Origin of the sequence: Acidovorax sp. (assembly GCF_046294525.1) — a bacterium.
Lineage (GTDB): Bacteria > Pseudomonadota > Gammaproteobacteria > Burkholderiales > Burkholderiaceae_C > Acidovorax.
On record NZ_JBKBKQ010000001.1, the window covers coordinates 57672 to 113131 of the forward strand.

Here is a 55460-nt window from a genome sequence, read left to right on the forward strand (position 1 = left end):
CTTGATGCGGCCGTCCTGCGGGCGGCGCTTTTCCACCACGTCGATGCGCCCCAGCAGCTTGATGCGCGAGACCATGGCGTTGTGCACGCCCATGGGCATCTGGTAGACGGGGTGAAGCACACCGTCGATCCGAAAACGGATCACACCCTGGTCGCGGCGTGGCTCAAGGTGGATGTCGCTGGCCCGCTGGTCGAAGGCGTATTGCCACAGCCAGTCCACCACGCGCACCACGCCCTGATCGTTGGCGTCGAGCTGTTTGTTGCTCTTGCCCAGCTCCACCAACTGCTCGAAGCTGCTACCAGCCGACGCGCTGCCGGCCTTCTGCGCGGCCTTGACCGATTTGGCCAGCGCAAAGAACTCTGCCGTGAAGCGGTGGATGTCCTGTGGGTTGGCCACTACGCGCCGCACGGCGCGGCGCGACTGGCGCTCCACCTCCGCCACCCAGTCGGTCACAAAGGGTTCGGCCGTGGCAACGACGACTTCCTTGGCGGTCACCTGCACGGGCAGCACCTTGTGCCGCTCCGCATAGGTGGCGCTCATGGTGTCGGCCACGCGGCCCACATCCACCTTGAGGGGGTCGATGCGCAGGTACTGCAGCCCAGCGCGCTGGGCGAGGTATTCGGACAGCGCCTCAATGTCCAGCGGCTTGCCATCGCTGGCTCGCTCCATGGCCACGCTGGCCAGGCGCACCAGCGCGTGCTGCGAGCTTTCGGCCTGCGAGCACCGCGCAATGGTGCGCTGGGCTTCCTCGCGCGATATGACGCCGTCTCCGCTCAACCATTCGACCATGCGCCGCCAGTCCACAGGGCCCGAGAAGGGCACTGGGGAAATGGGCAGCGCCGTTGATGTAATCGATTTCATCACGCTCCTTTCAGCGGGATGCGGCCGCGCACCGGGCGCTGCTGCATGCTCAGGCCGACACGGGCTTGAAGGCCCGCAGCCATTTGGTGGTGGGTAGGCCCCAGCGGGCCTGGATGACCTCCGCCCGCGCTGCGAGTTCCGCGCGTTTGGGCCGGCTGGGCGTGCGCTGTGCCAGCACCACAATGTTGCCCTCGCGCGTGGGCTTGAAAGCCCACAGCGCATCGTCACCAAACGCCTCGGCCATGCTCTTGAGGCTGCGGTCAAAGCTGGAGGCCCGGCCAAACAGGTTGACCGTCATGCAGCCTGTGTCGGTGAGCAGGGCGCGGCAGTCGGCATAGAACGTGGGGCTGTCGAGCACGGGGGCGGCGGCCTCGTGGTCATACAGGTCCACGGCCAGCGCATCCACCGTGCCCCGCCACATGGGGTTCCTGATTTCCTGCGCCGCATCGGCCAGCACCACGCGCAGCTTGGGCCCGTCGGGCGGCAGCTTGAACCACTGGCGGCACACGGCCAGCACCTGGGGGTTCAGCTCGATGGCGGTGGTGCACACGCGCAGCTTCTTGTGGCAGAACTTGGTGAGCGCCCCGGCACCCAGCCCGAGCTGCATGGCATGGCCCTTGGAGACCTGTGCCGGGTCGGCAAACAGCAGCCAGGCCATCATGCGCTGCACGTATTCCAGTTCCAGGTCAAAGGGCTGGTCCACCCGCATGGAACCCTGAATCCACGGGGTGCCCAGGTGCAGATGGCGCACTTCGCCGTCGTCGGACACACTGACTTCGGGCAGTTCTGCTAACTTTTGTTTTTTGCGGGTCATTCACAACAATCCGTGCCGGGCCATCAGATCCGCCCAGGCAGCCAATTTACGCTCGAAACTCCAGGAGGCATTTGCCGGGCTGGTGGACGGCAGCTTAATGGATTCGATGGCAGCCGCCGCGGCATCCGCTCCGTCGCCCGCCAGACTGCGCAGCACTGCGGGGGCGTGCTTGTAGCTCTCGGTGCCGTTGTGGGCGATGGCCGTGAGGTACGGGCACTGCGCGCGCAGCAGCGCAAAGTCGTTGACCATGGCATCGCGGATCGCGGTGTCCAGGCTGCCTTGGCGCACGCAGCTTGCGTAAACGTCCCACACGCCCAGACGGCGGTCCAGCAGCCATTGGCAGCGCAGCGCATAGCTCTCGGGCCCGGCAGGCAGCGGATGGTGGGGCCACAGCGCCTGCAGGATGCGCCAGAAGTGGTTTTGCGGGTGTCCGTAGTACTGCAGGGCGCGTAGCGAGGCCACACCTGGAAAGCTGCCCAGCACAAGCACGGCCGTGCGGGGAGACACCACCGGCGGCAGCCCCCAAAGCCGCTGCGCGTGCGCGGCAGGGTCCAGCGTCACGGGCGGGCCTCGGAGGGCGCCCCCTCAACGGCGGCCAACCCGTCTCGTGCTAGAGCGCGGTGGGTGCATGCCTTCACAGCCTGCTGCGCGGCGTGCCGCAGCGCACTTAGGCGACGCAGCGTGTCTTCCATGGCCGTCAGCCGCAACGCGCCCTGCGCACCGGCGGCCAGCAGCGCGGCTTTAAGGTCCTGGTAGGCCAACTCCATGGCGGCAGCATGCGCGGCCAGCAGGGGCGCAGCGCCCGCTCCGGCCAGGGGGTCACACAGCGCCAACAAGGCATCGGTCTGCTGCACGAACGCGGCGTGCAGGCCGCCTGCCACCCCCTCGGACGATTCCAGCGGAGCAGCGTCCAGGACGCGCTGCGCGGTGGTCTGGTGGTAGCGCTGCACGCGCAGCACCCGGGCCAGGCGTTCGCTCGTGGGCCGGGCCATGGCAGCACGGTTCATGCGCTCCACAAACGACTCAGCGGCGGCGTCCAGCTGCGTCACGATGTACTGGTCGCGCGTCAGTTCCTGCGGCGATGCGCCTGCCAATGCCGCGCGGGCCATGCGCACGGCTACATGGCCCATGCGCGCCACCTCCAGGTCCAGCGCATCCAGTGCCAGCGAAGGCACGGCCAGCACGGTGTCGTCCAGATGCTGCGGCTGTGCCTCGTCCTCCTCCCGCGTGCGAAAACGTTGCTGCAGCCACCGGGTCAAGGCGCCAGCCAACGGCCACATCAGCAGCACGCCCATGAGGTTGAAGATGGTGTGAAAGAGGGCGAGCTTGGCGGCCGGGTCCGCCGGCAGCCCCATGGCCTCCCGCGCCACGGCGATGGCGGGCACCAGCCAGGGCAACAGCACCAATGCCACCACCCCGGTAATGCCGTTGAACAGCACGTGGGCCGCCGCCGCGCGCCGGGCGTTGGACGTGGCCCCCAGCGTGGCCAGCACGGCCGTGACGGTGGTTCCCACGTTGGAACCAATGACCACGGCTGCGGCCCCTTGCGGGGTCAGCAATCCTTCATGAGCAGCCGTCAGGGCGATCGCCATGGATGCGCTGGACGACTGCATCAGCACGGTCATCACCGCACCCACGCCCACCTGGGCCGCCACGGCCAGCACGCCTTCGCCCTGGGGTAGCGTGACCTGGCCTGCCAGGCCGGTAAACGACTGCTGCAGCATCGCAATGCCCATGAACAGCAGCCCGAACCCGGCCAAAGCGGTGCCCAGCGCGCCGCGACGCTGCCCCTCGCCCGTAAGCCGCAGCACGACGCCCAGCCCCAGCAGGGGCAAGGCCAGCGCTTCGATCTTGAACTTGAGGCCTACCAGCGCCACGATCCACCCCGTCATGGTGGTACCCACATTGGCGCCAAACAGCACCCACAGGGCTGCGCCCAGCGGCAGCAGCCCCGCATTCACAAAACCGATCGTGGCCACGGTGACCGCGCTGGAGGACTGCACCAGGGAGGTGACCAGCACGCCGGAACCCAGCGCGTGCACCCGCGTGCGTGTGGCAGCGGCCAGGATGCGCTCCAGCGCCGGGCCCGCAGCCAGGCGCAGGCCGTCGGTCATCATGGTCATGCCCAGCAAAAACAAGCCCAGCCCGCCGACCACGCTGGCAAGCGTTCCCCACAAATTCATGTGCACACCCCTGAAGCGAAGGCCGTGATTGTGACAATGCACCCCGCGTTGAGCCGGTAAGCGGTCATGCCGATACAGCCGGGCCGTCCGGGACACCGGGGGATTGCTGTAGCGAGGGCGTGGCGGGCGATGGGTCGGCCGGCTGTGGCACCACCAGGACATCGAGTTCGGACTCCGCCAAGACATGGCGCGTCACGCTGCCCAGCAGCAGATCCTGCGCTGCATGCTGCCCGTGTTTGCCCAGGACGATCAGGCTGCAGCCGGCATCCACAGCGGCCTGGGTGGTCGTGAGCGCCGCATCTCCGCGCACCAGGCTGGGCGTCCACGCCTGCGGGCCGAGTCCGTGGGCAGACGCAAGCCCGTGCAGGCGGCTCAGTGCACGGACTTGCGCCGTGTTTTCGTATGCCTGCACCGTGGCGGGATCCACGCCTGCAAACTGCAGCTTTTCCTCGAACGGCACGCTCCAGGCATGGTGCAAAACCATATGCGCATGGGGCGCCACCTTTCGGGCCCAGGTCAGACTTGCGGTGCTCCAGCCCGAGAAATCCACCGCCACCAGCACCCGGGTGATGAGTGTGCCGGATGGGCCTTTCTGCGCCGCGTCGCGTGCCACCAGCACCGGACGGTGCCCGCGCCGCAGCAACCGGTCGGCCGTGGAGCCCAAGGCCACACGGCGCACCGGATGCGCCGAGGGCCCCGCACCCACGACCAACAGCTCGGCGCCCACCCGGTGGGCCGTTGCAATCACCTGGTCCGCCACAGCCCCCGCAAGCACAATGGCGTGGGCCCGCACGTTGTAATCTCCCAGCGCCACCGCCAGCGCGCACTGCAGGTCGTCACGCGCACGATCCAGAAGGGATTGCTCGGCGGGGGAAGCCGTGCCTAGCCATTGGCGCAAGGTGTCCATGGCCGTGCCACCGACCACGTGTACGGCATGCAACTCCGCACCGTGCTCACGCGCGAGTTGCGCCGCACACCCGAGGACCACCGGAGCGTCGTCTGCCAGGTCGGTGGCACACAACACGGACCGCAGCTGGGTAGGGGCCGCAGAAAAAGAAAACTTGGCGGGGTGTGTCATGTCTCGGTTATCTCCCGGGCGAGAAAGGTGGCCAGTTCGTGCGCCTGGTGGGGGGGCTGCGCCACTGCCATCACTGCAGCCCATGCAGCGATGGCACAAATGTGTCAGCCTGCGGCCTTTCTGCAAAGCGTTTCAATCGGCAGTCTTGACGTGTATCAAGCCAAAACCTGTGGGGGCCCGTAGGATGGGCTGAGTGGTCACAGCGGTTCCGCCGTACCGGCTCCTTCACCTCTTCGCCCCTCGCCGTCACCAGTCCCTCTCCATGACCAGCATCCTTGGCATTCTCGTTTCGCTGGGCCTGCTGATCACGCTGGCGTACCGCGGCGTCAGCGTGCTGTTGCTGGCACCGCTGATGGCCCTGGTAGCGACCTTGTTCAGCGCGGATGCGCCCCTGCTGGCCAGCTACACCCAGGTCTTCATGCCGGCGCTGGGCGGGTTTGTGGTGTCGTTCTTTCCCCTGTTTCTGCTGGGCGCCGTGTTTGGCAAGCTGATGGAAACCTCGGGGTCGGCCAGCGCCATTGCCCAAGGCATCGTGGGTTTGCTCGGCCCCCACCGGGCGCTGGTGGCCATCGTGGCGGCCTGTGCTGTGTTGACCTATGGGGGCGTGTCACTGTTTGTGGTGGCTTTTGCCGTCTACCCCATCGCTGAGGCCCTGTTCCGCCAGGCCGGCCTGCCGCGGCGCCTGATGCCCGCCACCATTGCGCTGGGTGCGTTCACCTTCACGATGACCGCCCTGCCAGGAACGCCAGCCATCCAGAACGCGATCCCCATGCCCTACTTCGGGACAACACCCTTCGCTGCACCGGGCCTTGGGGTGATTGGCGGTGCGGTGATGCTGGGGCTGGGCTGCTGGTGGCTGCTGGCACGCGCGGCGAGCGCACACCGGCGAGGCGAAGGCTATGAGGCGGACGATGCCGCAGTGGAGTCACCGGAGGCCGCTGCCGCCGCGCTAACGCCCCCTGCGCACGAACCGCAGCGCCTGGCCCGCGCCCTGGCCCCCATCGCGCTGGTGATTGCCCTCAACTACCTGCTGTCCACCTGGGTGCTGCAAGCGCTGGACACGCGCTACCTGGCCGACGCGCGTTTCGGCAGCACCCACATCGGCGCCGTGCGGGGCGTGTGGGCCGTGATCGCGGCGCTGTTTGCGGCCACGGTGCTCCTGCTGGTGCTGGAACGCGCCCGCCTTCCGGCGCTGAAAGACACGCTGGGTGCAGGCGCGAGCGCATCGGTGCTGCCCCTCATGAACACCGCGTCGCAGGTGGGCTATGGCGCAGTGATCGCCTCATTGGCCGGGTTCGGCCTGATTCGCGACGTCGTGCTGGGCGTCGCGCCGGACAACCCGCTCATTTCCCTGTCGATAGCGGTCAATGTGCTCGCGGGAATCACAGGGTCGGCCTCGGGCGGCATGAGCATTGCGCTGCAGACGCTGGGTGCGACCTGGCTGGCCATGGGCGAGACGGCCAACATATCACCCGAATTGCTGCATCGGGTCACGGCGATTGCCACCGGTGGACTGGATGCCCTGCCCCACAACGGCGCGGTGATCACGCTGCTGTCCATCTGCAAGCTGAGCCACCGCCAGGCCTATGGGGACATCCTGGTGGTGGCCGTGGCGGGTCCGCTGGTGGCACTGGCCGTCGTGGTAGCCCTGGGCACGGCGTTCGGCTCGTTCTGAGCGCGGGCTGACGAGCCCGTCAGACGGATTCTGTGCCGTTGCCAGCCAGCCGCCTGCGGCGCGACCACTTCACCTTGGCGAACCAGATCCAGGTCACCAACACGTAGGTCAACAGCCCTACGCCCGTGGCAACCACTGCCAACCCCAGCATCAAGGGCTTGCCCACGCCGCGCACGCGCAGCACCAGCGTTTCCCACCAGCCCCGCTCGGGCGCATCGGCAATTTCCTCGTCGGGCAGGGGCGGCTCGTCGCCCGGCCGCACGGGCTCTCCCAGGATGGCACTGCCCAGCCGCCAGGCCGCGTAGTACACCGGGCCGAAGGTGACCGGGTTGGTGACCAGTGTGCTGGCCACAGCGGCTGGCACATTGGCGCGCAATGCCACCGCCGCGCCGGCCGCAAACGGGATTTGCGCGATGGGAATCAGCAGCCCGAAGAACACCCCCAGGGCCATACCCAGTGCGATGCCGCGGCGGCTCATGTGCCACAGGCGCGGATGGTGCAGCGCAGGGCCCAGCCAGCGCAGCCAGCGGTTGCTGCGCAGTGCGTCGGGGGTGGGCATCAGGCCCAGCAGGCGTTGTTTCATGCGGTGTTCAGGCGGTCTTTGTGCAGGGGCTGCGGCAGGCGGTCGCGCGCATCTCCATGCTAAACAGCGCCCGATTGCCCCTTCATTTTTTCCGCCCATTCAGCGGCTAGCAAGTCCTCAGCCCAGCAATGCAGCCAGCCGGGGCAGCGCGCGCAGCGCGTTGGTGTACGCGGCCTCTGCAAGCTGCGGCAGGGGCATCTGGCGCAGCTGGACCACCTCGCTGGCGATGCGTGGGAGCTCGCCGGGCACATTGCGCCCCTGGGGCTGCCCGGCGGCGCGCTGGGCAGCCGTGGTGTACAGCCAATGGGGAGGGATATCGGGCGCATCGGTTTCCAGCACCAGTGCGTCCAGGGGCAGTTCTGCAGCAAGGCGCCGCAGTTGCTGGGCGCGCTCATACGTCATCGCGCCGCCAAAGCCGAGCTTGAATCCCATGTCGATAAACCTCTGCGCCTGCTGCTGGCTGCCATTGAAGGCGTGCGCGATGCCGCCTTGCACCGGCACTTCTCGCAGGCCCTTGAGCAGCTTGTCGGCCGAACGGCGCACATGAAGGATCACCGGCAGGTCAAACCGGCGGGCCATCTGCAGCTGGGCGCGGTAGAAGCGCTCTTGACGCGCTGCATCGAGTCCCGGCACAAAATAATCCAGGCCGATTTCGCCCACCGCCACCAGCCGCGGGTCGGCACGGTGCTGCTCCAGTGCCTGGGCTAGCCGGTGCAGGTCGGCGTCGTCGGCCCTTCCCGTAAAAAGAGGGTGAATGCCCAGCGCATAGCTATCCCCATATTGGTGCGCCAGGCTGCGTACCGTGTCCCAGTTGCTGCGCTCCACGGCCGGAATCACGCAGTGCACCACCCCCTGGGCAGTGGCGGTCTGGCGTACGGCGTCGCGGTCGGCATCGAACTCGGGCGCGTCCAGGTGGCAGTGAGTATCTATCCAGGAAGGCATGGGGAGATGATGCCGTGAATCCGGGTGGCCGTCGGCCGCAATGCCCCTCAGATACCCATGCAAGTGCCCCCGAAAGTGCATTCCGCAGCGATCCGTGCTACCGTGAAAACTGTGCGCCCGTTGACGGCGTTTGTAAAGGTGACAGGATGCCCCGGCCCGCCGTTTACAGCAGTTCCCGCCCCCCTCGCCGTCCCGCCCCCGCTGGGCCCGATGCAACGGCCGCGCCCGCTGTGCAGGCCGAGGCCGCGCAACCTCCACACCCCCCCCACGCATCTGCGCCCCTGCCCCGGCGCCACCTGCAAGCGCTGTGGGCCGTGGTCGTTCTGTTGAGCGTGCTGTTGGCGGCCAGCCTGTGGCAAAACCAGCGCCCGCCTGCCCGCAAGATCACCCAGGAAGACATCGACGCCGCCGTATTGCGCACGCTGGAGACGACCACCCCGCCTTCGGCAGCAGCGCGTGCTGCGGACGCCATTGCGCCCTCGGTGGTGCGCGTGGTGGGCTACGGCCGCAGCAAGAACGGCAAGGAGGAGGTGGAACGTGGCGTGGGCACGGGCGTGGTCATTGTGGACAAAGGCACCATCCTGACCAATCTGCACGTGGTCCTGGGTTCGGACCGCATCACCGTCACCTTTCACGATGGCATGGAGACCACCGCGAGCATCACCGGTGCCCAGCCCGAGAACGACCTGGCCGTGCTGCAGGCCCACAAGGTGCCGGACGACCTGGAGGCCGCGGCGCTGCGCTCCACGCAAGACCTTCGGCCGGGCGACCATGTGGTGGCGGTAGGTTTCCCGTTCGGCATCGGACCCTCTGCGTCGGCAGGCGTGGTTTCCGGCCTCAAGCGCGAATTCACGTCGCCGGAGGGCAAGCGCCAGCTCAGCAACCTGATCCAGTTCGACGCAGCGGCCAACCCCGGCAACTCTGGCGGTCCGCTGGTCACGCTGGATGGCGAGGTGGTAGGCATCGTCACCGCCATCCTCAACCCCACACCCGCGCGCACGTTCATCGGCATTGGCTTCGCTGTGCCCATCGAAAACGCGGCCTCGGCTGTGGGGATGCCGCCGTTCTAGTCGTTCTTAGGGGCTGCTAGCTGTTCACCACATCGTTGACCACTGACAAGGAAGCAAAGACATGGAAACCATACCCACCACCGCCACCCTGATGGAACAGGTGCTTTACGAAGTCAAACGCGTGGTGGTCGGCCAGGACCGGTTTCTGGAACGCGTGATGGTGGCCATGCTCGCGCAGGGCCACCTGCTGGTGGAAGGCGTGCCCGGCCTGGCCAAGACGCTCACGGTGAAGACGCTGGCCAGCACCATCCAGGGCAGCTTCAAGCGTATCCAGTTCACGCCCGACCTGGTGCCGGCCGACCTCGTGGGCACGCGCATGTACAACCAGAAGACTGGCGAGTTCAGCACCACGCTGGGCCCAGTGTTCACCCATCTGCTGCTGGCCGATGAGATCAACCGGGCCCCAGCCAAGGTGCAGAGCGCGCTGCTGGAGGTGATGCAGGAACGCCAGGTGACCATTGCGGGCGAGACCCACAAAGTGCCTGAGCCCTTTTTGGTGATGGCCACCCAGAACCCTATCGAGACCGAGGGCACCTATGCGCTGCCCGAAGCCCAGGTGGACCGCTTCATGATGAAGGTGCTGCTGGGTTACCCCACCGAGGAGGAAGAGTTCGTGATCGCCCAGCGTGCGCTCGATGTGCCAGTGCAGGTGCTGCCTGTGGCCACCACCGCGCAGCTGGCGGCGCTGCAGGCCGAATGCCGCACGGTGTATGTGGACCCGTCAATGCTGCAATACGCCGTGAAGCTGGTGGCCGCCACCCGCGAGCCCGCGCGCCATGGCCTCAAGGACCTGGCGGGCTACATCAGCTGTGGTGCAAGCCCGCGCGCCACCATTGCGCTGGCCGAAGGCGCCCAGGCCCTGGCGATGCTGCGCGGGCGCAACTACGTGCTGCCCGAGGACATGGTGGACCTGGCGGCCGACGTGTTGCGCCACCGGGTGTCCCTCTCGTACGAAGCGCTGTCCGAAGGCCTCGATGCGGACGCGCTGATCGCCCGCATCATGGCCAAGATTCCGGCACCGGCACGGCCTTTGCACCATGAGCAAAAAACAGCCTGACCCCTCGGCCGCACCGGCGTCAGCCACCGTTCACGCGCTGCCCGCCCTGCCGGGCAAGGCGGACAGGCTGCTGCGCGAGCTGGAATGGAAGGTGATTCGCCGCCTCGACGGCCTGCTGCAGGGCGACTACCGCACGCTGATGCGCGGCAGTGGCCTGGACCTGGCCGACCTGCGCGAATACCAGCCGCACGACGACGTGCGCCACATCGACTGGAACGTGACCGCCCGCGTGAACGTGCCTCATGTGCGCGTGTTCACCGAAGACCGCGAGATGTCCGCCTGGTTTCTTCTGGACCTGAGCCCGTCCGTCAACTTCGGTCCCCAGGGCAATGCCAAGCGCGACATCCTGACCGGCTTTGTGGCCGTACTGTCGCGCCTGCTGACCCGCCACGGCAACCGTGTGGGTGCCATGCTGTACGGCGCGGGTGACGGAGGCCCGGGCGCCCAGCGTGCTGTGGACCATATCCTGCCGGCGCGCAGCAGCCGCGCGCACGTGTTGCACCTGGTGCATCGGCTACAGGCGCCCCCCGCGCCAGCCCGGCCCCAGGGCGGCGCGGGCACCGAGCTGCACCGGCTGTTGCAGACAGGCCTGGCCACGCTGCGCCGCCGCTCCACGGTGTTTGTGGTGTCCGACTTCATCAGCGCGCCCGGCTGGGAAAAGCCCTTGGCCCAGTTGGCGCAGCGGCACGACGTGGTGGCCGTTCGCCTGCTCGACCCTTTGGAGCTGGAGCTGCCCGATGTGGGCCTGGTCGTTCTGCGCGACGCAGAAAGCGGCGAACAGTTGCAGGTGGACACGCACGACGCAGGTTTTCGCCATCGCTTTGCACGGCTGGCAGCCCAGCGCGAGGCCGTGCTGCGCGAGGGCCTGGCCCGCGCGGGCGCCGACACGCTGGAGCTAAGCACCGACGACGATCTGGTAGACGCGCTGGTCCGCTTCATGGACCTGCGCCGGCGCCGCGTGCGCACCGCCCCCGCCCGCATGCCCGCGGGCACCCCGGCCGCAGCCTGGCAGGCTGCCTGAACCGCCCCCAAGGAAACGACCATGGTTTTTCTCTGGCCCACCCTGCTCTGGCTGCTGCTGGTTGTGCCCCTGCTGGTGCTGCTGTACTGGTGGCTGCTGCACCGGCGCAAAAAAACGGCGCTCAGCTACTCCAGCCTGTCGCTGGTGCGCGAGGCCATGGGCCCGCGGCAGAACCTGCGCCGCCACATTCCGCCCGCGCTGTTCCTGCTGGCGCTGGTGGCGCTGCTGCTGGCAGCCGCGCGCCCGCTGGCCGTCATCACCCTGCCCTCACAGGACCAGACCATCATGCTGGCCATGGACGTGTCGGGCAGCATGCGCGCCACCGATGTGGAGCCCGACCGCATCACGGCCGCCCAGAACGCCGCCAAGGCCTTCATCGCCGAGCTGCCCCGCCATGTGCGCGTGGGCATCGTCGCCTTTGCCGGTAGCGCCCAGCTGGCCCAGTTGCCCACCCAGAGCCGGGAAGACTTGGTCAAAGCCATCGACAGCTTTCAGCTGCAGCGCGGCACGGCCACGGGCAACGGCATCATGCTGTCGCTGGCCACCCTCTTCCCCGACGCCGGCATCGACATCGCCGCGCTTGGCGGCCGCCAGGCCATGCGCCCGCGCCCCATTGAGGAGATCGGCAAGCAGGACCCCGCCAAGCCCTTTGTGCCGGTGGCGCCGGGCTCGTACAACTCCGCCGCCATCATCATGCTGACCGACGGCCAGCGCACCACCGGCGTGGACCCGCTGGAAGCCGCGAAGTGGGCGGCCGACCGGGGCGTGCGCGTGTACACCGTGGGTGTGGGCACGGTGCAGGGCGAGACCATTGGGTTCGAAGGCTGGTCCATGCGCGTGCGGCTGGACGAGGAAACCCTGAAGTCTGTGGCCACGCGCACCAACGCCGAGTACTTCCACGCGGCCACGGCGGCGGACCTGAAGAAGGTGTATGAAACCCTGAGTTCGCGGCTGACGGTGGAGAAGAAGGAAACCGAGATCTCCTCGCTGCTGGCGCTGCTGGGCGCGGCGCTCGCCTTGCTGGCGGGGGGGCTGTCGGTGTGGTGGTATGGGCGGGTGCTGTAGGCACGCCGCCCGACACCGCATTCAGAGGCCAACCAACCCACCAACGAATCCACAGGCGGACGACGGGCCCGGGCCCCGTCACCGCACCGCTAAAGCCCGGCATCTGCACCCAAGGAGATCCCATGCGTTTGCTGATCCGCACCACAGCCCTTGTTGCCCTGCTGGCCGCCGCCGGTGCCGCACTGGCCCACAACTGCCCCAACGAGATGAAGGCGATCGACGCCAAGCTGGCCACCAACCCCGGCCTGTCTGCCGACACCACCGCCAAGGTCAAGCAGTTGCGCGCCGACGGCGAGGCCCACCACAAGGCAGGGAAACACGATGAGTCGATGAAGGCCCTGGCCGAGGCCAAGAAGATCCTGGGGATCTGACTTCAACGACTTCAGTTTGCAGTGCGCGTTTCTCAGGGCGCGATCTGCAGCCTGCCTTCCGCAATCCGCACCACACGGCCGCAGCGAGCGGCCAGGGATTCGTCGTGCGTCACCATCACAAAGGCAGTGCCGTGGTCGCGGGCCAACTGCAGCATCAGTTCGAACACGCCGTCGGCCGTGCGCCGGTCGAGGTTGCCGGTGGGTTCGTCGGCCAGCACGCAGGCCGGCCGCGTGACCAGCGCGCGCGCGATGGCCACACGCTGGCGCTCGCCGCCGGACAGTTCGGCCGGACGGTGGTGGATGCGCGCCTCCAGGCCCACAGCGGCCAGCACCTGCGCGGCGGCCTGGTGCGCCTGTTCAGGGGGCATGCGACGGATGCGCAGCGGCATGGCCACGTTGTCCAGCGCGCTGAATTCGGGCAACAGGTGGTGGAACTGGTAGATGAAGCCCAGGTGCTGGTTGCGCAGCTGGCCCTGGCGCTCTGCCGACAGCGACGACATGTCCTGGCCCTTCAGGCGCACGGTGCCCGCGCTGGGCGCATCCAGCGCACCCAACAGGTGCAGCAACGTGCTCTTGCCCGAGCCCGATGCGCCCACGATGGCCAGGGTTTCGCCCGCGTGGATCTGCAGGTCCACGCCCTTGAGCACCGTCACGTCCAGCCGGCCTTCGGCAAAGCGCTTGGTCAGGCCTTGAGCCTCCAGCACCACTTCAGCTTTCAAGCCATTTTGGCCTCCAGCCATTGACTGGATTGCGCTAGCAGCTACGTTATTCATAGCGAAGAGCCTCGGCAGGGTTCACACGGCTGGCGCGCCAGCTGGGATACAGGGTCGCCACAAAGGCGAGCACCAGCGAGATGACGCCAATCGGCAGGATGTCGCTGCTTTGCGGCTCGCTCGGCATCTTGCTGATGAGGTAAATGTCCTTGGGCAGGAAGCTCGCGTTCAAGGCCCGCTCGATGGCCGGCACGATCACGTCGATGTTGAACGCCACGCCCAGGCCCAGCAGCAGGCCCACGGCAGTGCCGATCACGCCCACCATGGCGCCCTGCACCACGAAGATGCCCATGATGCTTTTCGGGCTGGCGCCCAACGTGCGCAGGATGGCGATGTCGGCGCGCTTGTCGGTCACCGTCATCACCAGCGTGGACACCAGGTTGAACGCGGCCACCGCCACGATGAGCGTGAGGATGATGAACATCATGCGTTTTTCGAGCTGCACGGCGGCGAACCAGGTGCGGTTTTGCTGCGTCCAGTCGCGGATCAGCAGTTGCCCGCTGAGCGAGCCGGCCAGCTGCTGGGCCACTTCGCGCGCCTGGTGCAGATCCTTGAGCTTCAGGCGCACACCCGTGGGGCCTTCCAGGCGGAAGATGCGCTGCGCATCCTCATGGTGCAGCAGCACCAGGGCCGAGTCGTATTCGTAGTGGCCGGAGTCGAACGTGCCCGCCACCGTCATTTGCTTGAGGCGCGGCACCACGCCCGCAGGGGTGACCTGGCCCGCCGGGGCGATCAGCGTGACGGCATCGCCCGCGCGCACGCCCAGCGAGCGGGCCAGCTCGCCCCCCAGCACCACGCGGAACTCGCCGGGCACCAGCTGCTGCAGCACTTGTTCGTTGGTGGCGGCCAGGTCGGTCACCGCGCCCTCCAGGGCGGGATCGATGCCGCGCACCAGCGCGCCCTTCATGTCCTCGCCGCGCGCCAGCAAGGCCTGCGCCGCCACAAAGGGGGCCGCACCCACCACGTTGGGGTTTTGCTTGGCCTCGGCCAGCGTGCGCGCCGGGTCGGGCAGCGCGGCGCCCTGGGGCGCAAAAATCTCGATGTGCGAGACCACGCTGAGCATGCGGTCGCGCACTTCTTTTTGAAAGCCGTTCATGACGCTCAGCACGATGATGAGCGCCGCCACCCCGAGCGCGATGCCCAGCATGGACACGCCCGAGATGAACGAGATGAAGCCGTTGCGCCGCGTGGCGCGGCCCGCGCGCGTGTAGCGCCAGCCCAAGGCCAGTTCGTAGGGGATTTGCATGGATCTGGAAAGAAGACCGTGGACCGCGGCGGGATGCCGGGCCCGGGCCGGGGCAGATTGTGGCATCTCGGACAATAGGGGGATGTCAGACACCCACCCTTTGCTCATCATCCCCCACGCGGCCAGTGCCTCGGGCGGATGCCAGCAAGCCCTGCAGGGCCTGGCCCTGCCCCACCTGGACCGGCTGCTGGCCCGGCTCAGCCCCCACCCCGCCGCCAGCGACAGTGCCGAGGAAACCAGCTTCTCCACGCCCCACGAGCGCGCACTGGCCCGCGCGCTGGGCCTGCCGGCCGAGGACGGCCGCACGCCCTGGGCCGCCTGGCGCCGCCACCAGCAGGGCACGCCCGCCGATGGGCAGGCCTGGGCCTTTGTCACACCCTGCCAGTGGCAGGTGAGCACCGACCACGTCACCCTGCGCGACCCGCAGCAGCTGGGGCTGGATGAAGATGCCTCGCGCGCGCTGCTGGCCATCGTGGCGCCGTGGTTTGCCGAGGACGGCATCACCCTGCACTACGACGAGCCCACGCGCTGGCTGGCCAGCGGGCCGCTGTTTGCCGACCTGGCCACCGCGTCGCTGGAGCGCGTGCTGCTGCGCGACGTGCGCGCCTGGATGCCCGACGCCAAGCAGGCTCGCACCCTGCATCGCCTGCACAGCGAGATGCAGATGCTGCTGTACACCCACGCCTTCAACGACGAGCGCACCGCGCGCGGCCTGCCGGTGGTCAACTCGTTCTGGGTGCACGGCACCGGTGCGCTGCCGCAGCCAGCGCCCACGCTTTCTGCGGCCCCGCTCATGCCCACCACGCTGCGCGACGCCGCCTTGCGCGAAGACTGGCGAGCCTGGGCTGAGGCCTGGACGGCGCTGGACGCCGGCCCCGTGGCCGACCTGCTGCGCCAGGCCGAGGCCGGCACGCCGGTGCAGCTGACCCTGTGCGGCGAACGCGGCGCGCGGGCTTTTCACACCGCGCCGCGCTCGCTGGCCCAGCGCTTTCAAAGCCTTTTCCGGCCCCAGCGCTTGATGGACCTGCGCAACCAGCTATGAAAATAGTAGCAAGAGACATCCCCCCCCGCGCCGCCTGGGCGCTGGAGCAGGCCGGCGTGCACCCGCTGCTGGCGCGCCTGTACGCCGCGCGCGGCGTGCGGGCCAAGGACGAGCTGGACGAAGGCTTGGCGCGCCTCTTGCCGCCCAGCGGGCTCAAGGGCATTGATACGGCCGCCCGCGTGCTGGCCGACGCCTTGCAGCAGCACCGGCGCACGGTGATCGTGGCCGACTACGACTGCGATGGCGCCACCGCCTGCGCGGTGGGCGTGCGCGGCCTGCGCATGCTGGGCGCGCAGCACGTGGACTACCTGGTGCCCGACCGCGTGACCGACGGCTACGGCCTCACCCCGCCCATCGCCCGCCGCGTCAAGGAGCGCGGCGCCGATGTGCTCATCACCGTGGACAACGGCATCGCCAGCGTGGAGGGCGTGGCCGAGGCCAAGGCGCTGGGCCTCACGGTGGTAGTGACCGATCACCACCTGCCCGGCCCGGTGCTGCCGCAGGCGGATGCCCTGGTCAACCCGAGCCAGCCCGAGTGCGCGTTCGAGAGCAAGTGCATCGCGGGCGTGGGCGTGATGTTCTACGTGCTGCTGGCGCTGCGGGCCGAGCTCCGCGCGCGTGGGATTTTCGACGTAGCCACCCAACCCAAGCTGGACGCGCTGCTCCCCCTGGTGGCGTTGGGCACGGTGGCCGACGTGGTCAAGCTCGACGCCAACAACCGCCGCCTGGTGGCGCAGGGCTTGAAGCGTATCCGCGCCGGGCAAATGCAGCCGGGCATTGCTGCCCTCTTCCACGCCGCAGGCCGCAAGGCACCGGCCGCCACCACGTTCGACTTCGGCTTTGCGCTGGGCCCGCGCATCAATGCCGCCGGGCGCCTGGCCGACATGACGCTGGGCATTGAATGCCTGCTGACCGACGACCCCGGCCGCGCCGCCGAGCTGGCCGCCACGCTCGATGGCATCAACCGCGAGCGCCGCGAGATTGAAGGCGGCATGCGCGAGCAGGCCATGCTGATGGCCGAGAGCCTGTTCGACGAGAGTGAGGAGCCCCCGCCCGCCATCAGCGTGTTCGACCCCGACTTCCACGAGGGCGTGGTGGGCATCGTGGCCAGCCGCATCAAGGACAAGCTGCACCGCCCCACCTTTGTGTTTGCCGCCAGCAACGCGCCAGGCAAGGAACACGAACTCAAAGGCTCGGGCCGCTCCATCCCCGGGTTTCACCTGCGCGATGCGTTGGATTTGGTGGCCAAGCGCCACCCGGGCGTGATCCTCAAGTTCGGCGGCCACGCCATGGCCGCAGGCTGCACCGTGGCCGAGGAGGCGTTTGACGTGTTCGAGCAGGCCTTTGCCCAGGTGGCGCAGGAGTGGCTCGACGCCGCCACCCTCACCCGCCGCATCGAGACCGATGGCCCCCTGGCCCCCGAATACTGCCGCGCCGACATCGTGGACACCCTGCACCGCGAGGTCTGGGGCCAGGGCTTCTTGCCCCCCACCTTCAGCGAAGAAGTGCAGATCGTGAGCCAGCGCCTGGTGGGCGAGGCCAAGAACCACCTGTCGCTCAAACTCATCCACCAGGGTAACCCGGTGGACGCCATCTGGTTCGGCCACACCGAGCAGTTGCCTGCGCGCGTGCTGCTGGCGTTTCGGCTGGATGTGAACGAGTGGAAGGGTGAGCGGCGGGTGCAGTTTCTGGTGGAGGGGGCGGAAATCTAACGAACCGCCGGTCTGTAGCTTGACGACTGCAGAGGCCCGCTGGTCCGGGCGGGCCTCCGCAGGCTCATGTCTGCAACGGCCCCTTGTTGCGTTGGCGGATCACCGTCACCGGCTCACCGCCCTGGCCCCAATTCTCCGGGTCCACCTCATCGATGATCACCGTCACGCTGTCGGGCCGCTTGTCCAGCACCTGCTGCATGAGCTGGGTGACTCCGGAGATGAGGGCGGCCTTTTGGGCAGCGGTGGTGGGCAGTTCGCGCCGCGCGAGGCGGATGTTGACCAGGGGCATGTTGGGACCTTTCGCGGGTGGAAGGAAGCCATGCGGACGGCAGTACCTGCCGCTTCGGCAAACCACAGAAGAAAATTAAGCGAGATTGGCCTTTAGCGCTTATCTAGCAAGCGCTGACAGCTATCAATTTAGAAGCTTTCCCAGTCATCATCCTTGCCCGCCGCCGGTGTGGGCGCCGGGGCGCTGGCACGGGGCTGGGCGGCTGCGGGCGCCGGTGTTGGCCGGGGGGCACCGGACAGGCGGGCGGCGGCAGCAGGCGCTGGTCTGGCCACCTTGGCGGCCGGTGGCACTGCGGCAGCCCGGGGGCTGGCCGGCGGCGGCGCCCGGTGCGGGGCGGCGGGCGCGCTGGGTGTGGCCACCGCGCCCACGTTGAACACGGCCACCACCTCGGCCAGGCGCTGCGCCTGGTCGCGCATGGACGCGGCCGCGGCGGTGGATTCCTCCACCAGCGCGGCGTTCTGCTGCGTCATCTGGTCCAGGTGCGTCACGGCCTGGTTGACCTGCGCAATGCCGTCACGCTGCTCGGTGGAAGAGGCCGTGATCTCGCCAATCAGGTCGCTCACGCGCTGCACGCTGGCCACGATCTCTTGCATGCTCTGTCCGGCCTGTGCGACCTGGGCCGAGCCGACTTCGACGTTCTCCACCGACTTGCCGATGAGTGTCTTGATCTCCTTGGCGGCCTCGGCGCTGCGCTGGGCCAGGCTGCGCACTTCGCTGGCCACCACGGCAAAGCCGCGGCCTTGCTCGCCCGCGCGGGCGGCTTCCACAGCCGCGTTCAGCGCCAGGATGTTGGTCTGGAAGGCGATGCCGTCGATGACGCCGATGATGTCGTTGATCTTGCGCGAGCTGTCGGTGATCTGCTGCATGCTGGTGACCACCTGGCCCACCACCTCGCCGCCGCGGGCTGCGGCCTGGGCGGCCGAGCCGGCCAGCTGGTTGGCTTGGCGCGCGGTGTCGGCCGACTGGCTGACTGTGGCCGTGAGTTCTTCCATGCTGGCGGCGGTTTCTTCCAGGTTGGAGGCGGTCTGCTCGGTCCGGGCCGACAGGTCCTGGTTGCCGTTGGCGATCTCGATGGACGCGGAAGACACCGAATGCACGCCCGCGCGCACGTCGCTCACCACGCCGCGCAGGCGCGCCGACATGGCGCCCAGCGCGCGCAGCATGTGGCCGAACTCGTCCTTGCGGGTGGACTGCAGGTCGCGCGTGAGGTCGCCGGCCGCAATGGCGTCGAGGGTGGCCACGGCCTCGTCCAGCGGCTCGGTGATGGAATGCACCAGCTTGCGCGCCAGCAGCAGGATCAACACGATCAGCACAGCCGAGACCAGCAGGCCTTGGATGGCGTAGGAGACGCGGCGCTCGGTGGCCTCGGCGCGGATGGCGTCCCGGCGCTGCTGCAGTACCAGCACGAAGTCGTCCTGCGCCTTGAGGTAGCCGGCCACGAGCGGCGCGAACTCGTTGTCGGCAAAGCGCTGGGTCTCCACCGCGTCACCCGCGCCCTTGAGCTCCCAGGCCTTGGCGGTGGCGGCCAGCACGCGCTTGCGTTCGTCCAGCACCTTGGCGATGGCGGCTTTTTCCTCAGGCGCCGTTGCCGACGCCACGATGCCTTCCTGGATCTTGTTGATGCTGCCGATGATTCCCTTGACCTTGGCGTCGTACTGCTGCGCCAGCACGGCGTCGGTGGTGACGGCGCCGCCCATGACCATGTTGACGGCGGTTTCGGTAGCACCGCGCCAACGCACGGCGGCGGAGATGCGCTCTTCGATCTGCACCACCGTGTCCAGCGCCTGGGACATGGAGCTGTTGGCCCGGTACTGCTGGAATCCCGAGATCAGCAGCATGGCCAGCATGAGCACCAGAAAGGCACCCCACAGCTTGCGAGAAACGCGGATGTTGTCGAGTTGCATAAAAAGACCGTATTCCAATGAAGACATATGCTGAACGGGCTGGGGGACCAAGCCGTTTACATGCACTTACACATCGTGCAGGTCATAGCCTACGCCAGCGTGCGCCCCGGCGTAGGCAGGCGCCACCAGGGACAAACCCGTAGAATGAATCGGTGACCACCTACCTGAACGCCGACCTGCACTGCCACTCCGTGGTGTCCGACGGGACCCTGACCCCCGAGGACCTGGCGGCCCGCGCCAAGGCCAATGGCGTGGAACTGTGGGCCCTGACCGACCACGACGAAATCGGCGGCCAGCACCGTGCCGCCGCCGCCGCCCGCGCACAGGGCATGGCCTACCTCACGGGCACCGAAATCTCCGTCACCTTTGCCGACACCACCGTGCACATCGTGGGCCTGGGCTTTGACCCGGACGACGCACAGCTGGCCCAGGGCCTGGCCGCCACGCGCGGCGGGCGCGCCGAGCGCGCCATGGACATGGCCGAGCAACTGGCGCAGGTGGGCATCCCCCGCGCGTTTGAAGGCGCTCTCAAGTTTGTGGGCAACCCTGACCTGATCTCGCGCACACACTTTGCCCGTTACCTTGTGGAAACCGGCGTGTGCCGCGACACACCGGAGGTGTTTCGCCGGTTCCTCACCGAAGGCAAGCCGGGCTACGTGCCGCACCGCTGGGCCGCGCTGGGCGACGCCGTGCGCTGGATCACCCAGGCCGGCGGTGTGGCCGTGATCGCGCACCCGGCGCGGTACAAGTTCAGCGCTAATGAAGAGTACGCGCTGTTCTCTGAATTCAAGCAGCACGGCGGGCGGGGCGTGGAAGTCGTCACCGGCAGCCATACCGCTGCCGAATACGTGACGTATGCAGACATGGCGCAGGAGTTTGGACTGGCCGCCTCGCGCGGCAGCGACTTCCACAGCCCTGACGAATCGCACACCGACCTGGGCACGCTGCCGCTGCTGCCCGGCAAGCTCACGCCGGTGTGGGACCTGCTCGCCCACCGCATTCAGCGGCCTGCAGCCTGACGGCATCACCGCCTGACTGCATGTAAGCACGAATCAGCCCATGGCCCAGTATTTCGAAGTCCACCCCGACAACCCCCAGCCCCGCCTGCTCAAGCAGGGTGCCATGCTGCTGCAAAAAGGCGGGATCCTGGCCGTGCCCACCGACTCCAGCTATGCGCTGGTTTGCCACCTGGACGACAAGGACGCGGTGGACCGGCTGCGGCGCATCCGCCAGGTGGACGACAAGCACCACCTCACGTTGCTGTGCCGCGACCTGTCGGAGTTGGCCAACTACGCGCGCGTGGACAACCGCCAGTACCGTCTGCTCAAGCAGGCCACGCCCGGGCCCTACACCTTCATCCTCGAAGCGACCAAGGAAGTGCCGCGCCGGGTGAGCCACCCCTCGCGCAAGACCATCGGCCTGCGCGTGCCCGACCGCAAGGGCCTGCAGTTGCTGCTGGAGCTGCACGGCGCCCCGCTGCTGGCCACCACGCTGATCCCGGCGGGCGAGACGGAGCCCCTGAATGACCCGCAAGAAATCCGCGAGCGCTACGAAAAGCTGCTGGACGCCATCGTGGATGCGGGCGCCTGCCCACTGGAGCCCACCACGGTGGTGGACCTCACGCCCATGGGCGCAGGCGGCGACCCCGAGGTGCTGCGCGAAGGACGGGGCAGCCTGCAGGCGCTGGGGTTGTAGCAGGCCCTATCAACCATGGTGCAACAGCGGATCTGGCTTGGCCGGTCCGCCGGTGGCGGCTTCGTTCAGGGAGATTTCACAACTTGAACGCGCCCACCGCCTGCTCCAGGTCACGCGCCTGGGCCGTCAGCGCCGCTGCCGTGGACACGGCGGTCTGAACCCGCGCGGCGGTTTCCTGGGTGGTGCCGTCCATGTGCGCCACGGCGGCGTTCACATGGCTGATGGCGTCGCTCTGCTCGCGCAGCGCGTGGGAAATTTCGCCCAGCAGAGCGCTCACCTGGCCCACCGCGGTCACGATCTCCTGCATCGTCTTGCCCGCCTGGCCCACCTGGCCAGCGCCGCTCTCCACATGCTCCACCGACGCGCTGATGAGCGCCTTGATCTCGCGGGCGGCCACGGCGCTGCGCTGGGCCAGGCTGCGCACTTCGCTGGCCACCACGGCAAATCCCCGGCCCTGCTCACCCGCGCGGGCCGCCTCCACCGCCGCGTTCAGCGCGAGGATGTTGGTCTGGAACGCGATGCCTTCGATCACCTGGATGATGTCCACGATCTTGCGCGAGCTGCCGCTGATGGCCTGCATGGTCTGCACCACCTCGCCCACGGCGGCGCCGCCATGCTCGGCAATCTGCGATGCCTTGACGGCCAGTTGGCTGGCAGAGCCCGCGCGCTCGGCGTTCTGGCGCACGGTGGCGGTGAGTTGCTCCATGCTGGCGGCGGTCTGCGTGAGCGAGGAAACCTGGTCTTCGGCATGGCGCGAGAGGTCGGTATTGCCGTGGCCGATGTCGGCGACCGAAGCGCTGATGGCGTCGGCATCCTGTTTGATGCGCGAGACCAGGTCGGTGAGCGTGTCCTCCATAGTGCCCAGCGCATCCAGCAGGCGCCCGAAGTCGCCCTGCAGGTCTGAGCTGAACTCCTGGCTCAGGTCGCCGGACGCAACCGTTTCCGCAATCATGATGGCCTGATTCAACGGCGCCACGATGGCTCTGCGCAGGCCCAGCACGGCCACCAGTGCCAGCACAAAGGTGGCCACGCTGCAGCCGATGATCCAGGCACGCGCGCTGTCCAGGTGCGCCATGGCGGCAGAGCCGCTGGGCAGAGCCTGCTGCGCGGCGCCGATGCCTGACAGGGACATGGCCATCAACAGCAGCACCAGCAGGGCCAGGCTGCCAAACGCCATTGCCAGGCGCGTTCCGATCTTGAGGTGACTCAGCATGTCTCAGGTGCGATTCAACGCTTGTTGGAGTGGTTTTTGAAAGACGGGAAGGCGCACGTGGCGCCATCGGTGGATGCTAGCAATGAACGCGCGCCCGCGCCGGTCACGCAGATACGTACAACCCACAATCGCCAGGCCAGCACGAAGCCATGCCACCTGTCCCCCGCGCGGCAATGGGGCGGTCTGAGACAATCCCCGGGTGGACATCTCCAACCTTATCCAAACCGTTCTGATCTACGCCCTGCCGGTGCTGTTTGCCATCACCGTGCACGAGGCAGCCCATGGCTATGCCGCGCGCCACTTTGGCGACAACACGGCTTACATGATGGGGCGCATCACGCTCAACCCGCTCAAGCACATCGACCCGGTCGGCACCATCCTGATGCCGCTGATGCTGTACTTCGCCACCTCGGGGGCGTTCCTGTTCGGCTATGCCAAGCCGGTGCCGGTCAACTTCGGCAACCTGCGCAACCCCAAGCAGCACATGATCTGGGTAGCGCTGGCGGGGCCGGCATCCAATTTCTTCCAGGCCATTGCATGGGCGGTGCTGCTGGTGTCGCTGGTGGGCCTGGGCGTGGAAGAGCGCTTCTTTGTGGAAATGGCGCGCGCGGGCGTGCTGGTCAACCTGGTGATGTGGGCGTTCAACCTGTTTCCGCTGCCGCCGCTGGATGGCGGGCGCATTCTTGTGGGTCTGCTGCCGTGGCGCCAGGCCCATATGGTGTCGCGCATCGAGCCGTACGGCTTCTTCATCGTGCTGGGGCTGGTGGTGGTGGGCGTGGTCGGCACGTTCTGGCTGCGGCCGCTGATGTCGGTGGGTTACAGCGCCATCAATCTGCTTCTCACCCCCCTGACAGCCCTTCTCAGATGACCCCCCTGAGTCGCTTCGCGCCTTCCCCCGACGGGGGACGCCACCCGTGGCCCGGCAGAGCCGGTTCCACGGTGGCACTGGCTTGGGGCAGTGCTTGCGCCGATGTCGCGTCCCGTCGCAAGCTTCACGTGATCCGCTTTGTACTTTCAATTCATTCTTGCTGACACCGTTCCCATGAGCACCACGCGCTATCTCACCGGCATCACCACCACAGGCACGCCCCACCTGGGCAACTACGTGGGTTCCATCCGTCCGTCCGTGGCGGCCAGCCTCACGCCGGGGGTGCAGAGCTTTTACTTTCTGGCCGACTACCACGCGCTCATCAAGTGCGAGGACCCCGTGCGCATCCAGCGCTCCACGCTGGAGATCGCGGCCAGCTGGCTGGCGGCGGGGCTCAACCCCGAACACGTCACGTTCTACCGCCAGTCCGACATCCCCGAGATTCCGGAGCTGACGTGGCTGCTCACCTGCGTGACGGGCAAGGGCGTGCTCAACCGCGCACACGCCTACAAGGCCAGCGTGGACAAGAACACGGCAGCCGGCCGCGAGCAGGACGATGGCGTGACGGCGGGCCTGTTCATGTACCCGGTGCTGATGGCCGCGGACATTTTGATGTTCAAGGCACACAAGGTCCCCGTGGGGCGCGACCAGGTGCAGCACATCGAGATGGCACGCGACATGGGCGCGAGCTTCAACCATCTGTACGGCGAGCACTTTGTGCTGCCCGAGGCGGCCATTGACGAACACGTAGCCACCCTGCCCGGGCTGGACGGCCGCAAGATGAGCAAGAGCTACGACAACACGATTCCGTTGTTCTCCAGCCGTGACCATTTGAAGAAGCTCATCGGCAGCATCTTGACCGACTCGCGAGCGCCCGGCGAGCCCAAGGACACCGAAGGCTCGGCACTGTTCCAGATCTACCAGGCCTTCGCCACGCCCGACGAGACAGAGACCTTGCGCCGCGCATATGCCGACGGCATTGCCTGGGGCGATGCCAAGCAGATGCTGTTCGAGCGCGTGGACCAGGTGATTGCACCCATGCGTGCGCAGTACGACGAGCTCATCCACAACCCGGCGCGTATCGAGCAGACGCTGCTCGCGGGCGCCGAGCGCGCGCGCACGCTGGCCACGCCGTTCATCCGCGATTTGCGCGCCGCAGTGGGCCTGCGCAGCCTGGTGCAGGGCACCACAACCGCCGCCAAGCCCGCCAAGGCAGCGAAGGCAGCCCTGCCCTCGTTCAAGCAATACCGTGAAGCGGACGGCAAGTTCTACTTCAAGCTGGTGGACGCCGATGGCCGCCTGCTGGTGCAAAGCACCGGCTTTGATGCACCCAAGGAGGCCGGCCAGGCCATCGCGCGGTTGCAGCGTGAAGGCGTGGCTGCGGTGGCGGGCCAACTGGCTGCCGTAGAGGATGTGGCCGATGCGGACGTGGCCGCCGCGCTGGCAGCGCTGGCGCAAGCGGCAGCAGCGGCTGCATCCACCTGAGCCATTACTCCGATTTTGATAGCTGCTAGCGCTTGCTGGATAAGCGCTAGATGCCAAAAACACTTTAATTTTCAATCCACACGGTAGCGCAGGCTGGTCCACAGCGTGGGGCGCGAGTTGCCATGCAGCGGGGCCTGCAAGGTGCCGGTCCAGGCCCAGCGGCGGTCGGCCGATTCGCGGAACAGCACCAGGTTGAAGCTCCAGCCCGCGCCCAGGCGCTCGGCGTTGGCCTCGTCAGCGAACCGCGTGCCGCGGTAAACCAGCGTGACCAGCGTCATGTCGCGCGCGCCGTGGCGCAGCACATTGCCCAGCACCGCAGTGTGGCGCGGCACGCCGGGCAGCAGGTTGCCCGTGTATTGCAATCCCGTGTTGCGGGACTGCGCCCAGGTGTAGCTGCCCAGCACGCTCCAGTGCGGCGTCAGCACCCGGTTCAGCGCCGCGCCGGCCTGGCGCAGGCTGCCCTGGCTGAAGCGCGGGTTGCCGTTGTAGGCGTCGATGGCGACCTGGCCCGAGGCACCGACGGGCGCTAGCACGCCGGCCCGGTCAGACACCGCGATCCCCAGGTTGGGCACGGCCAGGCTGCCATCGGCCAGCGTGGGGTTGGTGATGTGTTGGCTGCTGGCCATGCCCCAGGCAAAGGTGCGCGGATCAATCTCCCAGTCCAGCTGCACAGCGCGCTTGCGGGCCAGGCTGCCCAGCCGCTGGTACTGGTGGTCGATGGGGATGGCACCCACCGCCACGGGTGCCAGCGTGTGGGTGGCAGGGGCATGCATGCTCTCCACATAGGCCGCATGCAGCGCCCGGCCCGGGGCGATGCGGTACGACAGGCCCGCACGCGGACGGGCCCGGCGCGTGTGGCCGCTGTCTGCGATGTCGGGCGCAAAGAAGTCTTCGCCCGAAACCAGGCTGTAATAGCGGCTCACGGACCGTGTGCGCAGGCGCGGCCAGGCCACGCCGGCTTCCCAGGCCCATGGGCCGCTGTGCCATTCGCCCGCCACCCAGGGCATGTCAAAGCGCGCCGTGGTGGCGCCTTCCGAGCCTTCCCACGGCTCACCGGGGTCGTACAGGCCTGAAAGCCCCTGCGCGCGCACGTTTTCCCAGCCCGCGCTGATGCGCTGGCCGGGCGACTGCACCACGTGCCGCAGCATCACGCCGTCCATCGCGTCGCGCACGCGCGAATCCTGCAGGCCCCAGCCCAGGCTCCCGAGGTCCAGCACACGGTGGTTGGCATTGCGTGCATGGTGAAACTTGAGCCAGGTCTGCGCGTCGGCCGACCACCGCCAGGAGCCACCCGCGTCAGTGCGCGTGCTGTGCGTGCGCGCCACGCCGTCAAAGCGCGCGCTGCCGATGTTGATGCCGCCCGGGTAGCCCACCCGGTCCCGGCCCTGGTCGTGCACCACAAACAACCCCAGCGCATCGATGGGTCGCACGCCCCAAGCCAGCGTGACGGCGGGCGCCGTCAGCCAGTACGAACCGGTGTCGCGCGGCCACATGCGCAGCCCGGTGGCGCGCACCAGCCAGGCCATGGGCAGCGTGGCGGCCTCCACACCCCGCGCGGTCAGCGCCCCCACCAGCGACGAGTGCACGGCGTTGCGCTCTGCCGCCGCCGCCCACACGGCTTCCCGCGCTTCGGTTCGCAACACGGGCAGGTGCCGCTCGCCCACACCCAGGGCCAGGGGATCGGCCAGGTAGCCCTGGTACAGCTCGGAGTTGCGGCTGTAGTCGCTTTCGTACCCGTTGGCCATGAAGAAGTGGCTGCCGGCCCACAGCGGGTAATACGACTGCTGCGCATAGGCCCGCGCCCAGTGCTCCATGCCAAAGTCGCCCAGGGCCTTGCCCAGGTTGGCCGAGCCCTGGCTGTCGCTGGCCAGCGGGTTAAGCGACTTCAGGTAAGGCAGCCGCGCCAGCGCCTCGCGGGCCGCACCGATGGCGGCCTCGGGCTCGCCGCTGTCGTTGCGCATCATCGACTCTACCTGCCAGGCCAGCGGGTCTTTGGGGTCAGCCACGCGGGCACGCTCCAGCGAATCAAAAGCAGCGTGCAGTGCGCCCAGCCGGTACTCGGCCACGGCCAGCCAGACGTGCGCCTGCGCGTAGCGCGGCTCGATCACCAGCGCCTTGAGCAATTGCGTGCGAGCGCGCTCTGGGTCGCCCTGCTGCAGCGCGAGCAGGCCTGTGCCCGCCAGACTCACATAGTCGTCGCCAGCGAGCGCCAGGGCGGCATCGAACCCTGCCTGGGCCTCGGCCAGGCGCAGGGCCTCGGTGGCGGCGGTGGCCTGTTCGCCCCGGTAGGCCGGATGGTCGGGGGCCAGCTGCACGGCGCGCGCCAGGGCGGTGCGTGCGGCGGTCAGGTCGCCACGCTGTTGCAGCGCGCGGCCCAGGCCCCACAGGGCCGCTGCAAGGGGTGCGGCGTCGAGGGCCGCAGTGGCGCCCTGCGGCGCCTGCGCTTCGGCGCGCGCTACGGCTTCGCGGTACAGCGCCAGTGCCGCGTCGCCGCGCCCGTCCAGGCGGTGCCAGTCGGCATCGGCCAGCAGCAAATCCACCGACGTCGGTGCGGCCGCGCGCGTGGCGTCGAGCCAGGCGCGCGCGTCTGCGCCCCGGTCCAGCGCCAGCAGCAGGTCGGCACGGCGCGCAGCAGTGCGGGGGTCTTGCGTGCGCTGCCACGCCTGCGCCAGCCGGGCCTGGGCCGCCTCGAGTGCGCCCTCAAACACTTCCAGATCGGCCAGCACCAGCTCGGCCACGGCGCCGCCCTGGCCCCGGGCCGCAAGGGCCTGCAGCTGATCCCGTGCCTGGCTCCATTGCCCGGCCTGCAGCGCCGTGCTCACACTGGCCAGCGGCTCGGCCAGGCCGGGGCGTTGGAACTCTGCCCAGCGGGTGGCGCTGCCGGGGTGCGCCATCACCCACTGCACCCGCTCGCGGGGATTGACCAGCACCCGCTTGACCGGCGCCTGCCCCGGCTCCACAAAGCCCTGCTCCGCCGGGCCCAATTGCACGCTGCCCTGGGCATTGCGCAGCTCCACCTGGCCCGACAGCACGGTGAGTGTGGTGCGCCCCGCAGCGTCCACCTCCACGTCCCAGTCAGTGCCGCGCACCACGGCCAGGGCGGCCGGGGTTTGCAGTTGCAAGGTGGCCGGGGCCTTTTTGGTGCGGGCCCACAGGCGCCCGGCGGCCAGCTCCAGCAGCGTGCGCTCGGGTTGCGATTCGCACAGCCGCACCTGGGCGTTGGCGGACATGCGGATCTGAGTACGGTCGGCCAGCAGCAGGGCCGCGGACGACAACGCCAGCGTGCGCATGTCGGCGCCTGGCCCCAGCTGCTGCGCCAGCGCGGCGGGCGACCAGGGCTCCACACCGGGCGCACGCGTCTGCCCCTGGCCTGCGAGGGCCACGATCTGCGCCGCTGCCGCGCCAGGTGCGGGCGCCGCACCGCCGCATTGCGCCCAGGCGGCAGGCGTTGCGGCCACGCTCAGCCACACGCCCACGGGCGTCCACCAGGGGAATCGACGGGAGGGCATGGCTGTGGCCTTTCGTTCTGAAATGGGGCTCAGGATTTGTCGAGCGCGCGGGCGCTGAACTGCACCGCCGCAGCGGGCGCCTGCGCTGCGGCCTCGGCGAGCGCCTGCACCCGCGCGTACAACTGGTCCGCATGGGCCTCCCACTGCGGCGCCAGCAGGCGCGCGTGGGCCTGCCAGTCGGCGCAGCGCACCAGGGCCAGGCGCCAATCGCCTGCCAGCAGGTGCTGGTGCAGGGCCAGGCTGGTGGTGACCAGTGCTGCGTCATCGCAGGGTGTGTACACGGAAAGCCCCGTGCTGCGCCCCGCCAGCACCACGGTGTCTAGCCACAGCAGGTGCGCGCGCTCTGGGGCATCCGGCGGCAGTGCGGCGCGGGTGGCCTCCGACAGCAGAACGCCGGTGCCAAAGGCCTTGTTGGCCCCCTCCAACCGCGCGGCAGTGTTCACTGCGTCGCCCACGGCGGTGTAGGTAAAACGTTCGTGCGAGCCCAGGTGGCCTACGGCAGCCTCGCCCGTGTGCAGGCCGATGCGAAGTTGCACGTGCTCAAACGCTGTGCCCTGCCACTGCGCGCGCAGGGCCTGCATGTCGGCCTGCATGGCCTGGGCACAGGCCAGCGCACGGGTAGCGTGTGCGGGTTCGGGCAAGGGGGCATTCCAGAAGGCCATCACCGCATCACCGATGAACTTGTCGAGCGTGCCGCCGTGCTGGTGTACCGTGTGCGTCATGCGCGAAAAATAGGCGTTAAGAGCATGGGCAACGGCGTCGGGCGGCAGGCGCTCGCTGGCTGCCGTGAAGCCGGCCAGGTCGGAAAAAAGCAGCGTGAGCACGCGGCGCTCGCCCTGCAGTGCGGGCGGGGGCGCGTGCGCAGCGGTGAGCGCGTCCACCACCGCCGGGGGCACATACCGGGCAAAGTCGCTGCGCAGCTGCTCGCGGCGGCGGCGCTCCCGCAGGTAGCCGCTGGCAGCGCCCACGTTCAGGTGCAGCGCCAGGCCCACCAGCGTGGGCAGGGTGCTCCACCACACGCCCACCAGAAACGCCAACAACCCGCCCAGCAGCGCCAGCACGGCCAGTGCCAGGCTCAGCACGACCGCGCGCCCGCCACGCCAGCGCCGCGTGGCCACGGCCACCACCCCCACCGCCGCTGCGGCCTGCAAGGGCGGCGCGACGGGGTGCGCTGGCACCACCCAGTCGCCCGTCAGTCCGTTGATGAGGGCCGTGGCGTGCATGAACACGCCGGACTGCGTGCCACTGCCCAGAGCGCGCAGCGGTGTGGCGAACTGGTCCACGCCGGCCACCGGCGTGTGCTGCCCAAGCAGCAGCACCCGGCCTTGCAAGGCGCCAGGCGGCAGTGTGCCAACGGGGTCCAGCGCCTGGGTGTAGTGCACATAGGGCAGCGGCACCTCGGGGGCGTAGTAGCGCAGCAACGCGCCCGGGGGCGGCGGCGGCACCCCGCGCCCAGCCGCCTGCGCTAGAACGCGCCAGAGCGCATCGTCCGCCATAGGCGCACGGCGCAGCACGCCGTCGTCGTCCACAGCCATTGCCACGCTGCCCTGCAAGGCCTGAGGAAAGACACTGGGCACCTCCTGCCGGTAGTGCCCCACCTGTGAGCTGGGCACGGCCACGTCGGCACGGGCCAGCACGACGGGCATGCGCCCCTGCAGCGCACGGGCCAGGGCCGCGTCGTCGGCCGCCGATTGCGAAGAAGCAAAGAGCATGTCGATGCCCAGCGCCGCGGAACCGGCTGCGGTGAGGGCATCCACCAGTTGCGCATGCAGGCGCCGGGGCACGGGTGGCGCCAGGTTGAGCGCAGCCAGGCTCGGCTCGTCGAGCCCGACCACCACCACGCGGGCGTCGGGCCGCACGGGGGCCGTGAGGCTGCTGATCAGGTCGTATTCCAGCCGCTGAAGCGGCGTCCACATGGGCAACACGTACACAAGCGCCAGCAGCACCAGCGTGGCCAGCACGCGCAGCGACGCCTCTCTCCAGGCCTGTTGATCCAACGGTGCCGCACCCTGCGCCATCCCGGCTCCTCCGATGCGTGCCCCTGAGGCACCGGGCACCGCGTGGCGCCGGAGACGGGGCACTGTTGTGTGTAACGCACTGTATCTCCGCGCCACGCTGCTGCACAGCGGGCTCACCCTGATCGTCGCCGCGTGTTGCGGCAGCGCCAAGCGCTGACACGGGACGGCGGGGTTCGTGCGTAAACTGGTGCGCCACCACAGGAGTCCGCCATGAAGACCTTGATCGCCCCGCTCACCGCCCTCGCCCTGCTGGCAGGATGCAACGCCACATCGCCCCACCACCCGTCGGGTCCCATGGCCTCGGGGCGTGACCGCACCTTCAGCGTGCCGGTGTATGGCACCGACACCTACCAGGCCCAGGCGGCCGCCACGCGCGAATGCCAGCGGCTCGCCCTGCATGCCAAACTGCTGCGCCACGACGGCTCTCGCATGGTCTTCGAGTGCGTCAGCGAATTGCCGGACAAGCCCTGATCCGGGTTGCGCGTGAAGCAGCTATCGCGCTGCGGCCTGGCAGGCCTGGCAGCCCTGGCGGCGACGGGCGCGGCGTTCGTAGCCCACGCTGCCCCCATCACCTGGACGAACAGCTTGGGCATGGTGTTTGTACAGGTGCCAGCCGGTACTTTCAGGATGGGCGGTGTAGAGCCACCGGCCGTGCTGGCGCGCACATATCCCCTGTTGGAGATAAAGCGGTTTACCGATCTGGCCGATGAGGGACCGGCCCACCGGGTCCACATCACGCGGCCCTTCTATCTGGGGCAGCACGAGGTGACGGTGGGGCAGTTCCGCAGGTTCCTGGAGGCGTCAGGCCATGTGCCGGAGTCGGAGGCCGATGGCACTGGTGGCTACGGCTACAACCCCCACTATGACCCTTCCACAACCCCGCGCGGCGACGCCTTCGAGGGGCGTAACCCGCGCTACTCATGGCGCAACCCGGGCTTTCCGCAGGGCGACGATCACCCGGTGGTCAACGTGACCTGGAACGATGCGCAGGCCCTCGCCCAATGGCTGACCCGTACCGAAGGCGTGGTCTACCGCCTGCCCACCGAAGCCGAGTGGGAGTACGCCTGCCGCGCCGGCACGCGCACACGCTATCCCCACGGAGACCGCCCGGAAGGCCTGCTGCAAGCGGCCAACACTTTCGACCAGGACGCAGCTGCGCACTGGCCACGCTGGCGGCAGCATGCACTGCCCGGCAGCGATGGCCACGCCTTCACGGCCCCGGTAGGCCGCTTCGCGCCCAATGCCTGGGGCCTGCACGACATGCTGGGCAATGCCTGGGAATGGGTGGCCGACTGGCATGGCGACGACTACTACGCCCGCTCGCCCCGCAAGGATCCGCAGGGTCCTGTGGACGGCAGCGTGCGCGTGCGCCGTGGGGGCTCCTGGCACACCTGGTCGTTCTATGCGCGCTGTGGCTATCGCAACTGGAACAGCCCGCAGACCTGCTACACGCTGGTGGGCATGAGGCTGCTGCGCGAGATCCCCTCGCCACAGTCCCTTCCCATATCCCAGGCGGCACGGCCCGGCGCACCGAAGCCTGACGCTGGGAGTCTGCGCGGCAAAAGGCGTCGAAGCGAAATGCGCGATAACTGAGGATCGTGTTGCAGCAGGGGCTCGTTCTGCCACGCAGACTCCAGGTCCACTAAGCCAAAAGATGGGCGGTGTGTGAAGGCCTGGCCAGACCCAGCGCGCATTCACTGTTTGATCCATGTGGCGAATCCTTAACAAATGTCAACCCGGCCGGCATGCCGCGCAATATCGCAAATAATCCCCATTTGTGTTTTGCTGGGGAGGAACCATGCGCATAGCCGCCTTGGACGACGATGCGCTGCAGCTCGATCTGATCAAACAGGCCACAGAAGCCAACGGCCATGTCTGCCACACCCATCTGACGGGGGCCGAGCTGCTGCGCACGTTGCGCCGCGAGACCTTTGATCTGCTGATCGTAGATTGGCACCTGCCCGACACCACGGGCCCCGAAGTGGTGCGCTGGGTGCGCAAGAACGTGGCCGCGCGGCTGCCGATCCTGTTTGTCACCCACCGGCAGGAAGAGCGCGACATCGTCGAAGGACTGCAGAGCGGGGCAGATGATTTCATGGTCAAGCCGGTGCGCATCGGCGAGCTCAATGCCCGTATAGCAGCGCTGCTGCGCCGCGCCTACCCTGACAATGTGGGCGGCGTGATGGAGTTCGGCCGCTACCGGTTTCTGCCAGAGACACGGGCCATCGAGATGGACGGTGTGCCGGTAGAACTCAAGAACCGGGAATACGAGCTGGCGTTGTTTCTGTTCCAGAACATGGGCCGGCTGCTGTCGCGGGACCACCTCAAGGAGATCGTGTGGGGACAGGTGGCCGATGTGATGTCCCGCTCGCTGGACACTCACATCTCGCGCCTGCGCACATTGCTGGACCTGCGCCCGGCCAACGGCTTCATCGTGAGCGCCATCTACGGTGTGGGTTACCGGTTTGAAGCGGTAGACGCCCCGGCCAAGGCCACCCGTGCCTGAGTGAGAAACGAATTGGCAATGAACAACAACGTCCTCCCTGGCACGACCCGTCGTCCACGCACCTGCAACTTCGACGCCCCCTGGCACGGCACCTGGGTGCTGCACGCCGCTGCCGCACTTGTTTTGGGTGCGTGGGCCGGTTTGGCCTGCGGCCCGGTACACGCCAACCCCAGCGGCGGGGCCGATGCCGAGACCCAGGCCGATGAAATTGCCCACACGGTGCAGGAAGGCGACACACTGGAAGGCTTGGCGCGCACCTATCTCGCTGCCCCTCGGCAATGGCCTCTGCTCCAGGCGCGCAACAAGGTAGCCAACCCACGCCGCCTGCAGCCCGGCTCGGTTGTGTGGATTCCCGCACATCTGCAGCCTGCGGAAACCGCCACGGTGGAATTTGTTCAGGGCCCCGTCACAGCCCAGCCCCGCGCGGGAGGCACGGCGGTGCCGGTGGCACAGGGCGGCACCCTGGCAGAGGGCACGGCGCTGCAGGTGGGGGCCGACGGGTTTGTAGCGGTGCGGCTGGCCGATGGCACGGTGGTGCGCGTGCAGGCGCAATCCGAACTGCAGTTGCGTCAACTGCGCCGCCGGGGGCGCGCGGGCAGCGTGCAGTCGGTGCTGGAAATGCGCAGCGGCGAAGTGGAAACCACTGTTCCGCCCAGTGCTGAGCCTTTCCGCCGCATGGAGATCCGCACCCCTGTGGCTGTGACCAGCGTGCGCGGCACGCGCTTTCAAGTCAACACGGCCGAGTCGGGCCAGACAACGGCCTCGGTACTGAGCGGGTCGGTGGCGGTGCAGGCGCGCAGCGACGACAACGCGGCCGGGTCCGCAGCCGGCGCCTCCCACTCCGGAGCCATGCTCTCCCCCGGGCAGGGCCTGGCCGTGGCCACGGACCGCACGCTGGGCGCACCGCGCGCACTCCTGGCGGCGCCTGACACTTCCGGCATTCCGCCCGCGCTGGGCGACGCAAGCCTGCTGGCCATCAACATCCCAACCCTGCCCGGCGCCGTGCGCTACATCGCCCAGGTGGCACGGGACGCGGATTTCACGCAGGTGCTGCGCCATGGCCGCTTCGACAGTGGCCAGCTGCGCTGGAAGGCGCTGGATGACGGACGCTATTTCCTCTCGGTGCGTGGCGTGGACGACGCGGGCATCGCTGGCACACCCGCCGTGCATCCCATCGTCATCAAGACGCGGCCCGTGGCACCCCTTCACCAGCAGCCTGCGCCTGGCGCCATCATGGCCACCGGCATCGGCGAGCTGCAATGCACACAGGTGCCGGGTGTGCGGTGGTACCGCGTGCAGGTGGCGACAGATGCACAGTTCAGCGCCCCCCTGCGTGACGAGCAGCGTTTGTCTGAGTGCCGGCTCTCTCTGGCGGGCCTGCCGCCCGGCAGCTACTTCTGGCGCATGGCCAGCCTGCTGCAGGCGGCCGATGGTCAGCCAGACCAAGGGCCGTTTGCACCTGCCCAAAGCTTTACCGTAGCGGACCGCCCGGCCACGCTGTCCGCCCAGGCCCTGCAGGCCCAGGACGGCGACACCACGGTGCGCCTGCACTGGCCAGCCCAGCCCGGGCAACGGTTCCGCCTGCAGCTGGCGCCCAAGACCGACCCCGCGTTTGAGCAGATCACCCTGGACACCACGCTGGACACGCCCGAGTGGGTCGGCAGCAACCTGCCGGGGGGCGAATACCTGGTGCGCATCCAGGTGCTCGACCCCACGGGCCTGCAGAGCGACTTCTCGCCGCCCCGGCAGATCCGCGTGGGCTCCGGCATCAGCACCGGAACGGGCTTGCCGGTGTCCACTTCCAGCGGCGAGCCGGTGGTGCGGCCTTGATCAAGGACGTGCACCGCAGCGTGCCCCCAGTCACCCGGCTGCCACGGCTGACCCGGCCATGCTGAGCTTTGCCCGAGACCGGGGTCAAAGGCGAAGACTGGAATGGACGCTGCTGGCCGCTGCGCTGCTGGGGTTGGTGGCCTGGCTCAGCGCCCCTGGCAGCTTGGTCCGGACCAACCACCTGGTGCAGGACCTGGGATTGCGCCTGCTGTCACGCCCCGCGCACCCGGACATCGCCGTCGTGGCGATCGATGACCGCAGCATTGCGGCCATCGGCCGCTGGCCTTGGCGCAGGGCTCTGCATGCCGAGGTCATCCATCGCCTCTCCGCACAGAACCCGCGCGTGATCGGCATGGACGTGCTGTTCAACGAAGAAGACCTGGACTACCCCCAGGACGATGTGCTGCTGGCCGATGCCCTGCAGCGCAGTGGCCGCGTGGTGCTCCCCTTGGTGAGGCGCGGCTACGGCGCTGGGGGCGATGCCGCAGAACTGCCCTGGCCCACCTTTGCCCAAGCCGCCGCAGGGCTGGGCCATGTCCATGTGGCGCCAGATGGCGATGGTGTCGTGCGCAGCCTGTACCTGCACGAAGGGCCCGAAGATGCCGCATGGCCGCATTTCAGCCTGGCCATGCAGTGCGTGGCCGACAGGAAGTCCCCCTGTAACAGCGCCGCACCCTTGCCAGCCCCCCAGTCCGTACACGGCCAGCCTCCCCCCGCCAGCGCCGGTTGGCAGCGCATGGGGCGCACCCTCGTCCCCTTTGCGGGCGGGCCGTCGCACTTCACCACGTATTCCTACATCGATGTTCTTCGCGGCGATGTTCCGCAGGACGCCTTTCGTGGCAAGTATGTGCTGGTGGGAGCCGCAGCTTCGGGCTTGGGCGACATGTTTGCCACCCCGGTCGGCCAGCAGTCGCGGCTGATGCCCGGGGTGGAGGTGGTTTCGCACGTGCTGGACGGGCGCCTGGCTGGCGTGGACATCAAGCCGGCTTCACGGCCGCTGAATCTGGCATTCAACCTGCTTCCCGTTGCCTGTGCGCTGGTGTCACTGTTGCTGCTGGGCCCCCTGGCGGCCCTGCTGACCACGGCAGGCCTGGCAGCCGCCACGCTGGTCCTGAGCCTGGCGCTGCCGGGTGCGGCGGGCGTACAGGTTGCACCCTCGGCTGCTTTGGTGGGGTTGGCGCTGGCCTACCCGCTTTGGAGCTGGCGACGCCTGAGCGCGGCTGCCGACTTCTTGCGGCTGGAGATGGAACGTCTGCAGCAGGACGGCCTGCACATGCGGGCGCGCAAGCGGCCCGGCGATACCACCGACTTCCTGGAACGGCGCATCAACGCGGTGGAGCGCGCGTCGCGCCAGTTGCGCGAACTGCACCACTTCGTGAGCCAAAGCCTGCAGCAGCTGCCCGCCCCCACCCTGGTATGCGACGCGCAGGGGATCATCCTGCTGTCAAACCTGGCTGCGCGCATCCACGTGGCGGGCGACGCAGAAGTCTCGCTGAAGGGCCTTTCTGCGGTGGAGTTGCTGCACGACCTGGTGCACATGGGCACACACCAGCCCGTCCTCACCCACGAGGGTCTGCGCAAGGCAGACTTGCCCGATCAGGTGGAAGGCCGCGATGCCAAGGACCGCAGCCTGCTGGTGCAGTGCAAGCCCTTCACGGACCTGGCCCAGGCGGGCTGGCTCATCACGCTGGTGGACATCACCGACATGCGCCGTGCGCTGCAGCAGCGCGACCAGGCCATGCACTTCATCTCGCATGACATCCGGGCACCGAATGCCTCCATCCTGACCTTGCTGGAAATGCACCGCGCCTACCCCGACCGCATGTCCGCCGCGGAGCTGATGCAGCGCATAGAGCGCTACGCACGGACCTCGCTGGGCATGGCGGAAAACTTCGTGAAGCTGGCCAGCGCCCAGGCGCAGGAATACCGCATGGCGCCGCTGGACCTGGTGGCCGTGCTGGCTGAGACGGTGGATGACGCCTGGGCCCAGGCGCGCGATGCGGAGGTGGACATTTCCATCACACACACGCCGGACACCGCGCCCAGCCTGGGTGACCGCGCCCTGCTGTGCCGCGCGTTGGCCAACGTGCTGAACAACGCCGTCAAGTTCAGCCCTGTCGGCGGCAAGGTGCTTTGTGCCATCGCGCTACAGGGCGGCCGCTGGGTGGTGTCGGTGCGGGACCAGGGGCCAGGCATTGCGCCCGAACTGCAGGGGCAGCTGTTTGCGCCATTCCAGCGGTTGCACGACCGCAGCCATCCGTCCGTCGCAGGCATCGGGCTGGGACTGGCCCTGGTGCACACCGTGGTGCAGCGCCACGGCGGCACGCTGGAGGTGGACAGCGATGTGGGCCAAGGGGCGGAGTTCAGACTGGTACTGCCGGTGCGCGTGCGCAGCAGTACGGCCGGGTAGCCGGCACCGGGCCTTGCGCCGGCTCGGCCGTCAGAACGGCACAGTCACGCGCGCCGTGGCGCTGGTGTAGCGGTACGAGCCTGCCTGGCCCGAGAACAGGGGCGCCGCGTCACTCGCCTCCACGCCCACGAACCATTGCACCCTGTCATTGCGGCGGGCACCCAAGCCAACGGCCACACGCCAGATGGGCTCCGACGCACCGTCGATACGTTGCTGGCCCGCATCCACGCTGGCGCTCAGCACCGCAGCCTGCGCTACTGCAAAACGGGCGGACAACCCTGCCGAAACCTCGCTCAGCCGGTCGGGAGAAAAATACTCTCGGCGATAAGGGTTGGTGTTGTGATAGTTGCGGGTTTTCAGAAACAGGTTCAGCCCATAGTCTTCATTGAGCGAGTAGTTCCAGCGCGTGCGCAGAATGGGGCGGTTGTTGTCATTGGAAAACAACGCAGTCCCGGCCGCCACGCCCACGTTGAAGCGCTGGCTGAAGGCATGGTCCAGCACCAGCGCCAGGGCTGTGAAGTGCGTCCCGGTGTCAATGCCACGGACCGAGTTCACCAGGTCACGCTCCACACTCACGCCCAGGGATGTGCCGGGGCGAAGATGCTCCATGTAGTCCAGCCCCCCCACCACATAGTCGAAACCCGCCACGCGGGCGGCGCCCAGGTACGCGTCCATAGTGCGACGGTCATCGGTGCGCTGGAAGGTGCCCGCCAGCATCTGGCCACTGGCCGCCCACGCGGGCGAGGTGTAGCGCATGGCCCCGGCCCGCAGCCCCCAGCCGCTCGATGCGGTGTAGCCCACCGTCTGCTTGCTTTCGCGGAAGTCGTCCGAGTCTTCGCTGGCAAAGAAGCTGCCCGACACCGACTGCGCGTGCACCGCCGCGCCCGACAACAACCCTGCGAACGCGGTCAATGCGCCCCAAAAAATCGTCTTTCTCATCATCATTTGGTGCCCCAGTTCTTGGTTCGGCTCACGACTTCCTGGATGTAGCCCACCACGCAGGCTGGCTGCAGTACGACGCTGTAAAACAGCGCATAAAAGATGAATCCCGGCACGTTCCGGCGCACCTTCAGGCCCTGTTCGGTGAACATCTTCACCTGGATGCTGTACATCAGGTAGTTGACCAGCATGGCCAGGGGCAGCACCAGCAGCGTCATGGGCCCGGCAATCCAGTACACCCCAAACAGCGCCAGCACCAGGCCGGGGATGAAGGCAAAGGTGTAGACGAGGTCCATGTAGGGAAACAGCAGGTTCCACCAAATGAACAGCGTCGTCATGCGGGGCTTGAACAACAGCCGCCAGTGCGACTTGAACGCCTCGATGAGCCCGCGCGACCAGCGCTGGCGCTGGCGGATGAACTGCCCCCAAGTCTCCGGCGCATTGGTGAACAGGCAGGCATTCTCGGCAAACCCCACGCGGTGCCCTCGCTCCAGAATCGCCCAGGTCAGCACAATGTCCTCGCCCACCGTATGGGGCCACCCCCCCATCTCGCGCAGCAGTGCCGTGTCGTAGATGGAGAATGCACCCTGCGCCACCAAAGTGCCCTGGTACAGGCTCTGCAGCCGCTTGATGGCGGCGATGCCGTGGAAATAGTCCCACTCCTGAATGGCAGTCACCATGTTCTTGCGCGAGTTGCGCACCAGCACCGCGCCCGCCACGGCGCGCGTGTTGGCGGGGTCGCTCATGTAGCGGCCCACCAGATTGCGCAGTGCGTTCTGGTAGAGGTACGAATCGCCATCGACCGTGATCGTGAGGCGGTGCTGAACCAGCGCGAGGCCGGCGTTGAGCGCGTTGGCCTTGCCCACGTTTCGCTCCAGGTTCAACACCTGCAGCCACGGGTAGTCCAGGCCCGCCAGCTTTTGGGCGGTGGCGTCCTTGGAGCCGTCGTTGATGACCACCACCTGCAAGGGCCCTTGGTACTGCTGGCGCGCGATGCTTTCGATGGTGGAGACGATGCTGGCCTCCTCGTTGTATGCCGCCACCAGGATGGTGACTCCGGGCAGACCCGCCTCAGCGCTCTTCGCCGGCGGTCGCCTGTCCAGCAGGAGGCTCACGATAAGGAACGCATTCATGAACCCCGGCACAACGGCAATCCCGTAGATGACCAGGTGCGCCGCCGTTGCGCCGATGACCGTGCCCAAATCCCGAATCCACAGGTCGGCCGCATAAACGGCAAATCCCGCCCACGCCATCCCGGCCAGCAGTGCCAGCACAAACTTCCAGCGCACCGGGACATAGAACCCCTGCCGAGGTGCCACCCCTGTGCTCGCAGCGGATGCGGCGGCGGGAGAACGCGCAACACCCGGGTCATCGCCACGCGGCGCAGGGTGGTCCGTGGTGTCTGCGCGCGCGCGGCCATGCGCGCATTGCTGAAACGCCGTGGCGTCGATGTGGGGGTTCTGGGTCATACGAGGAAAGCGCGCACGCGCGGATCGCGCGGCAGGCCAGCGCTTCGGCAAGCTCGGGACAACGAGGGAAGGGAAGGGAAGAAAAGGGAACCAGGCACGTCGCGCCGTGCGCCCGCCTGGCAGGGGCTGCGCGCCCCGGAGATTTCAGGCAATCAACTGCATCAGTTTCGAATCTTCCCCGCAAGTGACGCCCCGGTGCTGGGCAGGCGGCCTCTCGCCGGACACGAGGGCGAACGAGAGCCTGAGACATCCCTGACACCACCGAATGGCCAGGGCACAACGCAAAACCCGCAAATTTTGCGAACCCGGGCAGCAGCCGTCAATGTGGCAAAAGTCAACAATTGTCTACCGCACCCGCGTTTCGGCGCACCCACCGCCGCAACAACAACCTGCCGTCCGAACCCAGGTCGAACAAAAGCCCTGCAATTCGCAAGAACTGCAGGGCTTTTTCAATATTTGGCGGAGAGGGTGGGATTCGAACCCACGGTAGTGTTGCCACTACGCCTGATTTCGAGTCAGGTACATTCGACCACTCTGCCACCTCTCCGCTCGAAGCCTCAGATTATAGCAAGGTTTGCGACGGGCTGGTCATGCCGGTGCCGACCGCTTCAATCAATACAACGGCGCGGCGAGCCGGACAACGTACAGCGTGTTGGCATCCACCTTGCCGTTGCCCAGCACCTTCTGGCGCACGCCGCCCTTGCCGTCGGGCTCGATGGCGAAGTCGTCGTCATTGAGAATGCCGACGCGGTTGGCGTCGATGACCCACAGGCCCTCCATCTTGTCGTGGGGGTAGGACATCTCCTTGACGGCGTCATACACCAGTGTCTTGGCCACAGGTTGAATGCCTGCTTCCGCGAGCGCGGCCCAGCCGGCGGCAAAGTTGTTGTCGGTGCCGCCGTCCTTGGCCACCTGCTCCAGCGTCTTGCCGCCCACCAGCAAACCCGCAGCAGGGTCGCGGACGATGGACGCATCGTTCAGCGGACTGGTGAGTGCATCGACATTGGTGGCCTTGGCGATGTCGATCTTGTACAGGTTCTTGCGCACCGTGCCAGTGTCGCGGCCGAAGAACTTGGTGTCGCGTTCGATCACCAGGAAGGTGGTGGCCGAGAGCGCCACGATGTCGGAGTTGGCCAGGCCCGCAGCATCCTGCTTGTAGAGGTACTGGGCGCGTGCGCCCGTTTCCAGGTGCACGGTGACGATGCGCGTGAGGTTGATGCTGCCAATGGCCGAGGTGGGGTTGTAGAGGTTGGACTGCATGATTCCCACCAGGGTCTTACCGTCGGGCGTGATGGCCAGGCCCTCCATGCCGCGGTTGGGCCAGCGGCGGGCCAGCTCGGGCGGCAGCATGCGGCCGGCGCGGTTGCGCGGGTCGGCCGCAAACGGGTTGATGCGGCCGATTTCCTTGCCGCTGGCGTCAAAGTGCACCATGTGCGGGCCGTATTCGTCGCTCACCCAGAAGCTGCCGTCCGGCAGGGCCACCAGGCCCTCGGGGTCCAGGCCGCTCTCGTCAAAGCCTGGCGCCCCACTGCCATCCGGGTCCAGCGTGACCTTGCTGCCATCCAGGTTGTAGGCCACCTCGCCCGTGGAGCCGAAGGCCGAATTGGGCAGCCCCGTGATGGACCGGCCCTTGGGGTCCTTCAGCGCGACGGTGCGCACCAGGGTGGCCTGGCCCTTGTCGTCCAGCTTGAACAAGCCGATGTGGGGCGTGAAGCCCGGCGTGGGGAAGAACTTGCCGCCGGGCAACGTGCCGGCCAGCGGGTCGGCGTTGGGTCCCCGGTCGGTGAGCGCATAGAAGTGCCCGGCCAGTGTGGGGTGCGGAGCCATGGCCGATCCAAAGCCGCCATTGCGGATGGCGGTGCGGTCGGCATTGCCCAGGGTTTGCAGCGTGCTGAAAGGCAGTGCAGCCCCTTCTTTGGACGGGTAGGCAAATCCGTCGTCGCTGCTGCCTCCGCAGGCGGTGAGGGTGAGAAGAAGAAGGCCGGTGGCCCACAGGCTGCAAGCAGAACGGAATTTCATGGCGCGCGATGCAAGGAGTGAAAGACGCGCGATCGTGCGACCTCGGCGTGACGCAGGTGTGAACGAACGACGACAAGACTTGGAACCGCTTGCGCCGAGGAAAATATGAGCAAACAGTGCCTCTAGCGCTTATCCATCAAGCGCTGGAAGCTATCTATTCAATAGCAAAACACTGGCAACTGCGGGGCGTGGCACGGTGCACCGCGCTTTTGCACGCCACTTCAAGCTACACGGCGAACTTCGCGGTCAAGCAAGTACTGCATGACAGCGGCTCGGTCGCCTTCAAACACGATGCGCAGCGCACGGCCTTGGCGCTGGTAGGCGTACATGGGGTCGTAGTAATGCTGAAGCAGGGCGGCGATCCAGTCCTGGTGCAGCGCCAAGCCCGCGCCCTGGCGCTGCTGCTGCAATGCGGCCTGCAGCGTCTGCCGCAGGCCCTGGTGCAGCGCGCCACCCAGGCGGCGCGAGAGCTTGTCCAGGCTGGCGAGCAAACGCGCCGCATGGGCCTCAAACCCTGCGTCATCACCGAGCAGGGCCGTGAACTCTGCACAAGGCTTCTCCACGTAGTCCCGCAGGATGCGCTGCACCCGGGCGTCAAACGCGTCGTGCAGGTAAACGACAGGCGCCTGCTCCAGCCGCTGGCGCAGCGGCAGCGGCACCGCGCGGCTGCCCACATGCTTGCCTTCGTCTTCCAGCACAAACCCGGCGTGGCCTTGTGCGCGCTTCTTCAAAAAGTCGATGGCCAGCTGGTTTTCAAACTGGATCTGCGTGGGCTGCGCCGTGGCCCGCGCTCCGAAGCTGGAGCCGCGGTGGTTGGCGTGGCCCTCCAGATCGATGCCGTGCGGCAGCGCAGTAATCACCTCGGTCTTGCCGGTGCCGGTGGAGCCGCTGAGCACCACAAAGCCACACTCATGCGCGGCCGCCTCCGTGGTCTCGATGAGGAAAGTGCGCAGGGCCTTGTAGCCGCCAGCGACAAGGGGGTAGGCGATGCCGGCTTCGGCCTGCAGCCACTGCTGGCTGATCTGCGAACGCAGGCCGCCGCGAAAGCAGTACAGCACGCCCTGCGGGTGGGCCCGCGCAAATGCAGCCCAGGCCTCGATGCGGCTGCGCTTGACTTCACCCGACACCAGCGCATGCCCGAGCGCTATGGCGGCCTGCTGGCCTTGCTGCTTGTAGCAGGTGCCCACCTTCTGGCGCTCTTCATCGTTCATCAACGGCATGTTCACCGCGCCGGGGAAGGCGCCCTGCGCAAACTCCACGGGTGCGCGCACATCCATCATGGGCACATCGTTCAAAAAGATGTGCCGCAGGTCGCTGAGGTTGTCGGTCATCCGCCGAACTCGACAGCCAGGGGCCGCTGAGCGACCAGCTTGCCGATGGGGTGCAGATGCAGGCCCAACGCAGCGGCAGCGGCCAGAAACTCGGCTTCGCCTTCAGGCGCCACCGCCACCAGCAGGCCGCCGCTGGTCTGAGGGTCGCACAGCAGGTGCTTGTGCGCGTCGGCCATGGGGGCAATGCGCGCTCCATAGCTGTCGAAGTTGCGCAGGGTGCCGCCGGGCACGCAGCCCTGCTGCAAGTAGTGCTCAACACCCGGCAGGCGCGGCACGGCAGCGGTGTCGATCACCGCCGTGAGCCCGCTGCCGTCGGCCATCTCCACCAGATGCCCCAGCAGGCCGAAACCGGTGACATCGGTCATCGCCGTCACGCCCGCCAGCTTGCCAAAGCGGCTGCCGGGCTGGTTCAGGGTGCACATCACGTCGCGCGCCACGCCCACGTCCTGCGGGCGCAGCAAGGCCTTCTTTTCTGCCGTGGTGAAGATGCCGATGCCCAGCGGCTTGGTGAGGTACAGCCGGCTGCCCACGGTGGCCGTGTCGTTGCGCTTCATGTGGCGCTTGTCCACCACGCCGGTCACGGCCAGGCCGAAGATGGGCTCGGGCGCGTCGATGGAATGCCCGCCGGCCAGCGGGATGCCCGCTGTATCGCACGCGGCCCGCCCGCCGCGCACCACCTCGCGGGCTACCTCGGGCGGCAGTACGTTGACCGGCCAGCCCAGGATGGCGATGGCCATCAGCGGGTCGGCGCCCATGGCGTAGATGTCGCTGATGGCGTTGGTGGCGGCAATGCGGCCAAAGTCGAAGGGGTCATCGACGATGGGCATGAAGAAGTCGGCGGTAGACACCACGCCGCGCTCGTCGTCCAACGCATACACGGCCGCATCGTCGCGCGATGCGTTGCCCACCCACAGGCGCGGGTCCAGGTGCTGGGCGCCGCTGCCCGCCAGGATCACATCGAGAACCTTGGGGCTGATCTTGCAGCCGCAGCCGGCGCCGTGGCTGTACTGGGTGAGGCGGATGGGGGCGCTGGCGGAGGCGGGCTCAGGGGTGTGATCAGAGGAGGTCATAGACGCATTGTCCCGATTCGGCACGCCGCTGGCATGGCAGCCCCGCAAAAGAAGAGGCCCTGTCCACGATGTCCGTCGCGGGCAGGGCCTGAGGCGCAGGGATCAGTGGGATGCGTCAGGCTGCGGGGGCCAGCAAGGCCATACCGCCCATGTACGCGCGGAGAACGGCCGGAACCTCGACGGTTCCGTCCGCGCGCTGCGTTTTAGTTCCGGCACGCTGCGCTTCACTTTCGCGTGGCGAAAGTGAGCCTGCACTGAAACTATCCGCTCAAGTCGGAGCAAGCTCCGACACTCCGCCCATGTACGGGCGGAGAACGGCCGGAACCTCGACGGTTCCGTCCGCACGCTGATAGTTTTCGAGCACTGCCACCAGCGTGCGCCCCACGGCCAGGCCGGAGCCATTGAGCGTGTGCAGCAGCTCGTTCTTGCCCTGGGCGTTCTTGAAGCGGGCCTGCAGGCGGCGGGCCTGGAAGGCTTCGCAGTTGCTCACCGAACTGATCTCGCGGTAGGTGTTCTGCGCGGGCAGCCACACTTCCAGGTCGTAGGTCTTGGCGGCGCCAAAGCCCATGTCGCCGGTGCACAGGCTCATCACGCGGTAGGGCAAGCCGAGCTTTTGCAGCACGGCCTCGGCGTGGCGCGTCATTTCTTCCAGCGCTTCATAGCTCTTGTCGGGGTGCACGATCTGCACCATCTCGACCTTGTCGAACTGGTGCTGGCGGATCATGCCGCGCGTGTCGCGGCCGTAGCTGCCCGCTTCGGAGCGGAAGCATGGCGTGTGGGCCGTGAGCTTGATGGGCAGGTCGGATTCGGCCACCACCATGTCGCGCACGAAGTTGGTCAGCGGCACTTCGCTGGTGGGGATGAGGTACAGCGCCGCGTTGTCGGGCACGGGTTCGCCGTCCTGGCCGCCCTTCTTGGCGGCAAAGAGGTCGCCCTCGAACTTTGGCAGCTGGCCCGTGCCCTTGAGCGAGTCGGCGTTGACGGCGTAAGGCACGTAGCACTCGGTGTAGCCGTGCTCTTGCGTCTGCACATCCAGCATGAACTGGCTCAATGCGCGATGCAGGCGGGCGATAGAGCCCTTCATCACGGTGAAGCGCGAGCCCGAAAGCTTGACGCCCATGTCGAAATCGAGACCCAGTGGGGTGCCCACGTCCACATGGTCCTTCACTTCGAAATCGAACTGGGCGGGCGTGCCCCAGCGGCGCACCTCCACGTTGCCCGCTTCGTCGCTGCCCACGGGCACGGATTCGTGCGGCAGGTTGGGCACGGCCACCAGCATGGCCAACAGCTCGGACTGGATCTGCTCCAGCCGGGCGGCGGATTGCTCCAGCTCCACCTTGCCTGCGGCCACCTGAGCCTTGACGGCCTCGGCGCCGTCCTTGTCGCCCCGGCTCATGAGCATGCCGACCTGCTTGGACAGCTGGTTGCGCTGGGCCTGCAGCTCTTCGGTGCGGGTCTGCAGCGTCTTGCGCTCGGACTCCAGGGCCTGGAAAGCGGAGACGTCCAGGAAGGCCTGGGGCTTTTTGCGGGTTTCCAGCCGCGCGATGGCGGTGTCGAGGTCTTTGCGGAGGAGAAGGATGTCAAGCATGAACAGATTTTAGGCCCCCCTGAGTCGCTTCGCGCCTTCCCCCCAGAGGGGGGACGCCCCCAGCGCGGCGGGGCGGCCCTTGCGCGGGGGCGCTGGCGTGGGCCGCGCCAGTTGCGACGCGCGCGCTCAGGCGAGGCTTGCGGGATCGAAGTTGGCGCCGCAAAGAATAAGGGCCACGGTCTCTTGCGGTTGCGGTTTGTACGCGCCGGTCTGCAAAGCGGCCAGGCCCAGCGCGGCGGCGGGCTCCACGGCCAGCTTCAGCTCTTTCCACAGCCACAGCTGGGCGGCGCGGATGGCTTCGTCGGGCAGCAGCAGCGCGTCGTGCACGTGGCGCTGGCTGACCTCCCAGCCGATGCTGCCAATGCGGCGCGCGCCCAGCGAGTCGGCGGCGATGCCGCCCACTTCCACGTCCACCGGCTGGCCTGCTGCGCGGGCGGCGTGCAGGGTAGGGGCGCGCTCGGGCTCCAGCGCGACGACGTGGGCGCGGCTCTCTACCCACGCGGCCACGCCGGCGATGAGGCCGCCACCGCCCACGCTGACAAGCACCGTGTCGGGCAGGCAGCCGCCTTGCTCTTCGATCTCGGCGGCCAGGGTGCCGGCGCCAGCCACCACCTCGGGCTGGTCGTAGGCGTGGGCCTGCAGCGCGCCGGTGGACTTCTGGCGGGCCACGCAGGCTTCATATGCCTGGGAGTAGGCGGCGCCGGTGACGACCACCTCAGCGCCCAGCGAACGCAGGCGGGCGCGCTTGGCCTCGGGCGAGACCTCTGGCACGAACACCTCGCAGCGCACGCCAAGCGCCTGAGCCGCCGCTGCCACGGCGATGCCGGCGTTGCCGCCGGAGGCGATGATCACGCCGCTGTCGGGCACGGGGTTGGCCAGCAGGCGGTACAGCATGCCACGCGCCTTGAAGCTGCCGCCCACCTGCAGGTGCTCCAGCTTCATCCAGACCTCCGCGCAGTCCACCCCCAGCGCGGTGCCCGGCACCCGCATCAGAGGCGTGGTGCGCAAAAAACGGGGTTGGCGGTCGCGGATGTGGCGGCGGGCGGCGGCGATGGCGGCGCGGTCAATCATGCGGGGCTCCAGGGGCAATAAAGGCAAAGTGGAGCAGTGTAGGGCCCGCGCATGCAACGCGGGCAGGCACATCCAGGTCCGCCGACACATGCGGACACAAGCGCGCACTGCAGCCCTGGCGCCCGGGTGCCGATAACATGGACAGTGCTGCCCGCCGCCCAGGAGACGCACACCCCCGGGGGCATCTGCAGGAGGAAACCATGTTCTTTGTCTTCGGCCCTTCTGGCCAGATGTACCGGGGCGGCCCGGAAAACCTGGCCCGCATCTCGGCGGTGCGCAATGTGCAGCGGCCCCAGGCGCTGCGCACCCGCTCGCTGGACGTGGCGGGCGTGCCTGCGCCGCCCTTCCCTGCGCCCGGCGACGCTGCGGCCCCCAACGACGCCACCAGCGCGCCCCCCGCCGTGGTCAACCTGCGCATGCAGGACGCCGTGAGCGCCTACGCCCAGACCGAACAAGGCCCGCAGGCCGCCCGCCAGCCGCTGACCCGGGTCAGCGACGTGATGACCACCACGGCGCTGAGCGTGCAGCCCGATGTGCGCGTGAACGACGCCTGGCAGACGCTGGCCGAGAACAGGGTGGCGCAGGCGCCAGTGGTGGACGCACTGGGCCGCGTGATCGGCCTGCTGCTGCGCGCGGACATGGCGCCGCTGGACCTGCTGCCCGAGCCCGGCGCCGTCAAGCAGGCCATCGACCTGGCCCGGCGCCCCGTGTCGGATGTGATGGTGAGTCCCGTGCCCACCGTGGCAGCGGACACTGAACTGCGCCGCGTGGCCGCCGTGTTGCTGAGCACAGGCCTGCCGGGCCTGCCGGTGACGGATGAGGCGGGGGTGCTGTCGGGCTTCATCTCGCGCACGGACATCCTGCGCGCGGTGGCGGCCGACCCGCCGCTGGACCTGTGGAGCGGGCCGGCGGCGGCGCTGTAGGCCACCGCGTCAGCCGCCTTTTGCCATGATTTTTATATAAAAATGGCCCCTAGCGCTTATGCAGCAAGCGCTAGCATCTATCAATAAATGAGCGTTGTCGAATGGGCATTCAGCCCCGCGCAGGCCCCGTCTCGGGTGTGCGCTCGGTGATCTCCAGGCCCGTGGCCGCGTCGATCTTCAGGCCCTTGGGCAGGGGGAACTTGATGGTTTCCTCGATGCCGTCCATCTTGCGCACCGACACCGCGCCCAGCGCCTTGATGCGGTCGGTCACAGCGCGTACCAGCACCTCGGGCGCGGAGGCGCCGGCCGTCAGGCCCACACGGGTGACGCCCTCGAACCACTCGGTGCGCAGCTCCTCTGCCGAGTCCACCATGTAGGCCCGGGTGCCCAGCCGCCCAGCCAGCTCGCGCAGGCGGTTGCTGTTGGAGCTGGTGGGGCTGCCCACCACGATGACCAAGTCCACCTGCGGGGCCAGCAGCTTCACGGCGTCCTGGCGGTTCTGGGTGGCGTAGCAGATATCCTGCTGCTTGGGCTCGCGCACCTGCGGAAAGCGCGCGCGCACGGCGGCCGTGATCTCGGCGGCGTCGTCCACGCTCAGCGTGGTCTGCGTGACCACGGCCAGCTTGGCCGTCTGCGCGGGCTGCACGCGGGCCACGTCTTCCACGTCTTCCACCAGATGGATTCCGTGGTCGAGCTGGCCCATGGTGCCTTCCACCTCGGGGTGGCCCTTGTGGCCGATCATGATGAATTCGTAGCCTTCTTTGGCGAGCTTGGCCACCTCCACATGCACCTTGCTCACCAGCGGGCAGGTGGCGTCAAAGATGCTGAATCCGCGCGCCTCGGCCTCTTGCTGCACCGCCTTGCTCACGCCGTGGGCGCTGAAGACCAGCGTGGCCCCGGGCGGCACGTCGGCCAGCTCTTCGATGAAGATGGCGCCCTTGGCCTTGAGGTCGTTGACAACGTAGGTGTTGTGCACGATTTCGTGGCGCACATAGATGGGGGCGCCGAACTTCTGGATGGCGCGCTCCACGATCTCGATGGCGCGGTCCACGCCGGCGCAAAAGCCGCGCGGCTCGGCCAGCAAAATCTCCTGGGGGCTTTGCTGCATCACAGCACCCCGATGAGTTCGACTTCAAACGTCACCGGCTGCCCGGCCAGCGGGTGGTTGAAGTCGAACAGCACGGCGCCGTCTTCCCGCACCTGCATCACCGCGCCGGCATAGCTGCCCTGCCCGTCGGGCGTGGGGAACTGCACCACGTCGCCCGGGCTGTACTTTTCATGCGGGTCGCCCAGCTCGTTCATCAGCTTGCGGGCCACCCACTGCTGCATGTCGGGGTTGCGCTCGCCAAAGGCCTCGCCCGCAGGCAGCTCGAAGGTGGTGCGCGTACCCTCGGCCAGGCCCAGCAGTCGCTGCTCCATGGCGGGCGACAGCTCGCCTGCGCCCAGGGACAAGGTAGCGGGCTTGTCGTTGAAGGTGTTGATCACATCGCCTGCGGGGCCGGCCAGGCGGTAGTGCAAGGTGAGGAAGGAGCCCGGCTGAACAGTGGGCAAAGCGGCGGCAGAAGTAGTCATGACGGTCCCGATAAACTCCCGCGATTGTAGAAAACCGGGCAAAGCCCTACCCGCGCCGCCGCTGCTGGTGCGTCCCCCACCCCTTGCTCCATGGCCATCAAAGACCTGCCCGCCGACGCCCAGCCCCGAGAAAAACTGCTGGCCCGCGGCCCCGCCGCGCTGGCCGATGCCGAGCTGCTGGCCATCCTGCTGCGCACGGGCATCGTGGGCAAGGGCGTGCTGCAGATGGCACAGGAGCTGCTGGACCCGCCCACGCTGGACGCCACCAGCGGCAAAGTGAGCGGTGGCTTCGGTGGCATTGCCGGCCTGCTGCACACCAGCGCCGCCGACCTCACACGCATCAAGGGCCTGGGCCCCGCCAAGCGCGCCGAGCTGGTGGCCGTGCTGGAACTGGCCCGCCGCGCCCTGGCCCAGCAGCTGCGCGAACGCGAGGTGTTCGACTCGCCCGAGGCCGTCAAGCACTACCTTCAGCTGCACCTGTCGGCCAAGGGGCACGAGGTGTTTGCCGTGCTCTTCCTGGACGCACAGAACCGCCTGGTGGCCATGGAAGAGCTGTTTCGCGGCACCCTCACCCAGACCAGCGTGTATCCGCGCGAGGTGGTATTGCGCGCCCTGCACCACCAGGCCGCCGCCGTGGTGCTGGCCCACAACCACCCCAGCGGCAGCGTGCAGCCCAGCCGCGCCGATGAGGCACTGACCCAGACCCTCAAGACCACGCTGGCCCTGGTGGACGTGCGCGTGCTGGACCACGTGATCGTGGCGCCGGGCCAGGCGCTGTCGATGGCCGAGAAAGGCATGGTCTAGGCTCATCCTCTGCTTTCACCATTTCTGCCCATGCGCCTGTTCACCCTATCCCGGCTTCGCCTGCCTCTTGCTGCTGCCCTGCTAACGGCATCCGCGCTGCTGCCCGCCTGCACGGCCCCCGCCGCGTCACCGTTGACTCAGCACGCAGCGCCTGCGGCCTGCGCCGCGCCACCGTGTCTGCGCCTGATCGGGCACGCCGCGCTGGAGCACAAGTGGCTCTATGGCGGCACCACGGTGGGTGGTCTCTCGGGCATTGACTACGACGCCGAAAGCGGCCAGTACCTGCTGCTGTCCGACGACCGGTCGGCCCTGGACCCTGCGCGCTTCTACACCGCGCGCATCCGCTACACCGCCACGCAGCTGGCGCCGCCGGAATTCACGGGCGTGGTCGGCGTGCGCAATGCCGCAGGCCAGCCCTATGCGCCCAGCCGCCGTGCCGTGGAAGGCGTGGACGTGCCCGACCCGGAGGCCGTGCGCTGGCTGCCCTGTGCGCGCAGCTTCTTGTGGACCAGCGAGGGCGACTTTTCCCGCGGCTTTGGCCCCGCGCTGCGCAGCGCGCGGGTGGCGGACGGAGCGCTGCTGCGCGACTACGCCCTGCCCGCCACGTTTACACCCCGCCCCGCTGCCCGCACCGGCCCGCGCGACAACGCCACGCTGGAGGGCCTGGCGCTGTCGCCCGACAGGCGCACCGCCTGGCTGGCCATGGAAGGCCCCTGGCTGCAGGACGGCCCGCGCGCCACGCCCGCCAGCGGCGGCGCCCCGGTGCGCATCACCGCCATCGACGTGGACAGCGGCCGCGCGCTGCGCCAAGTTGCCTACCCGCCTGACCCTGTGCCGCACAAAAGCCCCATGCCCGGCGGCTACACCACCAACGGCGTGAGTGAGATCCTGGCCGACGGCGACAACCACCTGCTGGTGCTGGAGCGGGCCTACACGCTGGGTGTGGGCAACTCGGTGCGGCTGTACCGCATCCGCCTGGACAGCGGCAGCGACACACTGGGCCTTGCGGCGCTGGCGCCCGACAACCACACGCCTGTGGCCAAGGTGCTGGTGGCTGACTTCGCGCAGCTGGGCCTGCCGCACGTGGACAACCTCGAAGGCATGACCTGGGGCCCGCGCCTGCCCGCTGCGGAAGGCGGCGGGCGCGTGCTGGTGTTTGTGAGCGACGACAACTTCAACCCCGCGCAGAGCACCCAGTTCATCGCAACGGAATATCTGGTGCCCTGAGAAGGCGTGAACGAACCCGCCATGCCCGCTCATCCCGCCAAAACGCACCCGCTCGTCGTTACAAGTGCTCGCCATAGCCCGCGCCATGGCTGCGCTTTGTGCCTAGATCGGGCGTGTTTTGGCGGCCTGCTCGGGCACGCCGGATTCATTCACACCTTCTGAGTCTCTGAGTCCGCCGGCAAAGCCCTTTGCGGAGGGCGGTGCGGCGGTTGGGGTACAACCGTCCCTTCCATGAGCGCGTTCCAAGCCCGATCCCTGCAAGACCTGCACACCCTGCGCAAGGCGCTGGCGGACCGAGCCGCGCGCGAAGCCCGGCTGCAGCAGGAGCGCGCCGAGGCCGAGCGCCGCGCCCGGGCCGAGCAGAACCTGTTCCAGACCTCGGTGGGCCCCGTGCAGGCCCTGAAAGGCCAGCACGACCGCCGCTGGCACACGCCCCAGCCGCCCGAGCCCCTGCCCGTGCAGCACTGGCTGGACGAAGAGCGCGTACTGCGCGAAGCCATCAGCGACGAGTTCGACGTGTCCACCCTGCTGGACGTGGACGACCAACTCAGCTTTCGGCGCCCCGGCATCGGACGCGACGTGACGCACAAGCTGCGCGCGGGCCACTGGAGCATTCAACGCCAGTTGGACCTGCACGGCCTGCGCACCGACGAGGCGCGCGAGGCGCTGGGCAACTTCATCCGCCTGGCCCACCGCACCGGTCTGCGCTGCGTGCGCGTGGTGCACGGAAAGGGCCTGGGCTCCCCCGGCAAGACGCCCGTGCTCAAGGGCCGGGTGCAGCGCTGGCTGGTGCAGAAGAAGGAAGTGCTGGCCTTTGTGCAGGCGCGCCCCGCAGACGGCGGCGCGGGCGCGCTGGTGGTGCTGCTGCAACCCGGACGCCGACGGCTGGGCGGTGGCGCGTAAATATTGAGCCCAATTGCCACCTAACGCTTATCCATAAAGCGCTAGCAGCTATAAAAATAGAAGCGAACCGCGTTTGCCAGCCTGCCCACAGGTTCCAGACCCGGCCGTCTCACCCGATGCGGTGCACGTCCCCGTTGTGCGGCGAGGCGCTTTCGTGAAACAGGTCTTCCAGAAACTGGGCCAGTTCATCCTCGGCCACGAAGTCGGGGATGACAAAACCCGCGGGCGTACGCTTGCCGTCCATGCCTACGCGGTAGGCCTGCCACAGCGCGCCCTCGCGCCGCACCTCGACGATGCGGCCAAAAACGTTGAAGCGGGAGTGCGCGGGTGATGCTGGGTGGGCGGAAGTCATGTCACTCTATCCCTCGGCTTGCTGCGGGTAACCGTCGCAGATGATCACCCAGCCCGCCTTGGATGCCACGTGGATGTGCTTCTGAGGAGGCGAGGTGTACGGCGTATCCAGCGTGCCCAGCGGCACGGCCACCCAATCCGCATGCGCGGCGCTGCTGTGCCACAGCAGCGGCGAGCCGCACACCGAGCAGAACTGCCGGGTGACGTGGGGCGACGAAGGGTAGCTGCGCACTTGCGACTGGCCTTGCACAAATCGGTGGTGCTCGCGCCGCACGGTGGCATAGCTGCCGAAAGCGGCGCCATGCGCCTTGCGGCACATGGAGCAGTGGCAGTGCGACGCAGCTTGCAGCGGCGCCGTGACCTCGTAGCGCACGGCGCCACACAAGCAGCTGCCCTGGTGAAGTACAGCGGACGTCATGGCTCGTCCACGGCGTTCAGCGCTGACCGCAGCGACCGTGCCTGAGGATGAAATCGGGCATCACGGGCCATGGAGACCTCCTTGAAAGGCGTCCACTATGCCACCGCACGCTACCGCAATCAAAAACCACCTACATGTGCCGCGCGAAGGGGTCCACCAGGGACGCAATGGTTGCACCGGCAGGCAAGCCCGCGCTCTCAGGCCGCCAGGCAGGCTCGGGCGCGGCGGCCACGGGCTCGACGTTGATGGGCTGCATGCTGCGGCCGTAGAGGCGGCGCACGCGCTCTTCCAGCGGCGGGTGCGAGTCCAGGCGGCGCTCCAGACGGCCCACGCCTTCGACGTCCACCAGCAGCATGTGCTGCACCGAGGGGTGGTTCAGCCCCGTGTGGCTGTGCTGCTCGTACCCCGGCGGCGTGTTGCGGCGCTGGGCCATCACCTTGCGCAGCACGCCGCCCAGGCCGTCGCGGCTGCGCGTCCATTGCACGGCGCGGGCGTCGGCCAGATGCTCGCGCTGGCGCGACACAGCGGCCTTGAGCAGGCGGCCCGTAAGCCACCCCGCAAACCCCGCCACCATGATGGCCGAGCCAAACCACCAGGCCAGGCCACGGCGCTCGCGCATCGAATCGCCAAAGTTGTAGACCAGCTCCAGGCCAAACACCATGCCGGCCAGTTGCATCTTCAGGCGCGTGTCGCCCTCATGGATGTGGCTCAGCTCGTGCGCCACCATGCCCTGCATTTCTTCGCGGTTCAGGTAGTCAAGCGCGCCCTGGGTGACGGCCACCACGGCGTCGCTCTGATCCCACCCGGCGGCAAACGCGTTGATGGCATCGGTGCGCGGCAGCACCATGACTTCGGGGCGCGGCATGTGGGCGGCGATGCACAGCTCGTCCACGATGTTGGACAGCCGCTGCTCGGCATGCGACAGCGAGGGCCGCAGTTCGCGCGCACCCACACGCTTGGCCAGCTTGACGCCGCCCGCGCGCAGGTTGGACGTTTCCACCCACCAGCCGCCCAGCACCAGCATCAGCGATACGCCCACATTGGCGGCCAGAAACCCGGCCGGAAACGGCAGCCGCACGGGTAGCAGCACGGCCATGAGCCACCAGGCCACCACCAGCGCCAGGTGCACCGCCGCCACCAGCACAACCACCGAAATCGCAAAGCCCAGCAGCAAACGGCGCGTCTCGCTGCGCGCGTCCGCCTGGTGGTCCCAGAATTTCATGGCACCCCTCTCTTCTCTCTTGTTTTTAGACAGTCACCGCGCGCGGACCGGCACCAGCAAGCCGGCGCTCTTGTCGAGCCGCATGCGCCGGCTCACGGCGTACGCCGCCCTCCAAGCCAAGGCACAGTTATCAAGGAGAAAACCGGACCTGCGGTGCCGCGCGCTCTTCTTCGCTGCGCGTCGATTCGAGCATGGGCACGGTGGGAAAGCCCATCAGGCGCGCCACGATGAGGTCGGGAAACTGCGCGGCCTTGTCGTTGAACTCCAGCGCCTGGTCGTTGTAGGCCTGGCGCGCAAAGCCCAGGCGGTTTTCGGTGCTGGTGAGTTCTTCGGACAGCGACTGCATGGTGGCGTCGGCCTTGAGGTCTGGATACGCCTCGGCCACCACCATCAGCCGACCCAAGGCACCGCCCAGAGCGCCTTCGGCCGCCGCCAGCGCGCCCAGCGCGTTGGCACTGGCGGGCGCTGCGCGCGCGGCACCCGCAGCGTTGACGGCCTGGCCGCGGGCCTTGATCACGGCCTCCAGCGTGGCGGCCTCGTGCGCCAGATAGCCCTTGGCCACCTCCACCAGGTTGGGAATCAGGTCGTAGCGGCGCTTGAGCTGCACATCAATCTGCCCAAAGGCATTGGCAATGCGGTTGCGCAACTGCACCAGCCGGTTGTAGACCGCAATGGCCCACAGCACCACCGCCACAGCAAACCCCAGAACAATCCACGCGGTTGCAGACATATCCCACCTCCTCCGTTGTTGAATTTGATAATGGGCGCATCTTAGCGAGACGGGGGCGCACACCGGCCGATATATTTTTCAGGGTAGGGGTTTAAGCGAAAAGTGCTCATAGCGCTTACCGACAAAGCGCAAACAGCTATCAATGTAATAGCAACTTCTGCACATTTCGGTATTGATCTCCGGGCCGTGCTGCACCATGAACACCTGCATCTGGCATTCTCAATCACGGGCCGCAAACAGCCAGAAGCTGCGTTTCAGAAGATGAATTGATGCGCTTGTATGGCGCTACCGAGCGGAAAAATGCAAATCCGAGAGCTTGATCAGCCTGACCTTCAAGAGTTGCTTGCGCTTTACGCGGATCAGCACGAGGTTGATGATCCGGTGCCGACTTTGGCAATTGCCGAATCTGTCTGGAAAGAACTTCTATCCAGCCCACATTTCCGATACTTCGGAGTCATCCTGGATGGACAGCTTGTCGCGAGCTGCAACCTCACAGTCATTCCCAACCTCACTCGGGCATGCAGACCCTACGGTCTCATCGAGAACGTCGTCACGCATAGGGCATATCGAAACAGAGGTCTCGGCAAGGCGTTACTTGCCAGG

At 67.9% G+C, this 55460-nt stretch carries 49 protein-coding genes and 1 tRNA gene (2 of these 50 cut by a window edge); 22 read left to right on the forward strand and 28 right to left on the reverse strand.

The features are described 5' to 3' along the window. The 5 genes from ACK4HJ_RS00220 to ACK4HJ_RS00240 all read right to left on the reverse strand — a co-directional run. Window positions 1-861, reverse strand: partial view of a GspE/PulE family protein gene (locus ACK4HJ_RS00220; RefSeq protein WP_409826610.1) — the 5' portion only. Its footprint begins 939 nt before the window's first position; 861 of the gene's 1800 nt are visible here — the first part of the coding sequence; the start codon lies at window positions 859-861; its stop codon lies beyond the left edge, outside the window. Window positions 862-910: 49 nt separating this feature from the next. Beyond that, a complete protein-coding gene (locus ACK4HJ_RS00225) occupies window positions 911-1675 on the reverse strand; it encodes a spermidine synthase (RefSeq protein ID WP_409826612.1) in 765 nt (254 codons plus the stop codon). Next, window positions 1676-2236 (reverse strand): DNA-deoxyinosine glycosylase, encoded by a 561-nt coding sequence (locus ACK4HJ_RS00230; RefSeq protein ID WP_409826614.1) that lies wholly within the window; start codon window positions 2234-2236, stop codon window positions 1676-1678. Further along, window positions 2233-3858 (reverse strand): Na/Pi cotransporter family protein, encoded by a 1626-nt coding sequence (locus tag ACK4HJ_RS00235; protein WP_409826615.1) that lies wholly within the window; start codon window positions 3856-3858, stop codon window positions 2233-2235. The genes ACK4HJ_RS00230 and ACK4HJ_RS00235 overlap by 4 nt, the downstream gene beginning before the upstream one ends. Window positions 3859-3922: 64 nt before the next feature. Further along, window positions 3923-4936, reverse strand: a complete 1014-nt coding sequence (locus ACK4HJ_RS00240; protein WP_409826617.1) for a universal stress protein — start codon at window positions 4934-4936, stop codon at window positions 3923-3925. Between the two features lie 262 nt (window positions 4937-5198). Here ACK4HJ_RS00240 and ACK4HJ_RS00245 point away from each other — a divergent pair, with 262 nt between their 5' ends. After that, the gene (locus ACK4HJ_RS00245) at window positions 5199-6611 is read left to right on the forward strand and encodes a GntP family permease (protein WP_409826619.1); all 1413 of its coding nucleotides are present in this window, start codon (window positions 5199-5201) and stop codon (window positions 6609-6611) included. Between the two features lie 19 nt (window positions 6612-6630). Here ACK4HJ_RS00245 and ACK4HJ_RS00250 read toward each other — a convergent pair whose 3' ends face one another. Both ACK4HJ_RS00250 and ACK4HJ_RS00255 read right to left on the reverse strand, forming a co-directional pair. Further along, the gene (locus ACK4HJ_RS00250) at window positions 6631-7194 is read right to left on the reverse strand and encodes a DUF2062 domain-containing protein (RefSeq protein WP_409826621.1); all 564 of its coding nucleotides are present in this window, start codon (window positions 7192-7194) and stop codon (window positions 6631-6633) included. A 117-nt stretch (window positions 7195-7311) separates the two neighbouring features. Further along, window positions 7312-8136, reverse strand: a complete 825-nt coding sequence (locus tag ACK4HJ_RS00255) for a TatD family hydrolase (protein ID WP_409826623.1) — start codon at window positions 8134-8136, stop codon at window positions 7312-7314. Between the two features lie 146 nt (window positions 8137-8282). On the opposite strand from ACK4HJ_RS00255, the gene ACK4HJ_RS00260 reads away from it, so the two are divergent. The 5 genes from ACK4HJ_RS00260 to ACK4HJ_RS00280 all read left to right on the forward strand — a co-directional run bounded on the left by ACK4HJ_RS00260 (window position 8283) and on the right by ACK4HJ_RS00280 (window position 12720). Continuing rightward, a complete protein-coding gene (locus ACK4HJ_RS00260) occupies window positions 8283-9206 on the forward strand; it encodes a S1C family serine protease (protein ID WP_409826624.1) in 924 nt (307 codons plus the stop codon). Window positions 9207-9267: 61 nt separating this feature from the next. After that, entirely contained in the window at window positions 9268-10263 is a 996-nt protein-coding gene (locus tag ACK4HJ_RS00265) for an AAA family ATPase (protein ID WP_409826626.1), read from the forward strand. Beyond that, window positions 10244-11284, forward strand: a complete 1041-nt coding sequence (locus tag ACK4HJ_RS00270) for a DUF58 domain-containing protein (protein WP_409826628.1) — start codon at window positions 10244-10246, stop codon at window positions 11282-11284. Before ACK4HJ_RS00265 ends, ACK4HJ_RS00270 begins: the two co-directional genes overlap by 20 nt. 21 nt (window positions 11285-11305) lie before the next feature. Next, window positions 11306-12349 carry a VWA domain-containing protein gene (locus tag ACK4HJ_RS00275; protein ID WP_409826630.1) on the forward strand — a complete coding sequence of 348 codons (1044 nt, stop codon included), beginning with the start codon at window positions 11306-11308 and terminating at the stop codon, window positions 12347-12349. Between the two features lie 122 nt (window positions 12350-12471). Further along, window positions 12472-12720 (forward strand): hypothetical protein, encoded by a 249-nt coding sequence (locus tag ACK4HJ_RS00280; RefSeq protein WP_409826632.1) that lies wholly within the window; start codon window positions 12472-12474, stop codon window positions 12718-12720. A gap of 32 nt (window positions 12721-12752) precedes the next feature. Here the strand turns inward: ACK4HJ_RS00280 and lolD are convergent, their stop codons facing one another. Together lolD and ACK4HJ_RS00290 are read right to left on the reverse strand one after the other, a co-directional pair. Beyond that, window positions 12753-13460, reverse strand: coding sequence for a lipoprotein-releasing ABC transporter ATP-binding protein LolD (lolD, locus tag ACK4HJ_RS00285; protein ID WP_409826633.1), 708 nt, complete (start codon window positions 13458-13460; stop codon window positions 12753-12755). A 25-nt stretch (window positions 13461-13485) separates the two neighbouring features. Further along, a complete protein-coding gene (locus tag ACK4HJ_RS00290) occupies window positions 13486-14739 on the reverse strand; it encodes a lipoprotein-releasing ABC transporter permease subunit (RefSeq protein WP_409826635.1) in 1254 nt (417 codons plus the stop codon). Between the two features lie 82 nt (window positions 14740-14821). Here ACK4HJ_RS00290 and ACK4HJ_RS00295 point away from each other — a divergent pair, with 82 nt between their 5' ends. Together ACK4HJ_RS00295 and recJ are read left to right on the forward strand one after the other, a co-directional pair. Beyond that, the gene (locus ACK4HJ_RS00295) at window positions 14822-15781 is read left to right on the forward strand and encodes a phosphoglycerate mutase (RefSeq protein ID WP_409826637.1); all 960 of its coding nucleotides are present in this window, start codon (window positions 14822-14824) and stop codon (window positions 15779-15781) included. Then, window positions 15778-17493 (forward strand): single-stranded-DNA-specific exonuclease RecJ, encoded by a 1716-nt coding sequence (gene recJ / locus ACK4HJ_RS00300; protein ID WP_409826638.1) that lies wholly within the window; start codon window positions 15778-15780, stop codon window positions 17491-17493. The genes ACK4HJ_RS00295 and recJ overlap by 4 nt, the downstream gene beginning before the upstream one ends. A 64-nt stretch (window positions 17494-17557) precedes the next feature. On the opposite strand, the gene ACK4HJ_RS00305 is transcribed toward recJ, so the two are convergent. Beyond that, a complete protein-coding gene (locus ACK4HJ_RS00305; RefSeq protein WP_409826640.1) occupies window positions 17558-17782 on the reverse strand; it encodes a tautomerase family protein in 225 nt (74 codons plus the stop codon). 128 nt (window positions 17783-17910) lie between these two features. Then, window positions 17911-19686, reverse strand: coding sequence for a methyl-accepting chemotaxis protein (locus ACK4HJ_RS00310; protein ID WP_409826641.1), 1776 nt, complete (start codon window positions 19684-19686; stop codon window positions 17911-17913). A 152-nt stretch (window positions 19687-19838) separates the two neighbouring features. Between ACK4HJ_RS00310 and ACK4HJ_RS00315 the strand changes: the two genes are divergently transcribed. Together ACK4HJ_RS00315 and ACK4HJ_RS00320 are read left to right on the forward strand one after the other, a co-directional pair. Continuing rightward, entirely contained in the window at window positions 19839-20705 is an 867-nt protein-coding gene (locus ACK4HJ_RS00315) for a 3',5'-nucleoside bisphosphate phosphatase (RefSeq protein ID WP_409826643.1), read from the forward strand. A gap of 40 nt (window positions 20706-20745) precedes the next feature. Further along, on the forward strand, window positions 20746-21381 hold the full coding sequence (locus tag ACK4HJ_RS00320; protein WP_409826645.1) for an L-threonylcarbamoyladenylate synthase: 636 nt from the start codon (window positions 20746-20748) through the stop codon (window positions 21379-21381). Window positions 21382-21457: 76 nt separating this feature from the next. Here ACK4HJ_RS00320 and ACK4HJ_RS00325 read toward each other — a convergent pair whose 3' ends face one another. Beyond that, window positions 21458-22594, reverse strand: coding sequence for a methyl-accepting chemotaxis protein (locus ACK4HJ_RS00325; RefSeq protein WP_409826647.1), 1137 nt, complete (start codon window positions 22592-22594; stop codon window positions 21458-21460). A 199-nt stretch (window positions 22595-22793) separates the two neighbouring features. Here ACK4HJ_RS00325 and ACK4HJ_RS00330 point away from each other — a divergent pair, with 199 nt between their 5' ends. Beyond that, complete coding sequence (locus tag ACK4HJ_RS00330; RefSeq protein ID WP_409826649.1) at window positions 22794-23462, forward strand: site-2 protease family protein; 669 nt, start codon at window positions 22794-22796, stop codon at window positions 23460-23462. Window positions 23463-23636: 174 nt separating this feature from the next. Beyond that, window positions 23637-24947, forward strand: a complete 1311-nt coding sequence (locus ACK4HJ_RS00335; RefSeq protein WP_409826651.1) for a tryptophan--tRNA ligase — start codon at window positions 23637-23639, stop codon at window positions 24945-24947. 71 nt (window positions 24948-25018) lie between these two features. On the opposite strand, the gene ACK4HJ_RS00340 is transcribed toward ACK4HJ_RS00335, so the two are convergent. Together ACK4HJ_RS00340 and ACK4HJ_RS00345 are read right to left on the reverse strand one after the other, a co-directional pair. Continuing rightward, entirely contained in the window at window positions 25019-28456 is a 3438-nt protein-coding gene (locus ACK4HJ_RS00340; protein WP_409826653.1) for a FecR domain-containing protein, read from the reverse strand. 29 nt (window positions 28457-28485) lie between these two features. After that, window positions 28486-30474 (reverse strand): CHASE2 domain-containing protein, encoded by a 1989-nt coding sequence (locus ACK4HJ_RS00345; protein WP_409826655.1) that lies wholly within the window; start codon window positions 30472-30474, stop codon window positions 28486-28488. Window positions 30475-30684: 210 nt separating this feature from the next. On the opposite strand from ACK4HJ_RS00345, the gene ACK4HJ_RS00350 reads away from it, so the two are divergent. The 5 genes from ACK4HJ_RS00350 to ACK4HJ_RS00370 all read left to right on the forward strand — a co-directional run bounded on the left by ACK4HJ_RS00350 (window position 30685) and on the right by ACK4HJ_RS00370 (window position 37220). Further along, on the forward strand, window positions 30685-30945 hold the full coding sequence (locus ACK4HJ_RS00350) for a hypothetical protein (protein WP_409826657.1): 261 nt from the start codon (window positions 30685-30687) through the stop codon (window positions 30943-30945). A gap of 12 nt (window positions 30946-30957) precedes the next feature. Beyond that, window positions 30958-32067 (forward strand): formylglycine-generating enzyme family protein, encoded by a 1110-nt coding sequence (locus ACK4HJ_RS00355; protein ID WP_409826658.1) that lies wholly within the window; start codon window positions 30958-30960, stop codon window positions 32065-32067. A gap of 205 nt (window positions 32068-32272) precedes the next feature. Further along, entirely contained in the window at window positions 32273-32980 is a 708-nt protein-coding gene (locus ACK4HJ_RS00360; RefSeq protein ID WP_409826660.1) for a response regulator transcription factor, read from the forward strand. 18 nt (window positions 32981-32998) lie between these two features. Beyond that, window positions 32999-34810, forward strand: coding sequence for a FecR domain-containing protein (locus tag ACK4HJ_RS00365; RefSeq protein WP_409826662.1), 1812 nt, complete (start codon window positions 32999-33001; stop codon window positions 34808-34810). A gap of 58 nt (window positions 34811-34868) precedes the next feature. Beyond that, window positions 34869-37220 (forward strand): CHASE2 domain-containing protein, encoded by a 2352-nt coding sequence (locus ACK4HJ_RS00370; protein ID WP_409826664.1) that lies wholly within the window; start codon window positions 34869-34871, stop codon window positions 37218-37220. A gap of 30 nt (window positions 37221-37250) precedes the next feature. Here ACK4HJ_RS00370 and ACK4HJ_RS00375 read toward each other — a convergent pair whose 3' ends face one another. From ACK4HJ_RS00375 to ACK4HJ_RS00410, 8 genes are all read right to left on the reverse strand, one after another. Then, window positions 37251-38165 carry a hypothetical protein gene (locus ACK4HJ_RS00375; RefSeq protein ID WP_409826666.1) on the reverse strand — a complete coding sequence of 305 codons (915 nt, stop codon included), beginning with the start codon at window positions 38163-38165 and terminating at the stop codon, window positions 37251-37253. Next, window positions 38162-39628, reverse strand: a complete 1467-nt coding sequence (locus ACK4HJ_RS00380; protein WP_409826668.1) for a glycosyltransferase — start codon at window positions 39626-39628, stop codon at window positions 38162-38164. Before ACK4HJ_RS00380 ends, ACK4HJ_RS00375 begins: the two co-directional genes overlap by 4 nt. Before the next feature lie 457 nt (window positions 39629-40085). Further along, window positions 40086-40175: transfer RNA gene (locus ACK4HJ_RS00385), tRNA-Ser, on the reverse strand. Between the two features lie 65 nt (window positions 40176-40240). Beyond that, window positions 40241-41647 carry an esterase-like activity of phytase family protein gene (locus ACK4HJ_RS00390; RefSeq protein WP_409826670.1) on the reverse strand — a complete coding sequence of 469 codons (1407 nt, stop codon included), beginning with the start codon at window positions 41645-41647 and terminating at the stop codon, window positions 40241-40243. Window positions 41648-41868: 221 nt separating this feature from the next. Then, on the reverse strand, window positions 41869-42978 hold the full coding sequence (gene mnmH, locus ACK4HJ_RS00395) for a tRNA 2-selenouridine(34) synthase MnmH (protein ID WP_409826671.1): 1110 nt from the start codon (window positions 42976-42978) through the stop codon (window positions 41869-41871). Further along, window positions 42975-44048: a selenide, water dikinase SelD gene (gene selD, locus ACK4HJ_RS00400; protein ID WP_409826673.1), complete on the reverse strand. Its 1074-nt coding sequence runs from the start codon at window positions 44046-44048 to the stop codon at window positions 42975-42977. The genes mnmH and selD overlap by 4 nt, the downstream gene beginning before the upstream one ends. Before the next feature lie 268 nt (window positions 44049-44316). Further along, window positions 44317-45636 carry a serine--tRNA ligase gene (gene serS / locus ACK4HJ_RS00405; RefSeq protein ID WP_409826675.1) on the reverse strand — a complete coding sequence of 440 codons (1320 nt, stop codon included), beginning with the start codon at window positions 45634-45636 and terminating at the stop codon, window positions 44317-44319. 126 nt (window positions 45637-45762) lie between these two features. Then, on the reverse strand, window positions 45763-46707 hold the full coding sequence (locus ACK4HJ_RS00410) for a threonine/serine dehydratase (protein ID WP_409826677.1): 945 nt from the start codon (window positions 46705-46707) through the stop codon (window positions 45763-45765). A 200-nt stretch (window positions 46708-46907) separates the two neighbouring features. Here ACK4HJ_RS00410 and ACK4HJ_RS00415 point away from each other — a divergent pair, with 200 nt between their 5' ends. Beyond that, window positions 46908-47630 carry an HPP family protein gene (locus ACK4HJ_RS00415; protein ID WP_409826678.1) on the forward strand — a complete coding sequence of 241 codons (723 nt, stop codon included), beginning with the start codon at window positions 46908-46910 and terminating at the stop codon, window positions 47628-47630. Between the two features lie 109 nt (window positions 47631-47739). On the opposite strand, the gene ispH is transcribed toward ACK4HJ_RS00415, so the two are convergent. After that, the gene (gene ispH / locus ACK4HJ_RS00420) at window positions 47740-48738 is read right to left on the reverse strand and encodes a 4-hydroxy-3-methylbut-2-enyl diphosphate reductase (RefSeq protein WP_409826679.1); all 999 of its coding nucleotides are present in this window, start codon (window positions 48736-48738) and stop codon (window positions 47740-47742) included. Beyond that, entirely contained in the window at window positions 48738-49202 is a 465-nt protein-coding gene (locus tag ACK4HJ_RS00425) for a peptidylprolyl isomerase (RefSeq protein WP_409826681.1), read from the reverse strand. The genes ispH and ACK4HJ_RS00425 overlap by 1 nt, the downstream gene beginning before the upstream one ends. Window positions 49203-49292: 90 nt before the next feature. Between ACK4HJ_RS00425 and radC the strand changes: the two genes are divergently transcribed. The 3 genes from radC to ACK4HJ_RS00440 all read left to right on the forward strand — a co-directional run bounded on the left by radC (window position 49293) and on the right by ACK4HJ_RS00440 (window position 52136). After that, window positions 49293-50006 (forward strand): RadC family protein, encoded by a 714-nt coding sequence (radC, locus tag ACK4HJ_RS00430; protein ID WP_409826683.1) that lies wholly within the window; start codon window positions 49293-49295, stop codon window positions 50004-50006. Window positions 50007-50036: 30 nt separating this feature from the next. Further along, the gene (locus ACK4HJ_RS00435; protein WP_409826685.1) at window positions 50037-51233 is read left to right on the forward strand and encodes an esterase-like activity of phytase family protein; all 1197 of its coding nucleotides are present in this window, start codon (window positions 50037-50039) and stop codon (window positions 51231-51233) included. Between the two features lie 231 nt (window positions 51234-51464). After that, window positions 51465-52136 carry a Smr/MutS family protein gene (locus ACK4HJ_RS00440; RefSeq protein ID WP_409826686.1) on the forward strand — a complete coding sequence of 224 codons (672 nt, stop codon included), beginning with the start codon at window positions 51465-51467 and terminating at the stop codon, window positions 52134-52136. A 109-nt stretch (window positions 52137-52245) separates the two neighbouring features. On the opposite strand, the gene ACK4HJ_RS00445 is transcribed toward ACK4HJ_RS00440, so the two are convergent. From ACK4HJ_RS00445 to ACK4HJ_RS00460, 4 genes are all read right to left on the reverse strand, one after another. Continuing rightward, a complete protein-coding gene (locus ACK4HJ_RS00445; RefSeq protein ID WP_409826687.1) occupies window positions 52246-52488 on the reverse strand; it encodes a hypothetical protein in 243 nt (80 codons plus the stop codon). 6 nt (window positions 52489-52494) lie between these two features. Then, entirely contained in the window at window positions 52495-52905 is a 411-nt protein-coding gene (locus tag ACK4HJ_RS00450; RefSeq protein WP_409826688.1) for a GFA family protein, read from the reverse strand. 130 nt (window positions 52906-53035) lie between these two features. After that, entirely contained in the window at window positions 53036-54127 is a 1092-nt protein-coding gene (locus ACK4HJ_RS00455; RefSeq protein ID WP_409826690.1) for a M48 family metalloprotease, read from the reverse strand. A 130-nt stretch (window positions 54128-54257) separates the two neighbouring features. Then, window positions 54258-54857, reverse strand: coding sequence for a LemA family protein (locus ACK4HJ_RS00460; RefSeq protein ID WP_409826692.1), 600 nt, complete (start codon window positions 54855-54857; stop codon window positions 54258-54260). Between the two features lie 300 nt (window positions 54858-55157). On the opposite strand from ACK4HJ_RS00460, the gene ACK4HJ_RS00465 reads away from it, so the two are divergent. Continuing rightward, on the forward strand, window positions 55158-55460 hold the 5' portion of the coding sequence (locus ACK4HJ_RS00465; protein ID WP_409826694.1) for a GNAT family N-acetyltransferase. The gene runs 144 nt beyond the window's last position; 303 of the gene's 447 nt are visible here — the first part of the coding sequence; it begins with the start codon at window positions 55158-55160; its stop codon lies beyond the right edge, outside the window.

Excerpts from the sequence above, each read along its gene's own strand:
- ACK4HJ_RS00225 (WP_409826612.1), bottom strand. The coding sequence starts at position 1,675 with ATGACCCGCAAAAAACAAAAGTTAGCAGAACTGCCCGAAGTCAGTGTG.
- ACK4HJ_RS00235 (WP_409826615.1), bottom strand. The coding sequence starts at position 3,858 with ATGAATTTGTGGGGAACGCTTGCCAGCGTGGTCGGCGGGCTGGGCTTG.
- ACK4HJ_RS00240 (WP_409826617.1), bottom strand. The coding sequence starts at position 4,936 with ATGACACACCCCGCCAAGTTTTCTTTTTCTGCGGCCCCTACCCAGCTG.
- ACK4HJ_RS00245 (WP_409826619.1), top strand. The coding sequence starts at position 5,199 with ATGACCAGCATCCTTGGCATTCTCGTTTCGCTGGGCCTGCTGATCACG.
- ACK4HJ_RS00250 (WP_409826621.1), bottom strand. The coding sequence starts at position 7,194 with ATGAAACAACGCCTGCTGGGCCTGATGCCCACCCCCGACGCACTGCGC.
- ACK4HJ_RS00255 (WP_409826623.1), bottom strand. The coding sequence starts at position 8,136 with ATGCCTTCCTGGATAGATACTCACTGCCACCTGGACGCGCCCGAGTTC.
- ACK4HJ_RS00260 (WP_409826624.1), top strand. The coding sequence starts at position 8,283 with ATGCCCCGGCCCGCCGTTTACAGCAGTTCCCGCCCCCCTCGCCGTCCC.
- ACK4HJ_RS00265 (WP_409826626.1), top strand. The coding sequence starts at position 9,268 with ATGGAAACCATACCCACCACCGCCACCCTGATGGAACAGGTGCTTTAC.
- ACK4HJ_RS00270 (WP_409826628.1), top strand. The coding sequence starts at position 10,244 with ATGAGCAAAAAACAGCCTGACCCCTCGGCCGCACCGGCGTCAGCCACC.
- ACK4HJ_RS00275 (WP_409826630.1), top strand. The coding sequence starts at position 11,306 with ATGGTTTTTCTCTGGCCCACCCTGCTCTGGCTGCTGCTGGTTGTGCCC.
- ACK4HJ_RS00280 (WP_409826632.1), top strand. The coding sequence starts at position 12,472 with ATGCGTTTGCTGATCCGCACCACAGCCCTTGTTGCCCTGCTGGCCGCC.
- lolD (WP_409826633.1), bottom strand. The coding sequence starts at position 13,460 with ATGGCTGGAGGCCAAAATGGCTTGAAAGCTGAAGTGGTGCTGGAGGCT.
- ACK4HJ_RS00290 (WP_409826635.1), bottom strand. The coding sequence starts at position 14,739 with ATGCAAATCCCCTACGAACTGGCCTTGGGCTGGCGCTACACGCGCGCG.
- ACK4HJ_RS00295 (WP_409826637.1), top strand. The coding sequence starts at position 14,822 with ATGTCAGACACCCACCCTTTGCTCATCATCCCCCACGCGGCCAGTGCC.
- recJ (WP_409826638.1), top strand. The coding sequence starts at position 15,778 with ATGAAAATAGTAGCAAGAGACATCCCCCCCCGCGCCGCCTGGGCGCTG.
- ACK4HJ_RS00305 (WP_409826640.1), bottom strand. The coding sequence starts at position 17,782 with ATGCCCCTGGTCAACATCCGCCTCGCGCGGCGCGAACTGCCCACCACC.
- ACK4HJ_RS00310 (WP_409826641.1), bottom strand. The coding sequence starts at position 19,686 with ATGCAACTCGACAACATCCGCGTTTCTCGCAAGCTGTGGGGTGCCTTT.
- ACK4HJ_RS00320 (WP_409826645.1), top strand. The coding sequence starts at position 20,746 with ATGGCCCAGTATTTCGAAGTCCACCCCGACAACCCCCAGCCCCGCCTG.
- ACK4HJ_RS00325 (WP_409826647.1), bottom strand. The coding sequence starts at position 22,594 with ATGCTGAGTCACCTCAAGATCGGAACGCGCCTGGCAATGGCGTTTGGC.
- ACK4HJ_RS00335 (WP_409826651.1), top strand. The coding sequence starts at position 23,637 with ATGAGCACCACGCGCTATCTCACCGGCATCACCACCACAGGCACGCCC.
- ACK4HJ_RS00340 (WP_409826653.1), bottom strand. The coding sequence starts at position 28,456 with ATGCCCTCCCGTCGATTCCCCTGGTGGACGCCCGTGGGCGTGTGGCTG.
- ACK4HJ_RS00345 (WP_409826655.1), bottom strand. The coding sequence starts at position 30,474 with ATGGCGCAGGGTGCGGCACCGTTGGATCAACAGGCCTGGAGAGAGGCG.
- ACK4HJ_RS00350 (WP_409826657.1), top strand. The coding sequence starts at position 30,685 with ATGAAGACCTTGATCGCCCCGCTCACCGCCCTCGCCCTGCTGGCAGGA.
- ACK4HJ_RS00360 (WP_409826660.1), top strand. The coding sequence starts at position 32,273 with ATGCGCATAGCCGCCTTGGACGACGATGCGCTGCAGCTCGATCTGATC.
- ACK4HJ_RS00365 (WP_409826662.1), top strand. The coding sequence starts at position 32,999 with ATGAACAACAACGTCCTCCCTGGCACGACCCGTCGTCCACGCACCTGC.
- ACK4HJ_RS00370 (WP_409826664.1), top strand. The coding sequence starts at position 34,869 with ATGCTGAGCTTTGCCCGAGACCGGGGTCAAAGGCGAAGACTGGAATGG.
- ACK4HJ_RS00375 (WP_409826666.1), bottom strand. The coding sequence starts at position 38,165 with ATGATGATGAGAAAGACGATTTTTTGGGGCGCATTGACCGCGTTCGCA.
- ACK4HJ_RS00380 (WP_409826668.1), bottom strand. The coding sequence starts at position 39,628 with ATGACCCAGAACCCCCACATCGACGCCACGGCGTTTCAGCAATGCGCG.
- ACK4HJ_RS00390 (WP_409826670.1), bottom strand. The coding sequence starts at position 41,647 with ATGAAATTCCGTTCTGCTTGCAGCCTGTGGGCCACCGGCCTTCTTCTT.
- mnmH (WP_409826671.1), bottom strand. The coding sequence starts at position 42,978 with ATGACCGACAACCTCAGCGACCTGCGGCACATCTTTTTGAACGATGTG.
- selD (WP_409826673.1), bottom strand. The coding sequence starts at position 44,048 with ATGACCTCCTCTGATCACACCCCTGAGCCCGCCTCCGCCAGCGCCCCC.
- serS (WP_409826675.1), bottom strand. The coding sequence starts at position 45,636 with ATGCTTGACATCCTTCTCCTCCGCAAAGACCTCGACACCGCCATCGCG.
- ACK4HJ_RS00410 (WP_409826677.1), bottom strand. The coding sequence starts at position 46,707 with ATGATTGACCGCGCCGCCATCGCCGCCGCCCGCCGCCACATCCGCGAC.
- ACK4HJ_RS00415 (WP_409826678.1), top strand. The coding sequence starts at position 46,908 with ATGTTCTTTGTCTTCGGCCCTTCTGGCCAGATGTACCGGGGCGGCCCG.
- ispH (WP_409826679.1), bottom strand. The coding sequence starts at position 48,738 with ATGCAGCAAAGCCCCCAGGAGATTTTGCTGGCCGAGCCGCGCGGCTTT.
- ACK4HJ_RS00425 (WP_409826681.1), bottom strand. The coding sequence starts at position 49,202 with ATGACTACTTCTGCCGCCGCTTTGCCCACTGTTCAGCCGGGCTCCTTC.
- radC (WP_409826683.1), top strand. The coding sequence starts at position 49,293 with ATGGCCATCAAAGACCTGCCCGCCGACGCCCAGCCCCGAGAAAAACTG.
- ACK4HJ_RS00435 (WP_409826685.1), top strand. The coding sequence starts at position 50,037 with ATGCGCCTGTTCACCCTATCCCGGCTTCGCCTGCCTCTTGCTGCTGCC.
- ACK4HJ_RS00440 (WP_409826686.1), top strand. The coding sequence starts at position 51,465 with ATGAGCGCGTTCCAAGCCCGATCCCTGCAAGACCTGCACACCCTGCGC.
- ACK4HJ_RS00445 (WP_409826687.1), bottom strand. The coding sequence starts at position 52,488 with ATGACTTCCGCCCACCCAGCATCACCCGCGCACTCCCGCTTCAACGTT.
- ACK4HJ_RS00450 (WP_409826688.1), bottom strand. The coding sequence starts at position 52,905 with ATGACGTCCGCTGTACTTCACCAGGGCAGCTGCTTGTGTGGCGCCGTG.
- ACK4HJ_RS00455 (WP_409826690.1), bottom strand. The coding sequence starts at position 54,127 with ATGAAATTCTGGGACCACCAGGCGGACGCGCGCAGCGAGACGCGCCGT.
- ACK4HJ_RS00460 (WP_409826692.1), bottom strand. The coding sequence starts at position 54,857 with ATGTCTGCAACCGCGTGGATTGTTCTGGGGTTTGCTGTGGCGGTGGTG.